The organism is Klebsiella sp. HN106 (assembly GCF_051209435.1).
Classification (GTDB): domain Bacteria; phylum Pseudomonadota; class Gammaproteobacteria; order Enterobacterales; family Enterobacteriaceae; genus Klebsiella; species Klebsiella oxytoca.
This window is the reverse complement of the sequence record NZ_JBLURD010000011.1, coordinates 1-57,671: the sequence shown is the minus strand read 5'-3', so window position 1 is coordinate 57,671 and position 57,671 is coordinate 1. Positions and strand designations below refer to the sequence as shown.

51 protein-coding genes and 1 riboswitch (1 of these 52 running past the window's edge) are annotated in these 57,671 nt (G+C 55.9%); of the genes, 30 read left to right on the top strand and 21 right to left on the bottom strand.

Annotated elements, in window-relative coordinates:
• The 4 genes from arnA to ACSIPU_RS21620 all read right to left on the bottom strand — a co-directional run.
• Positions 1-1,369, bottom strand: partial view of a bifunctional UDP-4-amino-4-deoxy-L-arabinose formyltransferase/UDP-glucuronic acid oxidase ArnA gene (gene arnA, locus ACSIPU_RS21635; RefSeq protein WP_004106604.1) — the 5' portion only. The gene continues 617 nt to the left of window position 1, outside the view; only the first 1,369 of its 1,986 coding nucleotides appear in the window; its start codon is at positions 1,367-1,369; its stop codon lies off the left edge, out of view.
• The gene (gene arnC, locus ACSIPU_RS21630; protein WP_004106606.1) at positions 1,366-2,349 is read right to left on the bottom strand and encodes an undecaprenyl-phosphate 4-deoxy-4-formamido-L-arabinose transferase; all 984 of its coding nucleotides are present in this window, start codon (positions 2,347-2,349) and stop codon (positions 1,366-1,368) included. The genes arnA and arnC overlap by 4 nt, the downstream gene beginning before the upstream one ends.
• A gap of 1 nt (position 2,350) precedes the next feature.
• Positions 2,351-3,490 (bottom strand): UDP-4-amino-4-deoxy-L-arabinose aminotransferase, encoded by a 1,140-nt coding sequence (gene arnB, locus ACSIPU_RS21625; RefSeq protein ID WP_163525844.1) that lies wholly within the window; start codon positions 3,488-3,490, stop codon positions 2,351-2,353.
• 399 nt (positions 3,491-3,889) lie between these two features.
• Positions 3,890-4,396 carry a phenolic acid decarboxylase gene (locus ACSIPU_RS21620; RefSeq protein ID WP_024274787.1) on the bottom strand — a complete coding sequence of 169 codons (507 nt, stop codon included), beginning with the start codon at positions 4,394-4,396 and terminating at the stop codon, positions 3,890-3,892.
• 97 nt (positions 4,397-4,493) lie between these two features.
• Here ACSIPU_RS21620 and ACSIPU_RS21615 point away from each other — a divergent pair, with 97 nt between their 5' ends.
• The 8 genes from ACSIPU_RS21615 (at position 4,494) to ACSIPU_RS21580 (ending at position 12,444) form a co-directional block, all read left to right on the top strand.
• Positions 4,494-5,354 carry a LysR family transcriptional regulator gene (locus ACSIPU_RS21615; protein WP_004116128.1) on the top strand — a complete coding sequence of 287 codons (861 nt, stop codon included), beginning with the start codon at positions 4,494-4,496 and terminating at the stop codon, positions 5,352-5,354.
• 375 nt (positions 5,355-5,729) lie between these two features.
• The gene (gene nikA, locus ACSIPU_RS21610; RefSeq protein WP_017145289.1) at positions 5,730-7,298 is read left to right on the top strand and encodes a nickel ABC transporter substrate-binding protein; all 1,569 of its coding nucleotides are present in this window, start codon (positions 5,730-5,732) and stop codon (positions 7,296-7,298) included.
• Complete coding sequence (gene nikB, locus ACSIPU_RS21605; protein WP_196089693.1) at positions 7,298-8,242, top strand: nickel ABC transporter permease subunit NikB; 945 nt, start codon at positions 7,298-7,300, stop codon at positions 8,240-8,242. The genes nikA and nikB overlap by 1 nt, the downstream gene beginning before the upstream one ends.
• Positions 8,239-9,072: a nickel ABC transporter permease subunit NikC gene (nikC, locus tag ACSIPU_RS21600; RefSeq protein ID WP_004106621.1), complete on the top strand. Its 834-nt coding sequence runs from the start codon at positions 8,239-8,241 to the stop codon at positions 9,070-9,072. Before nikB ends, nikC begins: the two co-directional genes overlap by 4 nt.
• Entirely contained in the window at positions 9,072-9,833 is a 762-nt protein-coding gene (nikD, locus tag ACSIPU_RS21595; RefSeq protein WP_004106623.1) for a nickel import ATP-binding protein NikD, read from the top strand. Before nikC ends, nikD begins: the two co-directional genes overlap by 1 nt.
• The gene (nikE, locus tag ACSIPU_RS21590) at positions 9,833-10,603 is read left to right on the top strand and encodes a nickel import ATP-binding protein NikE (protein WP_004116149.1); all 771 of its coding nucleotides are present in this window, start codon (positions 9,833-9,835) and stop codon (positions 10,601-10,603) included. Before nikD ends, nikE begins: the two co-directional genes overlap by 1 nt.
• Before the next feature lie 5 nt (positions 10,604-10,608).
• Positions 10,609-11,025: a nickel-responsive transcriptional regulator NikR gene (gene nikR / locus ACSIPU_RS21585; protein ID WP_004106628.1), complete on the top strand. Its 417-nt coding sequence runs from the start codon at positions 10,609-10,611 to the stop codon at positions 11,023-11,025.
• Positions 11,026-11,190: 165 nt separating this feature from the next.
• Positions 11,191-11,374, top strand: a riboswitch (M-box (ykoK) riboswitch).
• Between the two features lie 56 nt (positions 11,375-11,430).
• Positions 11,431-12,444, top strand: coding sequence for a magnesium transporter (locus ACSIPU_RS21580; RefSeq protein WP_023321732.1), 1,014 nt, complete (start codon positions 11,431-11,433; stop codon positions 12,442-12,444).
• Here the strand turns inward: ACSIPU_RS21580 and ACSIPU_RS21575 are convergent.
• A complete protein-coding gene (locus ACSIPU_RS21575; RefSeq protein WP_071786756.1) occupies positions 12,410-12,742 on the bottom strand; it encodes a LysR family transcriptional regulator in 333 nt (110 codons plus the stop codon). The two genes, ACSIPU_RS21580 and ACSIPU_RS21575, sit on opposite strands and share 35 nt — an antisense overlap.
• Positions 12,743-13,075: 333 nt before the next feature.
• On the opposite strand from ACSIPU_RS21575, the gene ACSIPU_RS21570 reads away from it, so the two are divergent.
• From ACSIPU_RS21570 to ACSIPU_RS21550, 5 genes are all read left to right on the top strand, one after another.
• The gene (locus ACSIPU_RS21570; RefSeq protein WP_196557654.1) at positions 13,076-14,029 is read left to right on the top strand and encodes a hydroxyacid dehydrogenase; all 954 of its coding nucleotides are present in this window, start codon (positions 13,076-13,078) and stop codon (positions 14,027-14,029) included.
• A 10-nt stretch (positions 14,030-14,039) separates the two neighbouring features.
• On the top strand, positions 14,040-14,738 hold the full coding sequence (locus ACSIPU_RS21565; protein WP_004106638.1) for an RraA family protein: 699 nt from the start codon (positions 14,040-14,042) through the stop codon (positions 14,736-14,738).
• Between the two features lie 66 nt (positions 14,739-14,804).
• Positions 14,805-16,199, top strand: a complete 1,395-nt coding sequence (locus ACSIPU_RS21560; RefSeq protein ID WP_004106639.1) for a DASS family sodium-coupled anion symporter — start codon at positions 14,805-14,807, stop codon at positions 16,197-16,199.
• Positions 16,200-16,211: 12 nt separating this feature from the next.
• Positions 16,212-17,375 carry a metallo-dependent hydrolase gene (locus tag ACSIPU_RS21555; RefSeq protein WP_004116160.1) on the top strand — a complete coding sequence of 388 codons (1,164 nt, stop codon included), beginning with the start codon at positions 16,212-16,214 and terminating at the stop codon, positions 17,373-17,375.
• 140 nt (positions 17,376-17,515) lie between these two features.
• The gene (locus ACSIPU_RS21550; protein WP_123830036.1) at positions 17,516-19,399 is read left to right on the top strand and encodes a sigma 54-interacting transcriptional regulator; all 1,884 of its coding nucleotides are present in this window, start codon (positions 17,516-17,518) and stop codon (positions 19,397-19,399) included.
• A 34-nt stretch (positions 19,400-19,433) separates the two neighbouring features.
• Here ACSIPU_RS21550 and ACSIPU_RS21545 read toward each other — a convergent pair whose 3' ends face one another.
• Entirely contained in the window at positions 19,434-20,630 is a 1,197-nt protein-coding gene (locus tag ACSIPU_RS21545; RefSeq protein WP_023321735.1) for an NAD(P)/FAD-dependent oxidoreductase, read from the bottom strand.
• Between the two features lie 229 nt (positions 20,631-20,859).
• On the opposite strand from ACSIPU_RS21545, the gene pitA reads away from it, so the two are divergent.
• Positions 20,860-22,356, top strand: coding sequence for an inorganic phosphate transporter PitA (pitA, locus tag ACSIPU_RS21540; protein ID WP_004106648.1), 1,497 nt, complete (start codon positions 20,860-20,862; stop codon positions 22,354-22,356).
• Positions 22,357-22,423: 67 nt separating this feature from the next.
• Here pitA and uspB read toward each other — a convergent pair whose 3' ends face one another.
• Complete coding sequence (gene uspB / locus ACSIPU_RS21535) at positions 22,424-22,759, bottom strand: universal stress protein UspB (protein ID WP_004106649.1); 336 nt, start codon at positions 22,757-22,759, stop codon at positions 22,424-22,426.
• 380 nt (positions 22,760-23,139) lie between these two features.
• On the opposite strand from uspB, the gene uspA reads away from it, so the two are divergent.
• Together uspA and dtpB are read left to right on the top strand one after the other, a co-directional pair.
• Positions 23,140-23,577 (top strand): universal stress protein UspA, encoded by a 438-nt coding sequence (gene uspA, locus ACSIPU_RS21530; RefSeq protein ID WP_004106650.1) that lies wholly within the window; start codon positions 23,140-23,142, stop codon positions 23,575-23,577.
• A gap of 261 nt (positions 23,578-23,838) precedes the next feature.
• Positions 23,839-25,305: a dipeptide/tripeptide permease DtpB gene (gene dtpB / locus ACSIPU_RS21525; protein WP_023321736.1), complete on the top strand. Its 1,467-nt coding sequence runs from the start codon at positions 23,839-23,841 to the stop codon at positions 25,303-25,305.
• Between the two features lie 138 nt (positions 25,306-25,443).
• Here dtpB and rsmJ read toward each other — a convergent pair whose 3' ends face one another.
• From rsmJ to gntX, 5 genes are all read right to left on the bottom strand, one after another.
• Positions 25,444-26,208 (bottom strand): 16S rRNA (guanine(1516)-N(2))-methyltransferase RsmJ, encoded by a 765-nt coding sequence (gene rsmJ / locus ACSIPU_RS21520; RefSeq protein ID WP_004106654.1) that lies wholly within the window; start codon positions 26,206-26,208, stop codon positions 25,444-25,446.
• A gap of 7 nt (positions 26,209-26,215) precedes the next feature.
• The gene (prlC, locus tag ACSIPU_RS21515; RefSeq protein WP_004106656.1) at positions 26,216-28,258 is read right to left on the bottom strand and encodes an oligopeptidase A; all 2,043 of its coding nucleotides are present in this window, start codon (positions 28,256-28,258) and stop codon (positions 26,216-26,218) included.
• A gap of 209 nt (positions 28,259-28,467) precedes the next feature.
• Positions 28,468-29,784 carry a gluconate transporter gene (gene gntT / locus ACSIPU_RS21510; protein WP_004106658.1) on the bottom strand — a complete coding sequence of 439 codons (1,317 nt, stop codon included), beginning with the start codon at positions 29,782-29,784 and terminating at the stop codon, positions 28,468-28,470.
• Between the two features lie 330 nt (positions 29,785-30,114).
• Positions 30,115-30,690: a Fe-S biogenesis protein NfuA gene (gene nfuA, locus ACSIPU_RS21505; RefSeq protein WP_004106660.1), complete on the bottom strand. Its 576-nt coding sequence runs from the start codon at positions 30,688-30,690 to the stop codon at positions 30,115-30,117.
• 58 nt (positions 30,691-30,748) lie between these two features.
• Positions 30,749-31,423: a DNA utilization protein GntX gene (gene gntX, locus ACSIPU_RS21500; RefSeq protein ID WP_196557653.1), complete on the bottom strand. Its 675-nt coding sequence runs from the start codon at positions 31,421-31,423 to the stop codon at positions 30,749-30,751.
• 37 nt (positions 31,424-31,460) lie between these two features.
• Between gntX and bioH the strand changes: the two genes are divergently transcribed.
• Positions 31,461-32,243, top strand: a complete 783-nt coding sequence (gene bioH / locus ACSIPU_RS21495; protein WP_049129057.1) for a pimeloyl-ACP methyl ester esterase BioH — start codon at positions 31,461-31,463, stop codon at positions 32,241-32,243.
• 110 nt (positions 32,244-32,353) lie between these two features.
• The gene (locus tag ACSIPU_RS21490) at positions 32,354-32,623 is read left to right on the top strand and encodes a YdgH/BhsA/McbA-like domain containing protein (RefSeq protein WP_004106665.1); all 270 of its coding nucleotides are present in this window, start codon (positions 32,354-32,356) and stop codon (positions 32,621-32,623) included.
• A 161-nt stretch (positions 32,624-32,784) separates the two neighbouring features.
• On the opposite strand, the gene feoC is transcribed toward ACSIPU_RS21490, so the two are convergent.
• The 5 genes from feoC to greB all read right to left on the bottom strand — a co-directional run bounded on the left by feoC (position 32,785) and on the right by greB (position 38,925).
• Positions 32,785-33,021, bottom strand: coding sequence for a [Fe-S]-dependent transcriptional repressor FeoC (feoC, locus tag ACSIPU_RS21485; RefSeq protein WP_004106668.1), 237 nt, complete (start codon positions 33,019-33,021; stop codon positions 32,785-32,787).
• A 9-nt stretch (positions 33,022-33,030) separates the two neighbouring features.
• Positions 33,031-35,349, bottom strand: a complete 2,319-nt coding sequence (feoB, locus tag ACSIPU_RS21480) for a Fe(2+) transporter permease subunit FeoB (protein ID WP_196557652.1) — start codon at positions 35,347-35,349, stop codon at positions 33,031-33,033.
• 27 nt (positions 35,350-35,376) lie between these two features.
• Positions 35,377-35,604 carry a ferrous iron transporter A gene (gene feoA, locus ACSIPU_RS21475; protein ID WP_004106673.1) on the bottom strand — a complete coding sequence of 76 codons (228 nt, stop codon included), beginning with the start codon at positions 35,602-35,604 and terminating at the stop codon, positions 35,377-35,379.
• Positions 35,605-36,013: 409 nt separating this feature from the next.
• Positions 36,014-38,344, bottom strand: a complete 2,331-nt coding sequence (locus tag ACSIPU_RS21470) for a Tex family protein (protein WP_049591483.1) — start codon at positions 38,342-38,344, stop codon at positions 36,014-36,016.
• Positions 38,345-38,445: 101 nt separating this feature from the next.
• Positions 38,446-38,925 carry a transcription elongation factor GreB gene (gene greB, locus ACSIPU_RS21465; protein ID WP_004106676.1) on the bottom strand — a complete coding sequence of 160 codons (480 nt, stop codon included), beginning with the start codon at positions 38,923-38,925 and terminating at the stop codon, positions 38,446-38,448.
• Between the two features lie 237 nt (positions 38,926-39,162).
• Between greB and ompR the strand changes: the two genes are divergently transcribed.
• The 4 genes from ompR (at position 39,163) to gorA (ending at position 43,693) form a co-directional block, all read left to right on the top strand.
• Complete coding sequence (gene ompR / locus ACSIPU_RS21460; protein ID WP_001157751.1) at positions 39,163-39,882, top strand: osmolarity response regulator transcription factor OmpR; 720 nt, start codon at positions 39,163-39,165, stop codon at positions 39,880-39,882.
• The gene (envZ, locus tag ACSIPU_RS21455) at positions 39,879-41,240 is read left to right on the top strand and encodes a two-component system sensor histidine kinase EnvZ (protein WP_004106678.1); all 1,362 of its coding nucleotides are present in this window, start codon (positions 39,879-39,881) and stop codon (positions 41,238-41,240) included. The genes ompR and envZ overlap by 4 nt, the downstream gene beginning before the upstream one ends.
• 183 nt (positions 41,241-41,423) lie before the next feature.
• A complete protein-coding gene (locus ACSIPU_RS21450; protein WP_017145277.1) occupies positions 41,424-42,266 on the top strand; it encodes a 23S rRNA (adenine(2030)-N(6))-methyltransferase RlmJ in 843 nt (280 codons plus the stop codon).
• A gap of 74 nt (positions 42,267-42,340) precedes the next feature.
• The gene (gene gorA, locus ACSIPU_RS21445) at positions 42,341-43,693 is read left to right on the top strand and encodes a glutathione-disulfide reductase (RefSeq protein ID WP_047720536.1); all 1,353 of its coding nucleotides are present in this window, start codon (positions 42,341-42,343) and stop codon (positions 43,691-43,693) included.
• A gap of 51 nt (positions 43,694-43,744) precedes the next feature.
• On the opposite strand, the gene ACSIPU_RS21440 is transcribed toward gorA, so the two are convergent.
• Positions 43,745-44,368, bottom strand: a complete 624-nt coding sequence (locus ACSIPU_RS21440) for a glutathione S-transferase family protein (protein WP_004106681.1) — start codon at positions 44,366-44,368, stop codon at positions 43,745-43,747.
• A gap of 121 nt (positions 44,369-44,489) precedes the next feature.
• On the opposite strand from ACSIPU_RS21440, the gene ACSIPU_RS21435 reads away from it, so the two are divergent.
• From ACSIPU_RS21435 to ACSIPU_RS21420, 4 genes are all read left to right on the top strand, one after another.
• Positions 44,490-45,638, top strand: coding sequence for an iron-containing alcohol dehydrogenase (locus ACSIPU_RS21435; protein ID WP_047720535.1), 1,149 nt, complete (start codon positions 44,490-44,492; stop codon positions 45,636-45,638).
• Between the two features lie 266 nt (positions 45,639-45,904).
• Positions 45,905-47,557: an alpha,alpha-trehalase gene (locus tag ACSIPU_RS21430; RefSeq protein WP_004106683.1), complete on the top strand. Its 1,653-nt coding sequence runs from the start codon at positions 45,905-45,907 to the stop codon at positions 47,555-47,557.
• 67 nt (positions 47,558-47,624) lie between these two features.
• Complete coding sequence (locus ACSIPU_RS21425; RefSeq protein ID WP_004106684.1) at positions 47,625-48,173, top strand: GNAT family N-acetyltransferase; 549 nt, start codon at positions 47,625-47,627, stop codon at positions 48,171-48,173.
• 52 nt (positions 48,174-48,225) lie between these two features.
• Positions 48,226-48,654, top strand: coding sequence for a lysozyme (locus ACSIPU_RS21420; RefSeq protein WP_004106685.1), 429 nt, complete (start codon positions 48,226-48,228; stop codon positions 48,652-48,654).
• On the opposite strand, the gene ACSIPU_RS21415 is transcribed toward ACSIPU_RS21420, so the two are convergent.
• Positions 48,651-49,259 (bottom strand): response regulator transcription factor, encoded by a 609-nt coding sequence (locus tag ACSIPU_RS21415; protein ID WP_004106686.1) that lies wholly within the window; start codon positions 49,257-49,259, stop codon positions 48,651-48,653. The genes ACSIPU_RS21420 and ACSIPU_RS21415 overlap by 4 nt on opposite strands.
• A gap of 359 nt (positions 49,260-49,618) precedes the next feature.
• Positions 49,619-50,377 (bottom strand): SDR family NAD(P)-dependent oxidoreductase, encoded by a 759-nt coding sequence (locus tag ACSIPU_RS21410; RefSeq protein WP_004106687.1) that lies wholly within the window; start codon positions 50,375-50,377, stop codon positions 49,619-49,621.
• A gap of 119 nt (positions 50,378-50,496) precedes the next feature.
• Here ACSIPU_RS21410 and ACSIPU_RS21405 point away from each other — a divergent pair, with 119 nt between their 5' ends.
• The 3 genes from ACSIPU_RS21405 (at position 50,497) to ACSIPU_RS21395 (ending at position 54,290) form a co-directional block, all read left to right on the top strand.
• Entirely contained in the window at positions 50,497-51,405 is a 909-nt protein-coding gene (locus ACSIPU_RS21405) for a LysR family transcriptional regulator (protein WP_004106688.1), read from the top strand.
• A 260-nt stretch (positions 51,406-51,665) separates the two neighbouring features.
• Positions 51,666-52,697: an inner membrane protein YhjD gene (gene yhjD / locus ACSIPU_RS21400; protein ID WP_004106689.1), complete on the top strand. Its 1,032-nt coding sequence runs from the start codon at positions 51,666-51,668 to the stop codon at positions 52,695-52,697.
• Positions 52,698-52,967: 270 nt separating this feature from the next.
• On the top strand, positions 52,968-54,290 hold the full coding sequence (locus ACSIPU_RS21395) for an MFS transporter (RefSeq protein ID WP_004106691.1): 1,323 nt from the start codon (positions 52,968-52,970) through the stop codon (positions 54,288-54,290).
• Between the two features lie 49 nt (positions 54,291-54,339).
• Here the strand turns inward: ACSIPU_RS21395 and ACSIPU_RS21390 are convergent, their stop codons facing one another.
• Positions 54,340-56,391 carry an AsmA family protein gene (locus ACSIPU_RS21390; protein WP_004106693.1) on the bottom strand — a complete coding sequence of 684 codons (2,052 nt, stop codon included), beginning with the start codon at positions 56,389-56,391 and terminating at the stop codon, positions 54,340-54,342.
• A gap of 195 nt (positions 56,392-56,586) precedes the next feature.
• On the opposite strand from ACSIPU_RS21390, the gene ACSIPU_RS21385 reads away from it, so the two are divergent.
• Positions 56,587-57,516: a sugar kinase gene (locus ACSIPU_RS21385; protein WP_004106695.1), complete on the top strand. Its 930-nt coding sequence runs from the start codon at positions 56,587-56,589 to the stop codon at positions 57,514-57,516.
• Positions 57,517-57,671: the final 155 nt, after the last annotated feature.

The following is a 57,671-nucleotide window of genomic DNA, read 5'->3' as shown; positions in this document are numbered from 1 at the left end:
TAATTGGCCCGACGACCAGATTAGAGGCATCTTCATCGAAATTGTTGTCGGTGCACATGCCGTACACTTCCGAGGTCGACGGGAAAATGATGCGCTTATCGTACTTCACGCAGTCGCGGATAATCTTCAGGTTCTCTTCGAAATCCAGCTCAAACACGCGCAGCGGGTTACGGGTATATTCGATTGGCGTGGCAATCGCCACCAGCGGCAGGACCACATCGCACTTCTTGATGTGATACTCGATCCACTCGGAGTGGATGCTGATATCGCCCTCAACGAAGTGGAAACGCGGGTTGTCGAGGAAGCGGCTGATGGCGTCTGAGCCAATGTCCAGTCCGTAAATCTCGTAGTTGTCGTCCTGCAGCAGACGCTCGGTCAGGTGGTTGCCGATAAAACCGTTCACCCCGAGGATCAGCACGCGGGTACGCCGCTTAATCGCCACGACCGGTTTGCTGCTCAGCACCGCTCCGGCTACCAGCCCCAGCGCCTGCGCCAGCTGCGTACCCTGCATATAAACGCCGCGCTCGGTCTGCCCGGTGACGATTTCTAATGCCCCTTCCTGACAGGCGACGACCAGCGGCGTGACGGAAAGCACGGTCCCCGCTTTGGCGGCGGGTAGATCGTCACGTACGCGGGACTTCCAGACGATAAACTTGTTCGCGCCGGCATAGCCGAACGCGCCCGGCCATGGATCGGAAACCGCGCGCACAAGATTATGCAGGCTCCGGGCGGAGTGCTCCCAGTCGAGGCGACCGTCTTCCGGCGTGCGGCGACCGACCCAGGTCGCCTGGCTTTCATCCTGCGCGCGCTCTTCGATTTTGCCATCGCGGATCGCGGGCAGCGCCTGAGCCAGCAGGTCCGACGCCGCAGCGCAGAGTTTACGATGCAGGGCCAGCGCCGCCTCATCCTCGCCGATAGCTACGCTTTTCTGCGCTACGATATTCCCGGCATCGGCGCGGCTCACCATGCGGTGCAGCGTCACGCCAGTTTCGCTTTCGCCGTTGACCAGCACCCAGTTCAGCGGCGCGCGGCCGCGGTATTTCGGCAGCAGGGAACCATGCAGGTTAAAAGCCCCCTGCGGCGCGATATTCAGAATGTCCTCGCACAGCAGATTGCGGTAATAGAACGAGAACAGCACGTCCGGTTTTATCTCACGGAGACGTTCGATCCACAGCGGATGATTCACATCTTCCGGCGCCCATACCGGAATACCTTGTTCCGCGGCAATGCGCGCCACAGAGCCAAAGAAATGGTTTTCGCCAGGGTTATCCGGATGGGTAAAAATGGCGGCGATGTCATAACCGGCATCCAGCAGAGACTGAATACCTGCACAACCCATATCGTGATAAGCGAAGACTACGGCTTTCATGAACGATCTTCCTCTTGAGATGCCGTTTCCGGCTGGCGAACAACACGTTGAATAAAGTAGCGGGGACGGGCGCGAACGTCGTTATAGATACGGCCGATATACTCCCCGAGCAGACCCATACCGACGAACTGGGCGCCGATAAACATAAACAGCACCGCGAACAGCATGAACACCCCTTCCGCCGCCCACTGCGGGCCAAATACCAGGCGCAGCACCACCAGCAGCAGACCGAAGGCGAAGCCCAGCAGAGCGATGGCGCTGCCGAACAGGCTCAGCAGGCGCAGCGGCGTGGTAGTCAGGCAGGTCACCAGGTCATACATCAGGTTAATCAGACGCATAAAACTGTATTTGGAATCACCGAACTCGCGCTCGGCGTGCATCACCGGGATCTCCACCGCGCGACGGGCAAAAGTATTCGCCAGAATCGGGATAAAGGTACTGCGCTCATGGCAGTTAAGCATCGCGTCGATAATATGGCGGCGATAGGCGCGCAGCATGCAGCCGTAATCGCCCATCGCTTTACCGGTGGTGCGCTGAATCAGACGATTGATCATCCTGGAGGCGCTTTTACGGAACCAGGTATCCTGGCGATTCTGACGCACGGTACCGACAACGTCGTAGCCTTCGTCGGCCTTCTCCACCAGGCGCGGGATCTCTTCCGGCGGGTTTTGCAGGTCAGCATCAAGGGTGATGATCAGGTCGCCGGTGACGTGGCTAAAACCCGCCATAATTGCCGAGTGCTGGCCGTAGTTGCGGTTCAACAGTACCGCCACTACATGGCTGCCTTCGGCTTCAGCGGCTTCGGTCAGCATTCGCGCCGAGTCATCGCTGCTGCCATCGTCGACCAGCAGAATTTCATACTGCCGACCGAGCGTCGCGCAGGCGGTATCGGTACGGCGGATAAGCTCCGGCAGGCTCTCCTGCTCGTTATAGACAGGAATAACGACCGAGACCTTTTTCACGGGAGGATAGCTAAACATATCAACGTCCTGACAGCTGGTGCAGTGCGGAAATGACCCGAGTGACATCGTCGTCGGTCATATCCGGGAACAATGGGATGGAACAAATGCGCGCGCTGTTCCATTCCGTATGCGGTAATGAAACGTCGGGGAAACGCTCGCGGTAATACTTTTGCGTATGCGCGGCGCGGAAGTGCAGACCGGTGCCAATGCCCATGGCCTTCAGTTTTTCCATCAGGGCATCGCGGCTGATACCGCAGGCGGCTTCATCAACGCGGATAATAAACAGGTGCCAGGCGTGCTGATGCTCCCATGACGGCACCGCCAGCGGCCTGAAAGGCGTATCCGCCAGCTCGCGGAGATAGCGTTGCGCAATGGCGGCACGGCGCTGATTGGCGGCGGCAAGCTTGTCCAGCTGCACCAGCGCCAGCGCGGCGTTGATATCCGCCAGATTGTATTTAAAGCCCGGCGAAATCACCTCCGCCTGCGGGGCGCGGCCCAGGGTCTGCCGATCGTAAGCATCTACGCCGAGGCCGTGGAACTTCAGGCTGCGAATACGTGCGGCCAGTTCATCATCGTCGGTTACAACCAGCCCGCCTTCGGCGCAGGTCATATTTTTGATCGCATGGAATGAGAAAATGGCGGTGCCGCGCCAGCCGACGTGACGGCCTTTGTAGTACGTCCCTGCCGCGTGGGCGGCATCTTCAATCACCGGAATAGCGTGACGCTCGGCAATCGCGCGGATGGCGTCGATATCCACCGGCGCGCCCGCATAGTGCACCGGGACGATCGCCTTGGTCCGTGGAGTGATCGCCGCTTCAACCGCTTCGGGAGTAATCATCAGGTTATCGGGATCGACATCGATCATCACCGGCGTCGCGCCGAGCAGGCAGATCATGTTCAGCGTGGAGACCCAGGTCTGCGAAGGGGTGATCACTTCATCGCCGGCGCTGATACCCAGCGCCATCAGCGTAACGTGCATGCCGCCGGTCGCCGAACTGACGGCGATGGCGTGGCGGTTGCCGGTTAATGCGCAAAACGTTTCTTCCAGCGCCTGATTTTTCGGTCCGGTGGTGATCCAGCCGGATTGCAAAACTTCACGCAGCGCAGCCAGCTCTGCGTCGCCCATCGACGGGCGCGAAAACGGCAAAAAATCGCTCATCATTTTCCTGTTCTATAAATGACCCGACTAAACACGGGGTCGATAAGAAATATCCTGCACCTGCTGACTTAAACAAAATGAAAATGAAAGCAAATCAGCCCGATGCCGCGTTTCATTACTTTGTATTCAGATGTTATTAAATCTAGACAGGTTTGCTTAGGATAATATTAAGAAATTAATATTAATTAATTTATAATGATAATTATGTTTAAATTCAATCAGGTAGGAAAAAATTCAGCGTAAGAAAGGGATGTGTAGCGTTCCCGCCATATAGCGAAATAGCGGGAACGCAGTGGGGAAAAGTAAACGGAAGTTAAACCAGCTTTCAATTAGCCATTTTTAAACATGGATGACCAAATATAAAAAATCCAGTCGAATCACTAAACTATTTCAAAATTATTACAGATTGCCAGGAAAATTTTCAGGCAATTCATTAGCCGGGCAATTAATCACTTCGTCATTATCCGCGCCGCAATCGCGCACAAAAGTGATAGTGGCAAACTCATCAATCACCTCCGTCGGATACGCCGGGCCGGCTTCACGGTAGGAAACCATCAGCGGGATATGATCGTTCTGGAAGCAGACGGTTTTTTCCGGATTATTCATCACCCAGCGTGGGAAAAAGATAGTGCCGTGGAACAGTTTGTCGCCGAGGTTTACGATCAGGCTGACGTCGGTACCGGTCGGTTCGGTCCAGGAAATTTTGTAGATGCTTTCACCAACGCGAACGATGTAAGCCTGCTGATCTTTCACCCAACGATTCGCGACGATGCCGCTGTGAATGCGGTAATCCAGAGTGGTGGCGTTTTTCACGTAAATTTCGTAGTTCCAGCCATTATCATAGGTATAAACCAGATGTTTACCGATAAAACCGCTCAGGTCATGTTTGTCGAATGTGCTCATAATTTGTTCTCCTCTATTTGTTGAGAACAAGCATACTGCTTTAAAAAATGGATGAATAACGCTATGTTTGGATTAAACTCATTCACTTTTTAGATGAATCATGCACAAGACTACGCTGGAACAATGGGCGCTGCTGGAAAAGGTGGTCGAACTGGGTAGCTTCGCGAAGGCGGCGGAAGAGACCCACCGCAGTCAGTCGTCGGTGAGCTATAATCTCGCGCTGCTGCAGGAGCGCCTCGGCGTCACGCTACTCACGCCATCGGGCCGTCGCGCGGTGCTGACCCCGGCGGGTGAGCTGCTGCTTGGCCAGGTTAAACCGCTGCTGCAGGCCTTCGCTTACGTCGAAACCCATGCCGCCACCCTGCGCGACGGCACGCGGACCCGACTGGACCTGGTGGTCGACAGCATTTTTCCGCGCGAGCGGCTGTTCGCCATTCTGCGCCAGTTTCAACAGCGCTATCCGCAGACCCAGGTCAGGCTGACCGAAGTGCTGGAAAACGTTGAAGAGGAACATCCGGCCCGCAGCGAGGCGGACGTGATGGTGCTGACCCGCCGCCAGGATATTACCGGCCGCGGCGAATGGCTGATGAATATTGATTTTGTCGCCGTCGCCCATCGCGAGCATCCGCTCTCCGCGCTTCAGGGACCGCTGGATGATAACGCGCTGGCCCCCTGGCCGCTGGTGCGCATCGCCGATCGCAGCAACGATCCGCAATCCTCCCGCGATGCATGGACCTTTTCCACCATTGATGCCGCCATTGATGCGGTGCTGTACCAGGTCGGTTTCGGCTGGCTGCCGGAGGAGCGTATTCGCCCTCAGCTACAGCAAGGAGTGCTGAAGATGCTGCCGCTGGGACACGGCGCGCGGCGCGCCACGCCGCTGCATTTGATCGTTAAGCGTGATTTAACGCCCATTGATGAGCAGGTCGCCACGCTGCTGGATCTGTTCAGAACCCCCTGAGGGTCTGATAGCCCGGACAGATGCGCAGCATCGCCTCCGGGAAACTCTGCTGAACTGTGCGCTCTGCTCCCCGGGGGCGGCGCTTAACGCGCCTTGCCCGGGCTACAGGTTCATCATCGTTTGCGGGCCGGTAGCCCGGACAGATGCGCAGCATCGCCTCTACGAAACTCTGCTGCACTGTGCGCTCTGCTCCCGAAGCTGATGCTTCCCGGCTTGCGCTACGCTTAGCCAGGCTGCAGGCGGGTTCACAATCGCATACAGCCGAAAGAGACATACCATTTTCTTATACTTTCAGCCCCTATATTGATCCAGCTTACGTCGAAAGTATGATGAATTATTAAAATCGTCATACTTTCCTGTCGCTGAGAAAATGCTTTGTCTATCATCCGCACCACCCTGCTGGCGCTATTCGCCTGCGCTCCGTTGCTGGCCTGCGCCGCGCCCAATGAACTCACCACCGCATGGCCGGTCAACGTGGGGCCGCTTAATCCTCACCTCTACACGCCCAACCAGATGTTCGCCCAGAGCATGGTCTATGAACCGCTGGTAAAGTATCAGGCGGATGGCTCAGTAAAACCCTGGCTGGCCAAAAGCTGGACCCACTCGGCGGACGGCAAAGTCTGGACCTTCACCCTGCGCGATGATGTGACATTTTCCAACGGCGAAGCGTTTGACGCCCATGCCGCCGCGGAGAACTTCCGCGTGGTGCTCGATAACCGCCAGCGCCACGCCTGGCTGGAGCTGGTCAATCAGATTGTCGATGTCAAAGCGCTCAGCCAAAACCAACTGCAAATCACCCTGAAAAGCGCGTATTACCCGTTCCTGCAAGAGCTGGCCCTGCCGCGCCCTTTCCGCTTTATCGCCCCGTCGCAGTTTAAAGACAATGAGACCCTGCACGGCATTAAAGCGCCGATTGGCACCGGCCCTTGGGTACTGAAGGCATCAAAACTCAATCAGTACGACGTGCTGGTGCGTAACGATCGCTACTGGGGCGAAAAGCCGCAGATTGAAAAGATTACCGTCAAGGTGATCCCGGACCCGACGACCCGCGCTGTAGCTTTTGAAACCGGAGATATCGACCTGCTCTACGGCAACGAAGGGCTGCTGCCGCTCGACACCTTCGCGCGCTTTAGCCAGAACCCGGCATACCATACCCGGCTTTCCCGGCCAATAGAGACGGTGATGCTGGCGCTAAATTCCGCCAAAGCGCCCACCAGTGAGCTGTTGGTGCGTGAAGCGCTGAACTACGCGGTGAATAAAAAATCGCTGATTGATAACGCTCTGTACGGCACGCAGCAGGTTGCGGATACGCTGTTTGCCCCCACCGTGCCTTATGCCGACATTGGCCTGACGCCGCGCCGGTACGATCCGCAGCAGGCGAAAGCGTTGCTGGAAAAAGCGGGCTGGCTACTGCCTGCGGGAAAAGAGATTCGCGAGAAAAACGGCCAGCCGCTGCGCGTTGAACTGTCGTTCATTGGCACTGACGCCCTGAGCAAGTCGATGGCGGAAATCATTCAGGCCGATATGCGGCAGATTGGCGTGGACGTGGCGCTGGTCGGCGAGGAAGAGAGCAGTATTTATGCCCGCCAGCGCGATGGTCGCTTCGGCATGATTTTCAACCGCACCTGGGGGGCGCCGTACGATCCGCACGCCTTTATGAGTTCGATGCGCGTGCCGTCGCACGCCGATTTTCAGGCGCAGCAGGGTTTAGCCGACAAACCGGTTATTGATAAAGAGATTGGCGAGGTGCTGGAAACCACCGACGAACCCCACCGTCAGGTGTTGTACCGCGACATTCTGACCCGTCTGCACAATGACGCGGTGTATCTGCCCATCAGCTATGTCTCGACGATGGTGGTCGCCAGACCGGAGCTGGGTGCTATTCCTTACGCGCCGATTGCGTCTGAAATTCCGTTTGAACAAATTAAACCGGTGAAACCCTGATGCTACGTTACGCGCTACGGCGGATCTCGCTGCTGATCCCGATGATCTTCGCCGCCTCGGTGATTATCTTCCTCATGCTGCGCCTGGGCACCGGCGACCCGGCGCTCGACTATTTGCGTCTGTCGAACCTGCCGCCAACGCCAGAGATGGTCGCCTCGACCCGCGTGATGCTGGGACTGGATCAGCCGCTTATCGTCCAGTACGGCAGCTGGCTGTGGCAGGCGCTGCATCTGGATTTCGGCATCTCGTTCGCCACTCAGCGTCCGGTGCTGGATGACATGCTGAACTTCCTGCCCGCCACGCTACAGCTGGCGGGGGCTGCGCTGGTGTTGATTCTCCTCACCTCCGTACCGCTCGGTATTTGGGCGGCGCGGCATCGTGACCGCCTGCCGGATTTTATTGTGCGGGTTATCGCCTTTCTTGGCGTGTCGATGCCCAACTTCTGGCTTGCCTTTCTGCTGGTGATGTTCTTTTCGGTTTACCTGCAATGGTTGCCTGCGATGGGCTATGGCGGCTGGCAGCACATCATTCTACCGGCGGTGTCGATTGCCTTTATGTCGCTGGCGATCAACGCTCGTCTGCTGCGCGCCAGTATGCTGGAGGTCGCCGGGCAGCGCCATGTGACCTGGGCCAGACTGCGCGGTCTGAACGAGAAACAAACCGAACGTCGTCATATTTTGCGTAACGCTTCGCTGCCGATGATCACCGCCGTAGGAATGCATATCGGCGAGCTGATTGGCGGCACGATGATTATCGAGAATATCTTTGCCTGGCCCGGCGTGGGGCGCTACGCCGTCTCGGCGATATTTAACCGCGACTATCCGGTCATTCAGTGCTTTACGCTGATGATGGTGATTGTTTTTGTGGTCTGTAACCTGATGGTTGACCTGTTGAATGCCGCGCTGGATCCGCGCATTCGTCGCCATGAAGGAGCGTGTTCGTGAACTTTTTCCTCTCTTCGCGCGGGTCTGTTCGCCTCTCTTTACTCATCATCGCCCTGCTGGCGGTCGTTGCGCTCACCAGCCAGTGGTGGCTGCCTTACGATCCGCAGGCGATCGATCTGCCTTCGCGCCTGCTGGCACCTGATAGCCAGCACTGGCTGGGCACCGATCATCTGGGCCGCGATATCTTCTCGCGATTGCTGGCGGCAACCCGCATATCGCTTGGCTCGGTGATGGCCTGCCTGCTGCTGGTGCTGGCGCTGGGATTGATCGTCGGCGGCAGCGCGGGGCTTATCGGCGGTCGCGTCGATCAGGTCACCATGCGCATCGCGGATATGTTTATGACTTTCCCGACCTCGATCCTCTCTTTCTTTATGGTCGGCGTGCTGGGAACCGGGCTGACCAATGTGATTATCGCCATCGCCCTGTCGCACTGGGCGTGGTACGCACGGATGGTGCGCAGCCTGACCCTCTCCCTGCGCCAGCGCGAATTTGTGCTCGCTTCCCGGCTTTCCGGCGCGGGCCATGTCCGGGTGTTTATCGACCATCTGGCCGGTGCCGTGATCCCGTCGCTGTTGGTACTGGCGACGCTGGATATTGGTCACATGATGCTGCACGTCGCCGGGATGTCGTTCCTTGGCCTCGGCGTCACCGCGCCCACCGCCGAATGGGGGGTAATGATTAACGACGCGCGCCAATATATCTGGACCCAGCCGCTGCAAATGTTCTGGCCGGGGCTGGCGCTGTTTATCACCGTAATGGCCTTCAACATGGTGGGTGACGCGCTGCGCGATCGTCTGGACCCTCATCTGGTTACGGAGCATACCCACTGATGCCGCAACAAATTGAACTGCAAAACATCGCCTTACGGGCCGAGCGTCCGCTGGTGCACGGCGTTTCTTTGACGATCAAACGCGGGCGCGTGCTGGCGCTGGTTGGCGGCAGCGGCAGCGGCAAATCCCTGACCTGCGCCGCGGCGCTGGGCATTTTGCCTCCCGGCGTACGCCAGACGGCGGGGATAATCCTTGCCGACGGCCAGCCGGTTTCTCCCTGTGCGCTACGCGGCAGCAAAATCGCCACCATTATGCAGAATCCGCGCAGCGCTTTTAATCCGCTGCGAACAATGGCCGATCACGCCCGGGAAACCTGCCGGGCCCTGGATAAAGCCTCAGACGACGCCACGCTTATTGCGGCGCTGGAAGCCGTCGGGCTGGAGAACGCGCCGCGCGTGCTCAAGCTATACCCGTTTGAGATGAGCGGCGGCATGCTGCAGCGAATGATGATTGCTATGGCGTTGCTGTGCGATGCGCCCTTTATCGTTGCCGACGAACCCACCACCGATCTGGACGCGGTGGTCCAGGCACGCATTCTCGATCTGCTGGTAAGTATTATGCAAAACCGCGGCCCCGGCATGCTGCTGGTGACGCATGATATGGGGGTGGTGGCCAGGCTGGCGGACGATGTCGCGGTAATGGATAGCGGCAGCATTGTGGAACAGGGCGATGTGGAATCTCTGTTTCGCGCCCCGCGACACGACATCACCCGCGGGCTGGTGGCGGCGCATCTCGCCCTTTATGGTCTGGAGCTAAGCTGATGACATTACTGACCGCCTCGACAATTACCCATCACTACCCGGACTTAAAGGTGCTAACAGAGGTCTCTTTAGCGCTGAAAAGCGGTGAAACCGTGGCCCTGCTGGGGCGTAGCGGCTGCGGCAAAAGCACGCTGGCGCGCCTGCTCGTCGGCCTGGAATCCCCAACGCAGGGTCGCATCTGCTGGCGGGGAGAGCCGCTCTCCCGGCTCAATCGCGCTAAACAAAAGGCGTTCCGTCGGGATATTCAGATGGTGTTTCAGGACGCCATCAGCGCGGTCAATCCGCGTAAAACCGTACGCGAGATTCTGCGCGAGCCTATGCGTCACCTGCTATCGTTGACGAAAGCGGAGCAGCTGGCCCGGGCCAGCGAAATGCTCAGGGCGGTGGATCTCGACGATAGCGTGCTGAATAAGCGCCCCCCGCAGCTGAGCGGCGGGCAGCTACAGCGCATCTGCCTGGCGCGGGCGCTGACGGTAGAACCAAAGCTGCTGATCCTGGATGAGGCGGTTTCTAACCTCGACCTCGTGATCCAGGCGAGCGTTATTCGTCTGCTCAAAAAGCTCCAGCAGCAGTTCGGCACCGCCTGTCTTTTTATCACCCACGATTTACGCCTGGTTGAGCGCTTTTGCCAGCGGGTGATGGTGATGGATGAGGGGAAAATCGTGGAGATACAAACCGTGGGCGAGGCATTAACTTTTTCCTCTGACGCCGGTCGCGTGTTACAAAATGCGGTACTTCCCGCCTTTCCCGTGCGCCGAAATAAGGTTTAAGCCAGATGCAACGAATTACCATTACTCTCGATGACGATTTACTCGATACGCTGGATAGCCTGAGCCAGCGCCGTGGCTACAACAACCGTTCCGAAGCGATCCGCGATATTCTGCGCGGCGCGCTGGCCCAGGAGGCCGCTCAGGAGCACGGTACCCAGGGCTTCGCGGTGCTCTCTTACGTCTATGAACATGAGAAACGCGATCTCGCCAGCCGTTTAGTCTCCACCCAACATCACCACCACGATCTCTCCGTCGCCACTCTGCATGTGCATATTAATCACGACGATTGTCTGGAAATTGCCGTGCTGAAGGGGGATATGGGCGACGTTCAGCATTTTGCCGATGACGTTATCGCCCAGCGCGGCGTGCGCCACGGCCATTTGCAGTGCCTGCCGACGGAGAAGGAATCCCCCCACTCATAAACTGTGCGCGGCGATAAACGGCTTTTTAACTCGCGAGTGGGGCTAACGCTATCATGCTGGCTCGTTAGCCCATGCGCCTCGCAGCGGTTTTTCTCAACCATTAATAAACGACATGAATTATACGTTTGGTTAATTATTTCACTTCGCTAATAATCACGTCTCATTTAACGATCTCGTTATGGCGAGGCTCCTGCATAAACATAAGTTACCGCCCTGTTGGTATCGAGAGAGACCACTCAGGGAAATACAGGCTTCCATCGAATCAAGGTGTTGCCAAGGTAACTTCTGACGGCGTTCATGTCGGACAGATACGTTGTGCAGTGCTAAAACCAGGACGTAGGGATCTGCCTGTGCTCATCCTGTCTTGTTCGCCCCTATGAGTGATTTTTTATAGGGAATTACACCATGTCTTCCATTCAACTGTGCGCCGCACACCAGGCGAATTCGACTTTCGACGGCGACGCAATTGCCCAGTACATGCGTACCGATTTCATTACCCTGCCGGAGCATCTCAGCGTTCATGAGGCGCGAGAACTGTTCGTTTCTCAGCTGGCCAGCGATGAGATCCCCGGCCAGGTTTTTGTCGTCGCGGGAAAAAAACTGCGCGGCAGTTTATCGATTAAAAAGCTGCTGCAGGAGAGCGATACTGCGCAATCCATCCGTTATTTAATGGATAGCTGTCTGTTTCGCGTCAGGCCCGACGACCCGCGCCCGCAGGTGGTCGCCGAACTCGGCGAGCGCGGGCTCGATCTGGTGCCGGTGGTCGAAAAGGGTGAGCTGGTCGGCTGCCTGATGGAAAAAGAGATCGCTCATCTGCTGGAAGATGACGTAACCGAGGATGCTCAGCGCCAGGGGGCGACGCTGCCGCTGGAAAAGCCCTATCTGGAAACCAGCCCGTGGGCGCTGTGGAAAAAACGTTCGGTGTGGCTGCTGCTGCTCTTTGTCGCCGAAGCCTACACCAGCAGCGTGTTACAGCATTTTGAAGAGGCGCTGGAATCGGCTATCGCGCTGGCCTTTTTCATACCACTGCTGATTGGTACCGGCGGAAACAGCGGAACGCAGATAACCTCTACGCTAGTACGTTCGATGGCGCTGGGGGAAGTGCGACTGCGCGATATGGGACGCGTGATCCGCAAAGAGGTCTCAACCTCGCTGCTGATCGCCATCACGCTCGGCCTGGCGGGCTGCCTGCGCGCCTGGATGATGGGCATCGGCATGGAGATCACCCTGATTGTCAGTCTGACGCTGGTATGCATCACCCTGTGGAGCGCGGTGGTGTCGTCGGTGATCCCCCTGACGCTTAAGCGCGTCGGCATCGACCCGGCGGTGGTGTCAGCGCCGTTTATCGCCACCCTCATCGACGGTACCGGATTAATTATCTATTTTAAAATCGCCCAGTATTTTCTTGGCCTGAATTGATTATTGCACCCGGCGGGCACGTCTTGCCGGGCTGTTTTATTCCCCCACGAATATCAGCAATCGCATTAAGCAATCTCAGTAAATCTGGTGCAAGTCGATAAAAAGCGTGCCCTTTCTCCGTTAAAATAACTTTTCTGATATTCCTGCCACGCGTAATCAGGTTAAAACCCAGTTCATTTTCAAGCGCACATATGCTGGTTGTTATTAGCGAAGGGGCAATACTCAGCCGCTGCGATGCAAAGTGAATACTCCCCTCCCGAACCATAAGCATGAATATCTCCACCTGTGATTTATTCATTGCCGAAATTTCTCCTGATTAAACCTTTGGCTTACGTTTTAAGTTGTCCAGTACGCAATGTCAATCGGTACAAACGGCCCCTCCGCCCCTACAAATAAAATAAAGTGTGAAGCTGACCGCTAGCGCATTTAATTATGCATTTCAGCCATTTCATTATTAAATATCCAGTCTCGCGGCGGCGTCTGCGGATGTGAACGACATCACTATAAGTCAGCCAACCAAAAAACAAAATACTCATACTTATCAACAAATTAAAGAAAACGCGCTTGCTGAATTAATTTATGGCACACGCCATGCAATTACCTCCACGTAATCAACACTGGAGATAGTTAAATGACGTACAAAATTTTACTCCCGCAGGAAATCATGGCTGAAGGGAGAGAATACCTGGAAAGTCGCGGTTATCAGCTGATTAACGGATCAGGGATGGAAGAAGAAGATATCATTCGCGACATCGGGGACTGCGACGGTATTATCGTACGCCTTTCAAAAATGTCCGATCGCGTATTTGAGGCGGCTAAAAAGCTGAAAGTCGTTGCACGACACGGTGCCGGTTACGATACGGTCGATCTGGAGTCAGCGAAACGTCACGGCGTAGTCGTATTAAATGCGCCAATTGCTAACAGCATGTCCGTTGCCGAACTGGCCATATTTTATATGCTGCACTGCTCGCGTAATTTCAAGCTGGTACAGGAAAAGATGCTTGAAGATTATTACTGGGCAAAACTGCGCACGCCAAAAGTGGAGCTGGATGGTAAAACGCTGGGCCTGATTGGCGTGGGAAATATCGGTTCACGCGTGGCAATCAAAGCGCTGCATGGCTTTAATATGAAAGTTATCGCCTACGATCCGTATAAAACCCAGCAGCAGATCCCCGAAGGCGTAGAGCTCACCGACGATTTTGACCGTATTTTCAAAGAGAGCGACTTCGTTTCTCTGCACTGCCCGACGACCGCGGAAACCACCGATTTTGTCGGTGAGAAACAGTTTTCCATGATGAAGCCCACCGCCTACTTCATTAATACCGCACGCGGAAAGCTGGTTGATGAAAAGGCGCTGTATCACGCCTTGAGCACCCACGCTATCGCCGGAGCGGGCGTGGACGTCTTAAAGAAAGAGCCGTTTGATGCCAACGATCCGATTTTCTCGCTAAGCAATATCGTGATTGCCCCGCACATTGGCGCCGCCACTATCGAAGCGACCGACAGAGCCTCGCTCCATTCCGCGATTGGCATTGATGAAGTCTTAACCGGTAAGAAACCATCCTGGCCGGTGCCGGGTTTTTAAGGAGAAAAACATGACTATTGGTAACCGTATTTTTTTAAAACGTCCGGCCTGCAGCGTCGATCTTCTGAAAGAATTTGAACAGCTCCCGGCGGCGAATATTGCTGACACCATGAATCGTATTGCCGTACTGGGTAACGGGATTAAACGGATTTCTTCGCCGAAAAAACCGATTATGGCGGGCTTCGCCATCACCGTAAAAGTTCGTGCGGGCGATAACCTGATGCTGCACGCCGCGCTGGATATGGCGGGTGAGAACGATGTGATTGTGGTCTCCAACGAAGGCGACCGTTCGCGAGCGCTGATGGGCGAGATCATGGTGGCCTACGCCCACTGCATGAAGAAAGTCGCCGGTATCGTGCTGGACGGGCCAATCCGTGACATCGATGCGCTGTCGGTTCTCGATTTTCCACTGTTCGCCACCGGCTCCAACCCCGCAGGCCCGTTTAAACAAGGTCCTGGCGAGGTGAACACGCCGATCGCCGTTGGCGGCGTCGCGGTTTGTCCGGGCGACCTGATCGTCGGCGATGCGGATGGCGTCATTGTTATCCCCCTCGGCGACGCAGAAGCCGTACTGAATAAAGCCAAAGATTATGCAAAATTCGATGCAAGCAAAGTAGAGGCCGCGAAAAACGGCACCGCGAATCGCCTTTGGGTCAAAAAATCACTGGATGAGACAGGCGTTGAGTTTATCGACGACATGTATCGTTAATTTGATTAAATAATATCAGGCCGCGGTGCCCTGACGGGCCGTGGCTTTAAAGCAAAGGTAATAAAAATGCTTTATTTAAAACTCTTGCCCATTATCTTTTTTCCCGTTTTATTTTGGATAATACCGCACCCGGAAGGCGTCGCCGCGCCGACCTGGCATATGGTTGGCATCTATCTGGCGATGCTGTGCGGACTGGTTTTACGTCCGTTTACCGATGCGGTCATTATGCTGATTATTCTCGGGTTTGCCTCTCTGGTTCTCGACCCTGCTCCTCTGTTTGCGGGTTTTGGTAGCCCGATGGTCTGGTTTATCATCAGCGCCTTTATTATTTGCAAAGCGTTTGTCATTACCGGTCTGGGTAAACGTATCGCCTATCTGCTGCTAAAACGCTACGGTAAAAATACCCTCACCCTGGGCTATCTGATGATGGTGACGGATACCGTACTGGCCCCGGCAACAGGTTCAAATATGTCCCGTTCCGGAGGCATCACCTATCCCATCTTCAGGAACATCGCCGAAGCGCTGGGCTCGAAGCCCGACGACGGTAGCCGGAAAATCGGCGCCTATCTGACCATCCTGATGTACGTCGTCTCAATGGGAACCTCCAGCCTGTTTCTGACGGGGATGGCGACCAACTCAATTACCGTCTCGCTGGCTAACGAGATCATGAAAGTGAATCTCGAATGGATGACCTGGTTTAAAGCCGCCATTGTGCCCGCCGGACTGGTGCTGCTGCTCGCGCCATGGATACTGTATAAAATCTACGCCCCGGAACTCAAAGTTATTGATAACGTCAACGAAATTGCTGAAAAAGGCCTGCGTGAACTGGGTCCGGTAAAGCGCGAAGAGAAGCTGTTGATCGTATTCTTTATTCTGGGCGTACTCGGCTGGATGACGGGCTCCATTACCGGCATCGCCTTTATTCCCGTCGGCCTGGCTTTCCTCGCCTGCCTGCTGCTTTTCGGCGTCCTGAGCTGGAACGACGTGGTGAGCGAAAAATCGGCCTGGCAGACCTTCGTCTGGTACGGCGCGTTTTATGGATGCGCGGTTGCGCTATCAAAAGGCGGGTTCTATGTCTTCCTGGTCGACGTTATCAAAAACTATCTTGACCTGTCGCACCTGAATGAAATCAGCGCAATTGCCGTCCTGGTCTTTATCAGCCTTGCTGTCCGCTATTTCTTTGTCTCTAATAGCGCGTTCGTGGTCTCATTCTACCCGGTACTTTTTACCCTGGGAATGACGACTCAGGCGCATCCTATGTACGTGGCGCTTTCTCTGGCCTTCTCCGCAGGCTATGGCGCATTGCTGACGCACTACGGCAACGGCGCTGGCGTATTTACGTTCTCCAGCGGCTACGTGCCGCAAAAAACATTCTGGATGCTGGGCACCATCATGGTGGTGGTCAACGTATTAATCTTCTTCCTGATCGGTATTCCCTACTGGAAGTTTATCGGCATTTAACAGGAGCATAAAATGAAACTGGATATTCTGATTAAAAACGGTCTGGTCGCCGATCTTGATAGCCGCGATTATATTAATCGCAATATTGGCATCATCGGCGATCGTATCGTTGACTTAAATGCCGTTGATGATTTGCAGGCCGAAACGGTTATTGATGCCGCAGGTTGTATCGTACTGCCTGGCTTAATCGACTTCCATGGCCATGTTTTTCATGGCGGGACCGCCATCAGTGTTAACCCTGATATCGTATGCTTGCCTAATGGGGTCACCAGTATGGTCGATGCCGGCAGCAGCGGCTGGGTAAATTATCAGCTTTTTCGCAATAGCGTGATTCATCCTGCCATGGTGAAAATCAAAAGCTATCTGAACGTGGTCAACGTCGGACTTTCTACCCTCGGAGGCGGGCCGACCGGTTATCTGGAAAATACCAATCCGGCAAATTACAACGAGGAGAAGATAGCGCAAACGCTGAATGGCAACAGAGACAATATTCTCGGCCTGAAACTACGCTACAGCCAGGATATCGCTAAAGGGAAACAGTACGCCAGCGACCCTCTTCTCTCTACCGTCTCCCTGGCGCGTAAACTGGATACCACGATTTGCGTTCACGTCACGGACTCTCTTCTCTGCGCCGATGAACTGATCCGCTATTTTAATGCCGATGATATTTACGCGCACTGTTTCCACGGCACCGGCCACTCGATTCTCAATGAACAGGACGAGGTCTATGCGGCGATAAAAGAGGCCCAGTCCCGGGGCGTTATCTTCGACTGTTCAAACGGCGTGGCCCACTTTGATTTTCACGTTGCCAGAACCGCCATGGCGCAGGGATTCTATCCTGATATCATTAGTACCGATCTCACTTTAAGAAATAGCTTACGGACGGATAAGGTCTACAGTCTGCTCCACGTCATGTCGAAATATCTCAACATGGGAATGTCCTTCTTCGATATTGTTCGCGCGGTAACCGCTACGCCGGCCCGCCTGATGAAGATGCAGGGACAAATTGGTACCCTGGCGCCCGGCGCGTTTGCTGATATTTCGATTGTTAAACTGCAAAAAGAGAAGATTGTTTTTGAAGATACTCAGGGCGTTAAAATTGAAGGCGACCGTTACATTGATAACTGCGCTACCCTGTGTAATGGTCAAATTGTCTACCGCCGCCTGCGCTTCTAATCGCTAATTATTAAGCCTTACGTCTACCTCGGCGTAAGGCTTTTATTCTGAATCGCGTATAATATGACTTCACTCATTGATTCTCCTCGCGCTCATCATATACTAAGGCTTGCCTACCCTGCTGTCTGCGAGAATAATGCATGAATAATAATGAAATTGTTATCTTTTCAGTTTCCAGGACAATAACCCAACGAATCATGAATGTCCTTATTGAAAGGAAACTCGACATCCCCGTGTATGAATTTCGTTATTCAGAAGTTCTCGACAAAGCCCATGAGATGATTCAATCCGGCACTAAGATAATTATTAGCCGAGGCGGTACCGCCGCACTCCTGCGTAGCAATATTACTATCCCCGTCATTGAAATAGCCCATGATTTTCATGGCGTTTATCGCATCTTACAAGAAGCGAATAGTAAGTCGCAAAAAATCGCCGCCGTTGGTTTCCCGCAGTTTTGCAGCGCCTTACGCCATTACCAGAACATGACCAATGAAGATTTTAAAATTTGTCAGGTTTATAATCATCACGATATTGAAAATGTTATAAAAAATCTTTCGGAGAATAATTACCATACCGTAATCGGCGGACTGACCGTTGCTGAAATGGCTCAAAAATATCACCTCAATGCTATTATGGGGGATACTGATAACATTTCCATTGAGCAGGCCATCAATGAAGCTCACAGTTTATTGAAATACATTAATCGTGAAAACAGCAAACTGATCATGAGCCACTCAGCATTGAATCAGGCGCGTGAAGGTATTATGTGCATCGATCAGCTTGGTGAAATTATCAATATCAACGCTACCGGCGTGGCATTATTCCAATGTCAAGCCGGAGATAAAATATTCAAAAAAGAAGCGTTTAAAGAGATCTACGCCAGTATTATTAATGAATTAGACATCAAAGAGCAGGCTATAGACATCAACGGCGTAACGATTCATATTTCCGTGCGCCACTTTTCTAACCGAAAAATATCTTATGCCGTTATTACGGGGCTAAGCCAGGAGAGCACGCTTTGGCAAAACAGCGTCAACAAAAAAAGTAAGCTGCGCGGTTTTTCCACAACCTGGTCTTTCGACGATATTATTGGCCAGTCGCCGGCCATCCTCGATGTTATAAAAAAAGCCAAACTTTGCGCCCGCCACGAACTGCCGATTCATATTTTAGGTGATACCGGCACGGGCAAAGAACTTTTCGCCCAAAGTATTCACCACTATAGCGCCAGAGGCCATAGTCCTTTTATCGCGATTAACTGCGCGGCCATCCCCGAGAGCATTCTGGAAAGTGAACTCTTTGGCTATGCCGACGGCGCGTTTACCAGCGCGCGGAAGGGCGGCAAACCTGGGGTGTTTGAAATGGCGATGAACGGTACGGTGTTTATCGATGAAATCAGCGAAGCGCCGCTATCGGTACAGGTTAAGCTGCTGCGCGTATTGCAGGAAAAGCAGTTTTCTCGTCTCGGCGGCGATACGCTTATTACCGCCGATTTTCGCCTGATCACCGCCAGCAATAAGGATCTGCGCCAGCTCGTCGCCAACGGTGAATTCCGGCAGGATCTGTACTACAGAATCAATATCCTTGAGTTGACGCTACCGGCCTTACGCCAACGACCGGGCGATATTATGCTGTTAATTCAGCACTTGCTTCATCAGCAGGGTAAGCAAATTACCTTTACCCCCGACGCGGTGGATTTTTTACATAGCTATCTCTGGCCCGGCAATATTCGCGAACTCCAGGCGGTGATCTACCGACTCATTGTGCTGCTCGATATAGACAGGGTGAACAAGGAGATTTTACTCCAGGTTAGTCAAATTACACCCGATGACCATCAGCAACTCGCTCACTCCCCAGCTGTGAGCGTCTCATCCGATGAAACCGATCTATTAAAGAAACAAGAGAAACAACTGATTACCAGCGTAATAGAAAAAACCGACGGAGACAGAACCAGAGCATCGGTCATGCTGGGTATTAGCCCCACCACCCTGTGGCGCAAATTAAAGCAGCATAATATCAGCGGATAAGTCGAAGCCTGCTCCGCTGATACAGAGCAGGCGGTTATTTCTGTTCCGCTAAAGCCTGCGCGCATGCCCAGGCTGACGCCCATGCCCACTGGAAGTTATAACCTCCCAGCCAGCCGGTAACGTCCATCACTTCGCCGATAAAGTAGAGCCCGGGCACCTTACGGGCCTCCATGGTGCGCGAAGAGAGTTCGTTAGTATCTACGCCGCCGAGGGTCACTTCCGCCGTACGATAGCCTTCAGTGCCATTCGGCTGGACGCGCCATGCGGTCAGCGTCTCAACCAGCGCCTGCTGCTCGCGGACGTTAAGCTGTTTCAGGGTGACATCCGGGAGTTGGCCCAGCTGCTGCAGGCACTCAACCAACCGTTTCGGCAGCTGCATCGCAAGCGTGTTTTTCAGGCTCTGATTAGGATGCGCCGCGCGCTGTTCGTTGAGGAAGTCATCAAGATGGCAATCCGGCAGCAGATTGATGCTGACGAATTCTCCCGGCTGCCAGTAGCTGGAAATTTGCAGTACCGCCGGCCCGGACAGCCCGCGGTGGGTAAAGAGCAGATTTTCCCGGAAGACGGTCCCGTTTTCCGCCGTGATGGTTGACGGCACCGAGACGCCGGAAAGCACCTGCAGCTGCTCAAGCAGCGGCTTATGCAAGGTAAACGGCACCAGGCCCGCGCGGGTCGGCAATACCTTCAGGCCAAACTGCTCGGCAAGCTTATAGCCGAACGGCGAAGCGCCCAGACCGGGCATGGATAACCCGCCGGAGGCCACCACCAGCCTGTTCGCCGCCACCGTCTCGCCGTTAAGCTGCAGCATGTAGCCCTCATCATCCCGCTCAACGCTGATAATTTCGCTACGCAGGCGAATTTGTACGCCGCCCTTTTCACACTCCGCCAGCAGCATGTTGACGATTTGCTCGGCGGAATCATCGCAGAAAAGCTGGCCCAGGGTTTTCTCATGCCAGGCAATACCGTGTTTGCTAACCAGATCGATAAAGTCCCACTGGGTGTAGCGCGCCAGCGCGGATTTGCAAAAATGCGGGTTTTGGCTGAGATATGCCGCGGGTTCGATATACATGTTAGTAAAGTTGCAGCGTCCGCCGCCTGACATCAGGATCTTGCGCCCGGGCTTTTTGCCATTATCGAGCAGCAGCACCCGGCAGCCTGCCTGCCCTGCCTGCGCCGCACAAAACATTCCCGCCGCTCCGGCGCCGATTACGATGGCATCAAACCTTTCCACACAACATTCCTCATATCCCGATTGTCGGGAATTGTAAATTTTTCACTCTGGTCGCACCAGCATGAAAAAAACAGATTTACGTACCTCATTGAAAGATATAGGAATACTCCCAACAAGGTAAAACTTAAACAGGAAGAAAATCAAAAAAAGTCTATATTTCACTTTGCCCGCGCCGCTAAAGTCACTGATAATGCGCCGCGTTCATGTCCTCAAAATGGCGTAACGTCCTATGCTACATTTATTTGCCGGTCTGGATTTACATACCGGGCTACTGTTATTGCTTGCTCTGGCTTTCGTGCTTTTTTACGAAGCGATCAATGGTTTTCATGATACCGCAAACGCTGTTGCAACTGTGATCTACACACGCGCAATGCGGTCGCAGCTTGCTGTGGCGATGGCGGCTCTTTTTAACTTCTTCGGCGTTCTGTTGGGCGGTCTCAGCGTAGCCTATGCCATCGTGCATATGTTGCCGACCGACCTGTTGCTTAACATGGGTTCAGCACATGGCCTCGCCATGGTCTTTTCCATGCTGCTGGCGGCAATTATCTGGAACCTCGGCACCTGGTACTTCGGCCTTCCGGCCTCCAGCTCGCACACCCTGATCGGCGCGATTATCGGTATTGGTTTAACCAATGCGCTGATGACCGGTACGTCGGTGGTGGACGCGCTGAACATCCCGAAAGTCATGGGTATTTTTGGCTCGCTTATCATCTCGCCAATCGTTGGCCTGGTCGTGGCGGGCGGCCTGATTTTCATCCTGCGTCGTTACTGGAGCGGAACCAAAAAACGCGCCCGTATCCACCTGACCCCAGCCGAGCGTGAAAAGAAAGACGGCAAGAAAAAGCCGCCGTTCTGGACGCGTATTGCGCTGATTCTCTCCGCCATTGGCGTTGCGTTCTCCCACGGCGCGAACGATGGTCAGAAAGGCATTGGCCTGGTCATGCTGGTTCTGATCGGCGTAGCTCCGGCTGGCTTCGTGGTCAATATGAACGCTTCCGGCTACGAAATCACCCGTACCCGCGATGCGGTCAACAACGTGGAAACCTTCTTCCAGCAGCGTCCTGAGCTGTTGAAGAAAGCGACCGGCGCTGAGCAGCTCATCCCGTCTCCGGACGCGGGGGCAGCCGCAAATGGCGAATTCCACTGCCACCCGGCAAACACCATCAACGCGCTTGACCGCGTGAAGACGATGCTGACCGGAACCGAAAGCTACGACACGCTCTCCGTTGAGCAACGCAGCCATCTGCGCCGCATTATGCTCTGCATCTCCGATACCACCGATAAAGTGGCGAAGCTGCCGGAAGTCAGTGCCGACGATAAGCGTCTGCTTAAAAAGCTGAAAACCGATATGCTGAGCACCATCGAATACGCGCCCATCTGGATTATTATGGCGGTTGCGCTGGCGCTGGGTATCGGCACCATGATCGGCTGGCGTCGCGTGGCGACCACCATCGGCGAGAAAATCGGTAAGAAAGGGATGACCTACGCACAGGGTATGTCAGCTCAGATGACCGCAGCCGTATCGATTGGTCTGGCGAGCTATACCGGTATGCCGGTTTCCACCACCCACGTGCTCTCCTCCTCGGTTGCGGGGACAATGCTCGTCGATGGCGGAGGTCTACAGAAGAAGACCGTCACCAGTATTCTGATGGCATGGGTACTCACCCTGCCCGCGGCGATTCTGCTCTCCGGCGCGCTGTACTGGCTCTCGCTGCAGATTATCTAAGCCGTCTCGGTAATAAGACAGATAAACGGGTCAGGAAACTGGCCCGTTTTTTTTACCCGCAGTGTCACTAGTGCCAGATAGCCAGGGCAATCATGCTCACCATCACCAGGCCGCAGAGGGCGCTGGTAAGGATAAACTGCCGACGAACCCGCTCGCAGCGGCGGATGAACTCATCGTCGTGATGATCGCGGTAGCGCTGAGCGTAGATATACCACACCAGGCGCATCTGTTTGCTGGGCTGTCCATGCGACGTAAAAAAACCGCCGCCGTCGACATATTGATAGAGCAAAGGGTCACAACCACGTAGCACAACAAGCAATGCACGCAGCGACGAGAAGTAGCGTGCCATATTCACTACACATACGATACACAGGGCCCAAAACAGCGCAACAGTGCTGATCATACCTCCTCCCCGGCGACCCGTCCTCGGAGGCTCCCTCCGGGACTACCGCTCCCCAATATCAAACCGACTGTACTGTGAAAGAGTGCGATTCCGATCACGTTTATTTATCCGACCGGCTCATTAAATAGTGTAGGAGATCAGTTAATTTTTTTACCACAACGTTAATCATTATCAATGCATAAGTCGGATATATTTGTTTAACTATTTGCTGAACAAGGTAGATTGACGGATCGCGAGGGGCGCTATAAGGTAGAAATATCTTCTACAATTAGGTCCTTAAGGACTACCCCCCGCGAATGTGGCACGCAGGACGCGGGCGAAGCGGCAGCGCTGGCTGTCAGGTCCAACGGTCATCGACAACTTATGGAAGGAGTAACACTATGGCTTACAAACATATTCTTATTGCAGTAGACCTGTCCCCGGAAAGCAAAGTACTGGTAGAAAAAGCCGTTTCTATGGCCCGTCCCTACAATGCAAAAGTTTCCCTGATCCACGTAGATGTGAATTACTCCGATCTCTACACCGGCCTTATTGATGTTAACCTGGGCGATATGCAGAAACGCATCTCCGAAGAGACTCACCACGCGTTAAGCGAACTCTCTACGAATGCGGGCTATCCGATCACTGAGACCCTGAGCGGTAGCGGCGATCTCGGCCAGGTGCTGGTCGATGCGATTAAAAAATATGATATGGACCTCGTGGTTTGCGGTCACCATCAGGACTTCTGGAGCAAGCTGATGTCCTCCGCGCGTCAACTCATCAACACCGTTCACGTCGATATGCTGATTGTCCCGCTGCGCGACGAAGAAGAGGAATAACAGGACGTTATTTCATTTCGCTGATGACCAACGCCCGCCCATGCGGGCGTTTTTATTTCTCACTCCCCGCCGAAAAGAAAGAATATAAATCCATAAAATCCGCAAATTGCCAGATTGATCAACCAACAAAATCGCCATTTATCCATATAATCATTCGCCAAAGCGTATAAACATCATATCATTGCGCAAAATTAAGGTTTTTAAGCGCGTTTTGGCATACGCGTGCATACTTTTTCGGACAGGACTAAAAGGCGAAGCAATATGAACTCCACCGCACCCACAGGCTTGCTGCAGCAACCTCGCCCATTCTTCATGATCTTCTTTGTGGAACTATGGGAACGATTTGGCTATTACGGCGTTCAGGGCATTCTGGCCGTTTTCTTTGTTAAACAGCTCGGCTTCTCGCAGGAACAGGCGTTTATAACCTTTGGCGCGTTTGCGGCGCTGGTATATGGCCTGATCTCCATCGGCGGCTATGTCGGCGATCATCTGCTCGGCACCAAACGTACGCTGGTGCTGGGCGCGATTGTCCTCGCCGCGGGCTACTTTATGACCGGCCTGTCGCTGCTCAAACCCAATCTCATTTTTATCGCGCTGGGAACCATTGCGGTGGGAAACGGACTATTTAAAGCCAACCCGGCGAGCCTGCTCTCCAAGTGCTATCCGCCAAAAGATGCCCGCCTCGACGGCGCCTTCACGCTGTTCTATATGTCGATTAACATCGGTTCGCTGCTGTCGCTGTCGCTGGCGCCGGTGATTGCCGATAAATTCGGCTACGCGGTGACCTACAACCTGTGCGGCGCCGGCCTGATTGTCGCCCTGCTGGTTTACTTCGCCTGTCGGGGTATGGTGAAAGATATCGGCTCTGAGCCGGACTACAAGCCGTTGAGTCTGCGCAATTTACTGTACGTGCTGGCAGGAACGGTGGTGATGATTTTTGTCTGCGCCTGGCTGATGCATAATGTAAAAATCGCCAATCTGGTGCTAATTATCCTCTCAGTGGTGGTGACGATTTTCTTCTTCCGCGAAGCCTTCAGGCTGGATAAAACCGGGCGCAATAAAATGTTCGTCGCCTTTATCCTGATGCTGGAAGCGGTGCTGTTTTATATTCTGTACGCGCAGATGCCGACCTCACTCAACTTCTTTGCCATCAACAACGTCCACCATGAAATACTCGGTTTCGCGATTAACCCAGTGAGCTTTCAGGCGCTAAATCCGTTCTGGGTGGTGGTGGCCAGCCCGATCCTCGCCGCGATCTACACACGTTTGGGCAATAAAGGCAAAGACCTGAGCATGCCGATGAAGTTCACCCTCGGCATGTTCCTGTGCGCGCTGGGCTTTTTAACTGCCGCAGCGGCGGGAATGTGGTTTGCCGATGCCCAGGGATTGACCTCGCCGTGGTTTATCGTGCTGGTCTATCTGTTTCAGAGTCTGGGAGAACTGCTGATTAGCGCCCTGGGGCTGGCGATGGTTGCCGCACTGGTACCGCAGCATCTGATGGGCTTTATTCTGGGGATGTGGTTCCTGACGCAGGCCGCCGCGTTTCTGCTGGGCGGCTACGTCGCAACCTTCACCGCCGTACCGGACAACATTACCGACCCGCTACAAACGCTGCCGATATACACCAACGTATTCAGTAAAATTGGCCTGGTGACCCTGGGCGTCACGGTGGTCATGGCGATCATGGTGCCGTGGTTGAACAGGATGATTAACACAAAGAGCGCGTAAAAACGGTGCGGTCGACGAGGTTTCCCGGATTGCGGCTAACGCCTTATCCGGGCTACAGAACCCCCAGATCGCAAGAACCTGTAGCCCGGGCAAGGCGCATCGCGCCGCCCCCGGGGAAATAGCCCTGATGCAGCTTGTTTACCCCTGCGGCTCAACCGCCGTTCCGGCATAGATATCAAAGCGATGGCCTTTGGTCACCACCGCGTTAGGGGTCGCAACATTCGCCAGCGGCGGCGCGTAGTCCGGGCGCTTAACCACCACCCGCCTGGTCGCCAGCTGACGCGCCGGCGCCAGCAGACCGTCGGCGTCTAAATCCGGCCCCACCAGCGACTGAAATACCCGCATCTCTTTCTTCACCAGCGCGCTTTTTTGCTTATGCGGAAACATCGGGTCGAGATAGACCACCTGCGGACGCGGGGTAATATCGGTCAGCGCCGTCAGGCTGGAGGCGTGAATCAGCAGCAGGCGCTCCTGCAACCACGAGCCGATTTCAGCGTCGGCGTAGCCACGCGCCAGGCCATCGTCGAGCAGCGCGGCAACCACCGGATTACGCTCCAGCATCCGTACACGACAGCCGACTGACGCCAGCACAAAGGCATCCCGCCCCAGACCGGCGGTCGCATCGACGACATCCGGCAGATAGTCGCCTTTGATTCCCACCGCTTTCGCCACCGCCTCGCCGCGGCCGCCGCCGAACCTGCGCCGGTGAGCCATCGCCCCGCCGACAAAATCCACGAAAATGCCGCCGAGCTTCGGTTCATCGCGCTTACGCAGCTCAAGATGCTCCGGCGTCATCACCAGCGCCATCGGGTTATCATCGTCCTGCTCCAGCCCCCAGCGGTCGACAAGAACAGATAAGGCGCCGTCTCCGGCGCCCGTTTCATCAATTAAACAAATTTTCACAACAGCATTAACTCTTAATACCGTAATGCTCAAGCATCGCGTCCAGCTGCGGCTCGCGACCGCGGAAGCGTTTGAACAGGACCATTGGCTCTTCCGAACCGCCGCGGCTAAGAATGTTGTCGAGGAACGACTGGCCGGTTTCGCGATTGAAGATCCCCTCCTCTTCGAAGCGCGAGAAAGCATCCGCCGCCAGCACATCGGCCCACAGGTAGCTGTAGTAGCCCGCCGCGTATCCACCGGCAAAAATGTGGCTAAAGGCATGCGGGAAGCGGCCCCAGGACGGCCCGGGAATCAACGCGACCTGCTGCTTGATTTCCGCCAGCGTTTCGAGGATTTTCGCCCCCTGCTGCGGGCTAAATTCCGCATGCAGGCGGAAGTCGAACAGGCCGAACTCCAGCTGGCGCAGAATAAACATCGCCGCCTGATAGTTCTTCGCGGCCAGCATTTTCTCCAGCAGCTCCTGCGGCAGCGGCTCGCCGGTTTCGTAGTGGCCGGAGATAAACGCCAGCGCTTCCGGCTCCCAGCACCAGTTTTCCATAAACTGGCTCGGCAGTTCGACTGCATCCCACGGTACCCCGCTGATACCGGAAACGCCGGCGGTATCGATGCGGGTCAGCATATGGTGCAGACCGTGGCCAAACTCGTGGAACAGCGTGATCACTTCATCGTGGGTAAACAGCGCCGGTTTGCCGCTGACGGGACGGTTAAAGTTACAGGTCAGATAGGCAACCGGCTTTTGTAGCGTGCCGTCAAGCTTGCGCATCTGGCCAACGCAATCATCCATCCACGCCCCGCCGCGTTTATGTTCGCGAGCGTAAAGGTCGAGGTAGAAGCTGCCGCGCAGCTCGTTATTTTCGTCGTACAGTTCAAAGAAGCGCACTTCCGGATGCCAGACGTCGACGTCAGTACGCTCTTTCGCAGTAATGCCGTAAATACGCTTAACGACTTCAAACAGGCCGTTAACCGCTTTGTTTTCCGGAAAGTACGGGCGCAGCTGTTCATCGCTGATGCTGTAAAGATGTTGCTTCTGTTTTTCGCTGTAGTAAGCGATATCCCACGGCTGCAGTTCATCCACGCCGAATTCGGCTTTGGCGAAGGCGCGCAGCTGAGCCAGTTCTTTCTCACCCTGCGGACGGGCGCGTTTAGCCAGGTCGCTCAGAAAGTCGAGCACCTGCTGCGGATTCTCCGCCATTTTGGTCGCCAGCGACTTATCGGCATAGCTGTCGAAGCCCAACAGCTGAGCCAGCTCGTGGCGCAGGGCGAGGATTTCCGCCATTACCGGGCTGTTATCCCACTTACCGGCATTCGGCCCCTGGTCAGAAGCGCGGGTGGAATAGGCGCGATACAGCTCTTCACGCAGCGCCTGGTTATCGCAGTAGGTCATTACCGGCAGATAGCTCGGGATATCCAGGGTCAACAGATACCCTTCCTGCTCTTTGGCTTCAGCCTGAGCTTTCGCCGCAGCAAGCGCGCTTTCCGGCATCCCGGAGAGCTCGGATTCATCGGCGATCAGCTTCGTCCAGCCCATGGTGGCATCGAGGACGTTGTTACTGTACTGATTGCCCAGTTCAGACAGGCGTGCGGCGATTTCGCCGTAGCGTTTCTGCTGCTCTTTGGCCAGGCCAATACCGGAGAGTTCAAAATCACGTAGCGCGTTATCCACCGCTTTTTTCTGCGCGGTATTCAGGGTGGCGTAATGGTCGCCGTCGCGCAGGTCGCGGTACGCTTTGTACAGACCTTCATGTTGCCCAACCCAGGTGCTGTATTCGGAGAGCAGCGGCAGAGTTTGTTCGTAGGCTTCACGCAGCTCAGGGCTGTTTTTAACCGAGTTCAGGTGGCTGACCGGGGAAAAAATACGCCCCAGTACGTCGTCCACTTCCGCCAGCGGCTGGCAAAGGTTTTCCCAGGTATACGGCGCCCCTTGCGCCACCGCGCGTTCGACCGCCGCCCGGCAATCATCCAGCGCTTTGGTGACCGCGGGGACCACGTGCTCGGGTTTGATTGCAGAAAAGGGCGGGAGCGAAAAAGGCGTCAGTAATGGATTGGTCATATGCGCAGTCCTGTTGAATTGGGTGAATGAAGCGCGCGTCCGGCGCTATAGCATGAGATCTAGAATGGGGGATAGTTTGCTGAATTTCAATGTCAGGCGCCGCGCGCAGGCGGGTATTACTGCGATAAATCTGGCCGTGGTAGCCATTGCGCATAAAAAAGCCGGGTTCGCATCGCGGCGACCCGGCTCGTTTCAGACTGACGACCAGCTTATACCACCATCCCCAACAGCAGGCAGCCAATCAAACCACACACTGAGATGATGGTTTCCAGCATCGACCATGACTTGATAGTCTCGCCAATAGTCAGGTTGAAATATTCCTTAAACAGCCAGAATCCCGGATCGTTAACGTGAGAGAAGATAACGCTACCGGAGCCAACGGCGATAACCATCAGTTCCGGGCTCACGCCGGTGGTGGCGATCAGCGGCGCGGCGATACCGCCCGCGGTAATGGCCGCAACGGTGGCGGAACCCAGCGCGATACGCAGTACCGCAGCAATAGACCAGGCCATAAACAGCGGAGACATATTGGATTCGTGCATGATAGACGCAATGTACTTATCCATGCCGCTATCGACCAGCACCTGCTTGAAGGCGCCGCCGCCGCCGATGATCAGCAGCATCATGGCGATAATTTTGATCGAGGAGGTCAGCGTATCGTTAATCTGCTCCATGGAACGACCGCGGTTGAGGCCGAAAGTGAACATGGCGATCAGCACTGCGATCAGCGTTGCCATCACCGGGTCGCCAAAGAATTCCGCAATCGGCAGGAAAGCGTGGCCTTTCGGCAGCACCATTTCGGCGACGGCGCGCATGGCCATCAGAATCACCGGCACCAGAGAAGTCCAGACGCTGACGCCAAAACCCGGCATCTCTTCTTCAGTGAACGTCTTCGGGTTGTGCAGGCCTTCCGGAATCGGCTTATCGATGCCTTTCAGGAAACGCGCGTAAACCGGCCCCGCAAGAATAACCGTCGGAATCGCCAGAATCGTACCGAACAGCAGGGTCTTACCCATGTCGGCATGGAAAATAGTAGCAATCGCGGTCGGGCCCGGATGCGGAGGCAGGAATCCGTGCGTGACCGAGAGCGCAGCCGCCATCGGTACGCCGATATAGAGCAGCGGAATACCGGCGGAAGCTGCGATGGTAAAGACCAGCGGCAGCATCAGTACAAAGCCGACTTCATAGAACAGCGCAAAGCCGACGGTAAAGCCGGTCAGCACGACCGCCCATTGAATATGTTTTTTACCAAATTTGGCAATCAGCGTGGTGGCGATACGCTGCGCACCGCCGCAGTCCGCCAGCATTTTTCCGAGCATCGCGCCGAAGCCCATGATCAGCGCGAGGCTGCCGAGGGTTCCCCCAACGCCATTTTTGATGGATACGATAACTTTATCCAGCGGCATACCCTGCATGAGCCCGACGGCAAGCGCCACCAGAACCAGAGCGATAAACCCGTTAAGCTTGAAACGGATCATCAGCAACAATAACAGGGCAACCCCGATAGCAACGATGACTAATGGCATGATTTACCTGGCCTTAATTTGTTATGGGTAACGTCATAGTTTCAACATTGACTTCATCCGTCCCGACCGGAACAAAAAATGTCTGACGCCGTAGAAGCTGGCTTTATCCTTACCCAGAGAAAGGATAGCTGGCTATTTTTTTATCTGTGGCGCCTGATGCGAATGATACGGGTAACATGACGAGTTTGAGAATCACCTGGGCGGTGAAAATTTCAAATATGAGACTTAAGTCATACTCTTTCCCGGGTTTCTGGCGGGTCGCTTAGCGGGGAATGTTGCGCGGTAACATGAAGAGAGTTGCCCGGCAGCGGAAAGCTGCCGGGCGGGGAATCAGTAGTAAGAGTGCTCGCCGCGCTGATGCTCGGTGAGATCGCGTACGCCTTTCAGTTCCGGGAACTCGTTCAACATCTGTTTCTCGATCCCTTCTTTCAGCGTTACGTCGACCATCGAACAGCCGTTACAGCCGCCGCCAAACTGCAGAATCGCCAGGCCATCATCGGTGATTTCCATCAGCGTGACGCGCCCGCCGTGGCCGGCCAGCTGCGGGTTAATCTGCGACTGCAGCAGATACTCGACGCGCTCCATCAGCGGGGCATCGTCAGAAACTTTGCGCATTTTGGCGTTGGGCGCTTTCAGCGTCAGCTGGGAGCCCAGCTGGTCAGTAACAAAATCGATTTCAGCGTCTTCCAGGTACGGCGCGCTAAGCTCATCGACGTAGGCGGTGAGCTGCTCAAATTTCAGCGCAGTATCGGAATCTTCCACCGCATCCGGTGGGCAGTAGGACACGCCGCACTCGGCGTTAGGGGTGCCGGGATTGATCACAAATACGCGAATTTGTGTCCCTTCTTCCTGATTTGCCAGCAGTTTGGCAAAGTGCGCTTGTGCAGCATCGGAAATACGGATCATAGCGTTGGCCTAATAGTTGACTATTTTACTGGGTTATTATACGCCCATCAGCAGGGGTCTACAAGGTACGGCATATACACCATACCTGAACCGTCGCGGCGCCGTTTCGCAAAAGCAGGCGGGATATCTCAGCGACGGTGCTTCCGGTTGTGACGACATCATCCACAATGGCGATATGGTGCCCCTGTAGCGACAATTCAAGCTGGAAGGCGTTTTTCAGGTTCTGTTTGCGCAATCTGGCGCTGAGCTGATGCTGAGTGGCGGTGCGGCGTCTGCGGGTCAGCGCATCGCTACGCCAGGCGCAGCCCAGCCAGCGGGATAGCGGTCGGCACAGCAGGTCGCTCTGATTAAACCCTCTCCTCCACTGGCGGCGCTGCCAGAGCGGCACGCTAATTATCCGGTCCGGATGAGGAAGATCCGGGCTGTGACGTATGCGCAGCAGCAGCAGACGCGCCAGAGCGGGCGCCAGCTCGGGCCGCTTATTGAATTTCAGCTGGTGAATCAGGCCGCTCAGCGGCGGTCGATAGTCATTAACCGTTACCAGCCGCTGCCACGGCGGCGGTTTTTGCAAGCAGCATCCGCAGGGCAGCGTGTTTGACTGGGCCGGCAGTCCGCACTGAGGGCATAGCGGTTCGCAGGCCAGCAGCGCCGACGCGCATCGCGAACAGATCCCCCAGCGGGCGATGGCCAGCGGCATTTGGCATAGCCAGCATAAGCTGTGTGCTGTTAGCATATTTCCCCTCATATTGGTGGAAAGAGAACAGTAACTGATGAACGCGATCGAGTGGCAGACCATGGGCGAAGGAAATTGTCATCTTGTGCTGCTGCACGGATGGGGGCTGAATGCCCAGGTGTGGGATTGCATCACGCCGCAGCTGCGCTCGCATTTTACGCTGCACCTCGTCGATCTTCCTGGCTACGGCCGCAGCGGCGGCTTTGGCGCTCTGTCGCTGGAAGAGATGGCGCAGCGGGTGCTGGAGAAAGCGCCGGAGCGCGCTATCTGGCTAGGCTGGAGCCTCGGCGGGCTGGTAGCAAGTCAGGTAGCATTATCCCATCCCGATCGCGTGCAGGCGCTGGTTACCGTGGCTTCTTCCCCCTGTTTTAGCGCTCACGACAGCTGGCCTGGCATCAAGCCCGAAGTGCTGAGCGGATTCCAGCAGCAGCTGAGCGAAGATTTTCAACGCACCGTCGAACGCTTTCTGGCGCTGCAAACCATGGGTACCGAGAGCGCACGCCAGGATGCGAGAATGCTGAAAAGCGCGGTGCTGTCGCTACCGATGCCATCATCGGAAGTCTTAAACGGCGGGCTGGAGATCCTCAAAACCGCCGACTTACGCCAGCCGTTATCTACCCTCACTATGCCGTTTTTGCGCCTGTACGGTCGGCTGGATGGCCTGGTGCCGCGTAAAATCGTCCCGATTCTCGACGCCATGTGGCCCGGCAGCACGTCGTTCGTCTTTGATAAAGCCGCCCATGCGCCGTTCATTTCGCATCCGCAGGCGTTTTGCGCTCAACTGGTCGAACTGAAGCGTGAGGTCAGTAAATATTTTTAGCGGGACGTGGTAAAAACGCAGGGTGCAGCAATACTTAGGTTGTTGCGGAGGTTGACTATTTCACGCCGGACCCGCGACCTAAAAAAACAACCTAATGGAGAGTAGAGGCTATGAAACTTGTTACAGGAATTGTTGCATCTCTGGTGATTGGCTCCCTGTCCTTTGGCGCGTTCGCCGCCAAGGAGATCCAAAAAGACGAAGTGGCTAAGATGAACCTGACTAAAATCGGTTCCATTACGACCTCAAGAACAACCTCTCCGATGGATGCAAAGCGCGATCTGTCGAAAAAAGCGGATGAGCTGGGCGGCACTTATTTCGTGGTAATTGCCGGCGAGAAGAACGAAAAAACGGTTCACGCTAACGCGGACGTCTACAAGTAAGCCAGAAAGCGGGTCTCACGACCCGCTTGCACCCGAGGGCGCAGAGGCTTCCCCGGAGGCGGCGCGTTGCGCCTGTCCAGGCTACCAAACCCAAAACCGCACAAACTCGTAGCCCGGACAGATGCGCAGCATCGCCTCCGGAAAAAACACCGGAAAACATCTCAGCGCAGCGACCACCACTCCCGCAGGCAGGCCTTGCCTTCCGGGCAGCTTTTACAGCTTCCGGAGAGGCAGCCATCGGCATCTTCGGTGGTTTTCACCGCTTTACCCATTGCTTCCAGGCGGCCCAGCATGGCGTCGATTAACGGCTGCGGCGCACGCAGGCGGGCGCTGATCTGCTTTGCTTCCATCCTTCCCTGCAGGGCGAGCATATCGCGAACTTCAATTAACGACGCCATCATCGCTCCTTAGTGGCAATCGCCAGCAGGACTCTGGCAGCAGGAAGACGGCGTTTTGCGCGTCGCCAGCAGCGAAACGTCCACCCGGCTACGCGCTCTGCGCAGCAGGCCAAAGACCACGATATTGAACAGCACCACCGCCAGAATGCATACCAGGCTGTAGCGCGGATGCTGGCTAAAGCTGACGGTCTGGTAGTACAGCGTAGAGAGCGAATAAGCGATATTCAGCCCCCACAGGACGGAGAACATCATCCAGCCGCGGCTCGACTCGCGGGCAATCGCCCCCATAACCGAGATGCAGGGAATATAGAGCAGGACGAAAATCAGGTAGCTATACGCCGCCGCAGCGCTGCCGAATTTGCTTCCCATCACGCCCATCGCACCGGTTTCCATTTCGCCGTCGCCTTTACTGGCTTCGATGGGGTTGGCCAGCACGCTCAGGCTGAACGTATCTTTCAGGCTCTGCCAGGTCTCGTCCACTGCAGCCAGCAGCTCATCGCCGAGGCTAAACGTCTGCGGATTGAACTCTTCGTTCTGGATATCTTCGGCGGTGTAGAGGGTGTTCAGCGTCCCTACCACGACTTCCTTGGCCATCGCGCCGGTGAACAGTCCGACGGTCGCCTGCCAGTTATCCTCATGTACGCCAATCGGTCTAAACACCGGGGTAATCACCCGGCTGACCGACGCCAGCGCCGAGTCGTTGATGTTATCGACGATCTTACCGCTCAGCGAGAAGCTGTTCAGCGCGCTGAGGAAGATACTGACGATAACGATCACTTTACCCGCGCGCAGCACGAAGCCTTTCAGGCGCTGCCAGGTCTGAATAATCAGGCTCTTCACGTGCGGAACGTGGTACACCGGCAGCTCCATGACGAACGGCGAAGCTTCGCCGCGCATAATGGTATGCTTCAGCATAAGACCGGTGGCAATCGCCATCACGATACCCAGCACGTACAGCGAGAAGACCGCCAGCGCGCCATTCTGGCCGAAAAAGGCGGCGGCAAAGACGGCAAAAATCGCCAGCCGCGCGCCGCAGGACATAAACGGCGCCATCATAATGGTCATCAGACGCTCGCGCGGCGCATCAAGCGTACGCGCGCCCATCACCGAAGGGACGTTACAGCCAAAACCCACGATTAACGGCACGAAGGATTTCCCCGGCAACCCCAGCGCCTGCATCAGGCGGTCCATCACAAACGCCGCCCGCGCCATATAGCCGGAATCTTCAAGGAAGGAGAGGAACAGATACATCATGCCGATTTGCGGCACCAGCGGCAGCACGGTATTGATCCCCCCGCCAATCCCCTGGGCGAGGAAAACGGTCAGCCAGTCCGGGAAATGCAGGGTATAGCCAATCCACTGAATGCCGTGGATAAAGATCGCCACGGAACCGGCGTCGAAAATGGGCTGCAACGCGCCGCCGATATTGATCGCCAGTAAGAACATCAGATACATAACGAACAGGAAGACCGGCAGTCCGAGAAAACGGTTGAGGATGACTTTATCCATCGCTGCGGTAAAGCGGCTGGGCTCGGCGGTAAGCGTGTTACTGACCGCATCGCAAATAGCAGCAATGCTTTGGTAACGGGCATCGGCGATATGCAGCGCGGGGTCATCCAGCTCTTCGCTCAGGTGCGCCAGGGCCACGTCCAGCTTATGGGCGGCATCACCGGCGTAGGCGCGGCTGTAAATATCGCCTTCAAGCATCTGTAAGCCCAGCCACCGACGCTGGCGCTGCGGGATCTCCCCGGACATGACCTGCGCCAGCTTGTCCGCTTCGCGCAGCAGCGGCTGCGGATAGTGCACCAGTTCTACAGGCTGATTTTGCTGATGGCGATCGATCGCCATTTTCAGGGCTTCAATACCGCGTCCACGGGTGGAAACCAGCGGAATAACCGGGCACCCGAGGCGGGCGGCCAGCGCGTCGACATCGATACGGATGTTCTGTTTTTCCGCGATATCGAGCATGTTCAGCGCGACGACGCAGGGGATGCCCAGCTCCAGCAGCTGCAGCGTCAGATAGAGGTTACGTTCCAGATTGGACGCATCGACCACGTTAATCAGCATGTCGGCGTCGCCGCTGAGAATATAGTGGCAGGCAATCTGCTCATCCAGCGAGGTTTGCGAGGAGATAGTGGTTAGCGAATAGGTGCCCGGAAGATCCACCAGCGTGACCTGATGATCGGTGGTGTTGAAGCCCCCCTCTTTACGCTCAACGGTCACCCCCGCCCAGTTACCAACGCGCTGACGCGCACCGGTGAGCTGGTTAAACAGGGTAGTCTTACCGGAATTAGGATTACCAATTAAACCAAGGGTTAATTTTTTCATATTCATGCTCTTAGTGCCGGTCAGGCATTATTGTGCAACCGCTTCCAGCTCAATTAACGCAAGATCCTTTTTACGTAATACCAGGCTCACGCGTCGGGTTTCAATATGGATAGGGTCGCCGAGCGGCGCCACGCGAACCACATTAAAAGATGAACCCGGCAGCATTCCGAGGGACAGCAGTTTCTGCCGATACGCCGGACTAATATCGCGGGAGAAACCAATGATTTTCCACGCACTATCAGGTGTGAATTGCATAGGACCTACTTGTGTATCGCCAACTGAAAAAGAGTTTTCCGTACGCGCCGAAGATGCGGCGCAAGGGACCGTAGCCAACGAAGAATAAAAAATATTCAATGCAAATAATGATAATGAGAATAGTTTTTATCATCAATACATATAATGCGGTCGATTGTTTTTTTAAACAGGAGATTGAGCTTTTGTTGATATTGAGCAAACTCTATTTTGTAACAGGCGTCGAAATAATAATAATTCTTAATGACCAAATGTTTAATTAAGGTTTCGATAGTTAACGAAATGAAAATAATAATCTCACCGTCCGCATTTCGCGCTTATTACGACGTTATAAGAAAATACTGATGCTTGTTTGCACAATATGGCGAATGCCGGAAGAAATGCGGCCCCTCGACAAAAGGGGCCGGAGAGTTTAGCGTTTTTTACCCATCGCCGCCGCCAGCGCGTCCATCATCGCGCTGTTGCCCGCAGGCTGCGTCTCACGACCGCGAGGTTTAGCAGCCTTCGCCGCCGGGCGGTTGCCATGAGGGCGATCGTTCCCACCGCCGCGGCGCGCGTTGCTGTCGCCGGGCTGTTCATCCAGACGCATCGTCAGCGCGATACGCTTGCGCGGCAGATCAACTTCCATCACTTTGACCTTCACGATATCCCCCGCTTTCACCACCGTATGCGGGTCTTCAACGAACTTGTTCGAAAGGGAAGAGATATGCACCAGGCCGTCCTGGTGAACGCCGATATCAACAAACGCGCCGAAGTTGGTGACGTTGGTCACCGCGCCTTCGAGGATCATCCCCGGCAGCAGGTCGTTCATCGTTTCTACGCCATCGGCAAACTGGGCGGTTTTAAACTCCGGGCGCGGGTCGCGGCCCGGTTTTTCCAGCTCTTTGATGATGTCGGTGACCGTCGGCACGCCGAATTTCTCATCAGTAAAATCAACGGCTTTCAGATGACGTAGCTCGCTGCTGTTGCCCATCAAATCTTTCAGCGCCTGCTGAGTCGCCGCCAGAATGCGCTCCACCACCGGGTACGCTTCCGGGTGCACGGTTGAGGCATCCAGCGGGTTATCGCCATGGTTGATACGCAGGAAGCCCGCGCACTGTTCAAAGGCCTTCGGCCCCAGACGGCTAACCTTCAGAAGCTGCTGGCGGTTCTGGAACTGACCGTTCTCATCGCGCCAGGAGACGATATTCTGCGCCATCATGCGGGTCAGGCCGGCAACGCGGGTGAGCAGCGGAACGGATGCGGTATTCAGATCGACGCCAACGGCGTTCACGCAGTCTTCCACCACCGCGTCCAGCTTACGCGCCAGTTGGGTCTGGCTGACGTCATGCTGATACTGGCCGACGCCGATGGATTTCGGGTCGATCTTCACCAGTTCGGCCAACGGGTCCTGGAGCCGGCGGGCGATAGAGACCGCGCCGCGCAGGGAAACGTCGAGGTCCGGGAACTCCTGCGCCGCCAGCTCGGAGGCGGAATACACGGATGCGCCCGCTTCGCTGACGATGACCTTCTGCGCGGTCACTTTCGGGAACTGCTTCTGGACGTCGAGGAAGAAGCGCTCGGTTTCACGCGAAGCGGTACCGTTGCCTATCGCTACCAGCTCAACGTTGTACTTTTCGCACAGTGCGGCAACCGCTACCGCCGCTTTGGCGGCCTGTCCGGTATGCGGGTAGATGGTATCGGTAGCCACCAGTTTGCCGGTGCCGTCAACGACGGCGACTTTTACGCCGGTGCGCAGGCCAGGATCGAGCCCCATGGTGGCGCGTAGTCCGGCCGGCGCGGCCATCAGCAGGTCGTGCAGGTTGCGGGCAAAGACGTTAATGGCTTCGTCTTCCGCGCGTTCGCGCACGGTGCCCATCAGCTCGGTTTCCAGGTGCATCAGCACCTTGATACGCCACGTCCAGCTCACCACGCCCTTACGCCAGCCGTCTGCCGGAGCGTTATTCAAGCGCAGGCCGAGATGGTCGATAATAATCTGCTCGCCGTGGCTCTCTTTTGGCGGCTCATCGAACTGCGGGTCAGCGTTCAAAGAGAGCTGCAGCACGCCTTCGTTACGGCCGCGGAACATCGCCAGCGCGCGGTGCGACGGCACGCTGGAGATCGGTTCATGGTGATCGAAGTAGTCGCGGAATTTCGCACCTTCCTCTTCTTTGCCGCTAACGACGGTGGCCACCAGATGGGCGTTTTTCCACAGATAGTCGCGCACTTTCGCCAGCAGGCCCGCATCTTCAGCAAAGCGCTCCATCAGAATATAGCGCGCGCCATCGAGGGCAGCTTTGCTGTCCGCGATGCCTTTATCAGCGTCGATATATTTGGCAGCTTCGGTTTCCGGGTCATGAGAGGGCTCGTTCCACAGCAGCTCGGCCAGCGGCTCCAGCCCGGCCTCAATGGCGATCTGCCCGCGAGTGCGGCGCTTCGGCTTGTACGGCAGATAGAGGTCTTCGAGCTCGGTCTTACTCAGCGTCCCGTTGATGGCTTTTTCCAGCGCCTCGGTCAGCTTGCCCTGCTCGCCGATGGACTTCAGGATCGCCTGACGACGGTCTTCGAGTTCTCGCAGGTAACCCAGGCGGGTTTCCAGATTACGCAGCTGCGTGTCATCCAGACCGCCGGTGACTTCTTTACGATAGCGTGCGATAAACGGCACGGTATTCCCTTCATCAAGCAGGCGAACGGCAGCTTCTACCTGTTCAGCCCTGGCCTGAAGTTCACCCGCAATAATGCGGCAGAGCGAATCATTCATCATCGGTTTAATTCATCTTTAGGATCAAAAATCAGGGGGATAGTTATACGGACTGGCACGCTAAAATGCCAGCCGCGACCCAAGCCTCTCGGAATGTTCCGCACCTATTTAGCTTTGACGTATTCAATTTCGTTCACGTACCAGGCAGCCTCGCCCGCGGGCGTGTTAACGATAGCTAAATCGCCGACCTCTTTTTTCAGCAGCGCGCGCGCCATTGGCGAATCAATGGAGATGTAGTCATTGCGGCCAAAGATTTCATCGTAGCCGACAATCCGAAAGCGCTTCGTCTCACCCGCATCGTTTTCAATCTCTACCCAGGCGCCGAAAAAGACCTTTCCTTCCTGCTGCGGCGAATAATCGACGATTTTCAGCTGTTCGAGGCATTTGGTCAGATAGCGCACCCGGCGGTCGATTTCACGCAGGCGCTTTTTATTGTACTGATAGTCGGCGTTTTCGCTGCGGTCGCCAAGGCTCGCCGCCCAGGTCACTTTTTTAGTGACTTCCGGACGTTCTTCGCGCCACAGGGTATCCATCTCTTTCTTCAGTTTTTCATACCCTTCACGGGTGATCAGCGGCGTTTTCATCGAAGGTTACGGCTCCTGATTACAAATCTTTGTGCAATGCTGCGCACAATTCGTCGCGCGTCATAATAGCAACAGGATAAATAATGCGTCTTATGCTTAAATGTATACTTAAGCTGCTGTTAAATATGCTTTGTAACAATTTAGCCTGGAATATATACCAGATTTCGCTGGTGGGCGACCCGGGCTTTTTTGAGAATACGTACTGACAATTGCAGTGAACCTTTGGGAGTATAAACAATGCAAGAGAATTATAAGATTCTGGTTGTCGATGACGACATGCGCCTGCGTGCGCTACTCGAACGTTATCTGACCGAGCAGGGCTTCCAGGTTCGTAGCGTGGCGAACGCTGAACAGATGGATCGCCTGCTGACCCGCGAATCCTTCCACCTGATGGTGCTGGATCTTATGCTGCCGGGCGAAGATGGCTTGTCCATTTGCCGCCGCCTGCGCAGTCAGAGCAACCCGATGCCGATCATCATGGTCACGGCGAAAGGGGAAGAAGTTGACCGAATCGTGGGCCTGGAAATCGGCGCCGACGACTATATCCCAAAACCGTTCAACCCGCGCGAGCTGCTGGCCCGTATCCGCGCCGTGCTGCGCCGTCAGGCCAACGAACTGCCGGGCGCGCCCTCGCAGGAAGAGGCGGTTATCGCCTTTGGTAAATTCAAGCTGAACCTCGGCACCCGCGAAATGTTCCGTGAAGATGAACCCATGCCGCTGACCAGCGGTGAATTCGCGGTGCTAAAAGCGCTGGTGAGCCATCCGCGCGAACCGCTGTCCCGCGATAAGCTGATGAACCTCGCCCGCGGCCGTGAGTATTCAGCCATGGAGCGTTCCATCGACGTACAAATCTCACGCCTGCGCCGCATGGTGGAAGAAGATCCTGCGCATCCTCGCTATATCCAGACCGTATGGGGCCTGGGCTACGTTTTCGTCCCGGACGGCTCTAAGGCATGAAACGCGTGCGCTTTTCGCCGCGAAGCTCGTTTGCCCGTACCCTGCTACTGATCGTCACCCTGCTGTTCGCCAGCCTGGTGACGACCTATTTAGTGGTGCTGAATTTCGCGATCCTGCCCAGTCTCCAGCAGTTTAATAAGGTTCTGGCCTACGAAGTGCGTATGCTGATGACCGATAAACTGCAGCTGGAAGACGGCACCCAGCTGGTGGTTCCGCCGGCGTTTCGCCGCGAAATTTACCGCGAGCTGGGCATTTCGCTCTATTCCAACGAAGCGGCGGAAGACGCAGGCCTGCGCTGGGCGCAGCATTATGAATTCTTAAGCCAGCAGATGGCGCACCAGCTCGGCGGGCCGACCGAAGTGCGGGTTGAGGTCAACAAAAGCTCCCCCGTGGTGTGGCTGAAAACCTGGCTTTCCCCCAATATCTGGGTGCGCGTACCGCTGACCGAAATCCACCAGGGCGACTTCTCGCCGCTGTTCCGCTACACCCTGGCGATCATGCTGCTGGCGATTGGCGGCGCCTGGCTCTTTATTCGTATACAGAATCGACCGCTGGTCGATCTGGAGCACGCCGCGCTGCAGGTCGGGCGAGGGATTATCCCTCCACCGCTGCGCGAATACGGCGCATCAGAGGTGCGTTCGGTGACACGTGCCTTTAACCATATGGCCGCAGGCGTTAAGCAACTGGCGGACGACCGTACGCTGCTGATGGCCGGGGTGAGCCACGATTTACGGACTCCGCTCACGCGTATCCGTCTGGCGACGGAAATGATGGGCGAAGAGGACGGCTACCTCGCCGAGTCGATTAATAAAGATATCGAAGAGTGCAACGCCATTATCGAGCAGTTTATCGACTATCTGCGCACCGGTCAGGAGATGCCGGTGGAGCTGGTGGACCTGAATGCGGTGCTGGGCGAAGTGATTGCGGCGGAGAGCGGCTATGAGCGGGAAATCGCTACCGATCTGCAGCCGGGAGAGATCCCGCTGCGCGTGCATCCGCTCTCCATCAAGCGCGCGCTGGCGAATATGGTGGTCAACGCCGCCCGCTACGGCAACGGCTGGATCAAGGTCAGCAGCGGCAGCGAAGGTAACCGGGCCTGGTTCCAGGTCGAAGACGATGGACCGGGAATCAAGCCGGAGCAGCGCGAACATCTGTTCCAGCCTTTCGTTCGCGGTGACAGCGCCCGAACGATTAGCGGAACCGGCCTTGGGCTGGCTATCGTTCAGCGCATCATCGATAACCATAACGGCAAGCTGGAACTTGGCTCCAGCGAACGCGGCGGATTATTAATTCGCGCCTGGCTGCCGGTGCCGATGCATCGCGCCCTGCCGGCGGTAAAACCCACAAAAGAGAGCTAATTCCGCAATCATCAGCTGGCTGCGGGCCGGTAGCCCGGACAGGTGCGCCAGCACCGCCTCCGGGGAGTCGCTTCTCACACAACACCAGCAGGAATTAAAACAGCACGGTACCGCAGCGGTAATCCAGGCGGATCTGCGGTAAACTATCGGTTATCTTGTTTAATTCCCGGAATCACCGCATCCATGCTCAGTTATCGCCACAGCTTTCACGCAGGCAACCACGCCGACGTTCTAAAACACACCGTTCAGAGCCTGATCATTGAATCGCTCAAAGAGAAAGAAAAACCGTTTCTCTATCTGGACACCCACGCCGGCGCTGGCCGCTATCAGCTGAGCAGCGAACATGCCGAGCGCACCGGTGAGTATCTCGAAGGTATCGCCCGCATCTGGCAGCAGGATGACCTGCCCGCCGAGCTGGAGCCGTATATCTCCGTGGTCCAGCACTTCAACCGTAGCGGCCAGCTGCGCTACTACCCCGGCTCTCCGCTGATTGCCCGCCAGCTGCTGCGCGAGCAGGATAGCCTGCAAATGACAGAACTGCATCCCAGCGATTTTCCGCTGCTGCGCGCGGAGTTTCAGAAAGACGACCGCGCCCGGGTTGAAAAAACCGATGGCTATCAGCAGCTGAAATCTAAGCTGCCGCCGGTATCTCGTCGTGGCCTGGTGCTAATCGACCCGCCTTATGAAATCAAAAGTGACTACCAGGCGGTGGTCACCGGAATTCATGAAGGCTACAAACGCTTTGCTACCGGCACCTACGCGCTGTGGTATCCGGTCGTACTGCGTGCGCAGATTAAGCGCATGATCAAAGAGTTAGAGGCCACCGGCATTCGCAAAATTCTGCAAATCGAGCTGGCGGTGCGTCCGGATAGCGACCAGCGCGGGATGACCGCCTCCGGGATGATCGTCATCAACCCGCCGTGGAAGCTGGAGCAGCAGATGAACAACGTTCTGCCCTGGCTACATAAAAAGCTGGTGCCGACCGGTATCGGCCATGCCACCGTCAGCTGGATCGTGCCTGAGTAACAATCACAGCAATCGGTGGAACCTGGTGATTTCAGGTATACAATCGCGCCAATCAGACATTAAGGATAAGACTCATGAGCAAGCATTATGACTATATCGCCATTGGCGGCGGCAGCGGCGGTATCGCCTCCATTAACCGTGCCGCTATGTACGGCCAAAAGTGTGCGCTGATTGAAGCCAAAGACCTGGGCGGCACCTGCGTGAACGTCGGCTGCGTACCGAAGAAAGTGATGTGGCATGCGGCGCAGATCCGTGAAGCCATCCATCTGTATGGCCCGGATTACGGTTTTGATACCACAATTAATCACTTCGACTGGGATAAGCTGGTCGCCAGCCGTAGCGCCTATATCGATCGTATCCACACCTCTTACGATAACGTGCTGGGCAAAAACAAGGTCGATGTCATTAAAGGCTTCGCCCGTTTTGTCGATGCGAAAACCGTCGAAGTTAACGGCGAGACGATAACCGCCGACCATATTCTGATCGCCACCGGCGGCCGTCCGAGCCATCCGAGCATTCCCGGCGTCGAGTACGGTATTGATTCCGATGGTTTCTTCGAACTGCCGGCGCTGCCGAAGCGCGTTGCGGTAGTCGGCGCGGGCTATATCGCCGTTGAGCTGGCGGGCGTGATTAACGGACTGGGCGCGGAGACCCATCTGTTCGTGCGTAAACACGCGCCGCTGCGTAGCTTCGATCCGCTGATCGTTGAAACGCTGGTTGAGGTGATGAACGCCGAAGGCCCACAGCTGCATACCCATGCCATTCCGAAAGCGGTAGTGAAGAACGCCGACGGCAGCCTGACCCTGGAGCTGGAAGATGGCCGCAGCCAGACCGTGGACTGCCTGATTTGGGCGATCGGTCGCGAACCGGCAACCGATAACTTCAATCTTGCTGCTACCGGAGTGGAAACCACCGATAAAGGCTATATCGTCGTCGATAAATTCCAGAATACCAACGTTCCGGGTATTTACGCCGTCGGCGATAATACCGGTGCCGTCGAGCTGACTCCGGTCGCCGTTGCCGCCGGCCGCCGTCTCTCCGAGCGTCTGTTTAACAACAAGCCGGACGAACATCTGGACTACAGCAACATCCCGACCGTGGTATTCAGCCATCCGCCAATCGGTACCGTCGGTTTAACCGAGCCGCAGGCGCGCGAGCAGTACGGCGATGAGGCGGTAAAAGTGTATAAATCCTCTTTCACCGCCATGTATACCGCCGTCACTTCACACCGCCAGCCGTGCCGCATGAAGCTGGTCTGCTTCGGCCCGGAAGAGAAAATTGTCGGCATTCACGGTATCGGCTTCGGTATGGATGAAATGCTGCAGGGCTTCGCGGTGGCGCTGAAGATGGGCGCAACCAAGAAAGACTTCGACAATACCGTGGCGATCCACCCAACCGCAGCGGAAGAGTTTGTGACGATGCGGTAACACGCGCACCGTACATGAAAAAGAAGCTCTCCGGAGCTTCTTTTTTTATCTTTACGCCACGCCGTTATTGCCGTGGCGCTTAAACGCCGGGCGCTGATTCAGCGCCATATACCAGCGCTCCACTTCGGCCATTTCCGGATGCGCGAACGGCGTCATTTTCCAGCGATGCACCGACAGTCCCAGGACGATATCCGCGAGCGTAAACTGGCTGCCGGCAACCCATGCCCCGGTTTGCTGAAGCTGCGCATTGAGGATCTGCACGCAGCGGGTCCAGGCGACAATGCTCTCTTTGATAGCCGTCGGTTCCTGAAAACGCGGGTCCTTGCGCACCAGTCCCATAAAGGCGTAGCGCCAGGCAGTATTGAATTCCGTTGCCTGCCAGTCCATCCAGCGCTCAACCTCGGCGGCAGCCTGCGGCGCCGTGGGGAGCAGGTCTTCCCGCCCGGCTTTGCGCGCCAGATAGCGGCAGATGCTGTTTGACTCCCACAGCACAAAATCGCCATCCAGCAGCACCGGGACCAGGCTATTCGGATTAAGGGCGCGAAACGCCGGAGTCTCGATGGACTGGAACCCGCTACCGTAATCCTCCTGCTGATATGCTATTCCCGCTTCTTCACAGGTCCACAGTACCTTACGCACGTTAATTGATGAGCGTTTGCCCAGTATTTTTATCATTGTCAGCAATTCCTCAATCAAAAGAGATGGTTGTTTCACAATACTGCATCGGCGGCTCATGTACAGCCGGATAATGTGTATAGTGGATTGCACGATTTTTCTCCAGGACAGGTTACCCGACATGTTGACCTCTTTTAACGTTTTAACACCGGGCAATATCCGCTTTGGGCGCGGCCTTGCTCTAAGCGCGGCCCCCTGGCTCGCCGGGCGCTCGACAAAGATTCTGCTGATTCACGGCGCCACCCCGCAGCGCGCGGAATGCTTGCTAAGCGAACTCCACGCGCTTCGGCTGCACGTCACCACACTCTCTATCGCCCATGAACCCTGCCTGCAGGATATTGAACGGGGCGTGAGTCTGGCACGGGAAAAAGGCGTCGGCGCCATCGTCAGCCTCGGCGGCGGCGCGGTCATTGATGCGGGCAAAGCCATTGCGGCGCTGGTTCCCGCGCAGGGGCCCGCGATCGAATACCTGGAAGTGGTGGGTAGCGGCCGCATATTAGAGGCCAATCCGCTGCCGTTCGTCGCCATTCCCACGACGGCCGGTACCGGCGCGGAAGTCACAAAGAACGCGGTGATTAACGTCCCCGAGCAGCAGCGCAAGGTCAGCCTGCGTGACGACCGCATGCTGCCGGACCTGGCGATTATCGACCCGTCCCTCACCGACAGCGCGCCGCGCGCGGTGACCTTAGCCTCCGGTCTCGACGCTATCACCCAGGTGATTGAGCCCTGGCTATGCACCCGCGCGAATCCTTTTACCGACGCACTCTGTCGGGAGGCGATCCCGCGCGGCATGAAAGCGCTCAGAACGCTGATGGAACAGGAGTGTCCGGATAGCCGCGATGAGATGGCGTGGGTCAGCCTGTGCGGCGGACTGGCGTTAGCCAATGCCGGACTCGGCGTGGTTCACGGCCTGGCAGGCCCGCTGGGAGGCCTGAGCAACGCTGCCCACGGCGCACTTTGCGGTAGTCTGCTCCCCTTCGGCCTGGCGCTCAACGAAGCACAAATTAGCGACGAATGCCTCCGCCAGCGTTTTGCGGATGTACGCCAGTGGCTGGCCGCTGGACTGGATTCCGATCCTGACAGCGCATGGGAGAGCCTGCGCGAGTGGAGCCAGCGCGCCGGTCTGGGTAATCTGCGCGATCTCGGCGTCCCCCGCGAAGCGCTGGAGCCTGCGGCCCTCGCCGCCAGCAGCTCCTCATCCATGAAGGCTAACCCGGTCACGTTGACCAGCGAGCAGCTGCTGGAGCTGCTGGAAGCCGCGTGGGAGTAATGGCTGAATAGCGGCAGCGCCCGGGAATTTAGATTTTGTTGCAAAACGAAATCTCCGAATTTTTCGACGCAATACGCAGCGGTTAAAACGGTTTTAATCCGGTAGATCAAAAAGTTAAAGCAAAAACTCCGAACCGATTGTTCAGAGGAAAGCGTGATCTACCGCACACTTCTCTTTTCGTTTCCCGCTGCGAATGTCTAAGCTTATTAGACAGGTCGGGCGTGCCCGGCATCCTCTACTGACGCAATCCGGAGGTCCGTACCCCTATGTTCAGCCAGAAATTACGCAACGTTGATGACGATGAGCTCAGGATCGACACCGATCCGTGCTACGAAGCCGATCCGTATGAGTTAAAGCTGGATGAAATGTTCGACGCCGAACCTGAACCGGAGATCATTGAAGGGCTGCCCGCCTCGGATGCCCTCACCCCTGCCGATCGTTATCTGGAGCTGTTCGCCCACGTCCAGAAATCGCGAATTTTCGCCGATAGTAAAACCTTCCCGGACTGCGCGCCGAAGCAGGATCCGCTGGATATCTTGATTCACTATCGTCGCATCAGGCGCACCCCCGGATTCGATTTACGCCAGTTTGTGGAAGATCATTTCTGGCTGCCGGAAAGCCGCGCCGAGGACTACGTCTCCGATCCCACGCGATCCCTCAAGGAGCATATTGATAATCTGTGGCCAATCCTCACCCGCGAGCCGCAGGATCATATTCCGTGGTCGTCGCTGCTGGCGCTGCCGCAGTCATATATTGTTCCCGGCGGACGCTTTAGCGAAACCTACTACTGGGATTCCTACTTCACTATGCTGGGGCTGGCGGAAAGCGGCCGCGAAGACCTGCTGAAATGCATGGCTGATAATTTCGCGTGGATGATCGAAATCTACGGCCATATTCCTAACGGCAACCGCACCTACTATCTCAGCCGCTCGCAGCCGCCGGTCTTTGCCCTGATGGTCGAACTGTTTGAAGAAGATGGCGTCCGCGGCGCTAAACGGTACCTTGACCACCTGCAAATGGAGTACAGCTTCTGGATGGACGGCGCGGAATCGCTGATCCCCAATCAGGCGTATCGTCACGTGGTGCGTATGCCGGACGGCTCTTTGCTGAACCGCTACTGGGACGATCGCGACACGCCGCGCGATGAGTCGTGGCGGGAAGATGTTGAAACGGCGAAGCGCTCCGGGCGCCCGCCGAATGAAGTTTATCGCGACCTGCGCGCGGGGGCGGAGTCCGGCTGGGATTACTCCAGCCGCTGGCTGCGCGATATCACCCGACTGGCAAGCATCCGCACTACCCAGTTTATCCCCATTGATCTGAACGCCTTGCTGTTCAAGCTGGAGAATACCATCGCCAACCTCTCCGGCCTGAAGGGCGACCGGGAAACCGAGGCCGCTTTCCGCCAGAAGGCCAGCGACCGTCGGGCGGCGGTGACCCGCTATCTGTGGGATGACGAAAGCGGTTGTTTCCGCGATTATGACTGGCGCCGCGAGCAGCTGGCGCTGTTTTCCGCCGCCAGCATCGTCGCGCTCTATGTCGGTATGGCGACCCACGATCAGGCCGACAGGCTTGCCGATGCGGTACGCGCCCGCCTGCTTACCCCCGGCGGTATTATGGCGACCGAATATCAAAGCGGTGAACAGTGGGATAAGCCCAACGGCTGGGCGCCGCTGCAGTGGATGGCGGTACAGGGTTTTAAAATGTACGGTCAGGATCCGCTCGGCGATGAGATAGCCCACAGCTGGCTGCAAACGGTGAATCATTTCTATAAACAGCACTTTAAGCTGATTGAAAAGTACCACATCGCCAGCGCCACTCCCCACGAAGGCGGAGGGGGTGAGTACCCGCTTCAGGACGGCTTCGGCTGGACCAATGGCGTGGTGCGCCGGCTTATTGGTCTGTACGGCGAACCGTTGTAACGGCAGACTGTTCCGGCAGTCGATGTCCTGCTATGTTCATGGCATCGACTTTTGCCGGAACCCTGCTATGCCAGAATTGATGACCCCACGTCTGCGCTGTTCCCCGCTGCAGCTTGACGACTGGCCTTTTTTCCTCGCCCTCCAGCAGGATCCCCAGGTGATGCTTTACGTCGCGGATCCTCGCCCGGTCGCCGACATTCGTGAGGCTTTTGATTCGCGGCTCCCCTTATGGTCCCCGGGCGCGGCCCACTGGCTGTGTCTGGTCGTGCGCGATCGCTTCACCCATGCTCCCCTTGGCCTCACCGGCTACCAGCATCACGCTGGCGATAGCGCTGAAGTGGGTTTTCTGTTCGCTCCCCACGCGCAGGGGAAGGGGTACGGCAGTGAATCGCTGCGCGCGCTGTGCGAGTACGCTTTGACTACGGGCGGTATCCGGCGGCTGACGGCGACCGTCACCGCGGGTAATCTTGCGTCAAAAAATCTGCTGCTAAAGGTTGGTTTTCATCAGGAAGGCGAGCTGCGTGAATGCTACTGGCTCAACGGTCGCTGGCACAACGATTGGCTTTTCGGCCTGCTGCGCCGCGAGCATAACCAGCCTGGGCCATCTGGCGAATAGGGCGCGGTTAACTTTTCCTCTACACTGCGGGCCAGCCAAAGAGGAAGAGAACATGTCCCCCATAACACCGTCGCTAAGCCCGCAGGGCCTGGACTTTATTAAACGAACTCAGGGATTAGCACTCGCCCCCTATCGGGACGAGAGCGGCCTGCGCGTGATTGGCTATGGCCACGTTCTCAACGATTATGAAACGTTCAACCACTTCACGCGCGAGATCGCGGAGACCTTGCTTACCGTCGACCTGGTGCAATGCCAGCGCCAGCTTAAGCGCAACCTGCGGGTGAGGCTTAACCCATCGCAGTATGATGCGCTGGTCTCTTTAGCCTTTAGCTGCGGCCCGGCGTCTCCGGAGCTTGATATTGTTTTAACTCACCTTAACCATCAGCGGTTTGCTGAGGCGCTGACCGCCTGGGAAAATATTCGCAGCGGCCACGAACAGCGGCGTGAAGAGTGCGCAAGATTCAAGGCGACAACCGATTAAGTTTCGCTGACGCCATTAAACACCATCGCCGCCTGGGTACGATTCTTCACATCCAGTCGGCGATACAGCGACTCCAGATGCGCCTTGACCGTGCCCGCGCTAATATTTAAGGCGCGGCTAATCTCTTTATTGGAATCTCCCGCCGCCAGCAGCTGTAAAATCTCGCGCTGACGCTGGCTTAAATGAACCAATTTATTATCCCGCGCTTCCGCCGTCATTAGCCAATCGCCCGGCAAACAGAGCAGGCCATGCATGATGCTGTTGATCGCCTGGGCGAATGTTTGCAGGCTTTCCCTGCGTTGAATGATCCCGCGCACATTCCAGGAAAGCGCGCGCTGTAGCCAGCTTTTATTATCGTCGGACACGATCAGCAGCACCTGAGTCGCCGGGAAGCGGAGCTGCTTTTCCTGCAGTAGCCAGCAGCAAAACTCGCTGTGCATATCGCCATCCAGAATGAGCAGTGCTTCAGGATTCGCCGTTAGCTTCTGCCAGAGCTGATCCGCCTGACAGGTGCCAAAAATATCAAGTTCAGGAATGTGTTGCTGGAGGCCAATTTTCATTCCGTGAATAAATATCGACTGCCTGTCAAACATGATTACCTGCATGGATTTATCTCCAACAAAGAAATGCCCGATTAAAAGAGGGGGAAGGGTAATATCAGCAAGATAAAATAAGAACTCGCTGTTTGGCCTGGGGCATTTTACCGATAGGGAGGATTATCTAAACATCATAACAATGAATAGTTACAGGCCTTATTCACGCCATTACTTATTCACAATATTTATTACATTTAAATTAAGGAAATCCTTAATGAACCAGGCAGGTAAAAATAAATATAATATTATTTTTCTATTTTAAACGAACCCGCAAACGCAGGCGATGGCAAAGCGGGGAAAGTGTGTTACGGAGTAAGAAAGCGCATGAAATGCGTATACCCCTTCATGATCCATGAAGGGGCTGGGGATTACAAAAACATTCCGCCAGAGACCTCAACGCGCTGGGCGTTCATCCAGCGCAGATCGTCGCTGAGTAGCGCGGCGATAGCATCACCAATATCATCCGGCTGCCCCACTCTTCCCAGCGCCGTTTGCCCGGCGATATGCTGATTCACCTGCGGGTTATCGCGTACCACGCCGCCGCCAAAATCGGTTTCAATGGCGCCAGGAGCAATGATATTGACCGAAATTCCGCGTTCCCCAAGCTCCTTCGCCTGATAGCGCGTCAGTACCTCCATCGCGCCTTTCATCGCGGCATAGGCCGCATAACCCGGCAGAGCAAAACGCGCCAGTCCGCTGGAAACGTTGAGGATGCGTCCCCCATCCTGCAATAGCGGTAACAGACGCTGGGTAAGGAAGAACGGTCCCTTAAACTGGATGTTCATTAATTCATCAAACTGCGCTTCGCTGGTTTCGGCAAAAGCGACGTTCAGGCCAATACCGGCATTGTTTAATAAATAGTCGAATGTCTCCCGCTGCCAGCGTTGTTGAAGCACTTCCCCCACCTTGTGTGCAAAACCATCAAAACTGGTGATATCGCCGACATTTAACGGTAATGCTGCGGCTTTTACGCCTTTTTTCTCAATTTCAGCTACCACGTCAAGCGCCGCCTGCGGGTTGCTATGCCAGGTCAGAATAATATCGGTTCCCTTCTCCGCCAGCTTCAGGGCGGCGTTTTTCCCCAGCCCGCGGCTGCCGCCGGTCACCAAAGCGATACGTTGTGTCATCAGAAAACCCCTTTTCGGTTGCGTTTGCCTCGTTAAAGAGCTTATTAGCTGCTATAAAAACAATAAATACTGAAAATTACGCTTTACTGTTTCATTAAGAGCAACAAAAGGTCTGCGGAATGGATAAAATTCACGCAATGCAGCTGTTCATCAGAGTAGCGGAGCTGGAGAGTTTTTCCCGCGCTGCGGATACGCTTGGCCTGCCTAAAGGGAGCGTTTCGCGCCAGATTCAGGCACTGGAAAACCATCTTGGCGTTCGTCTGCTGCATCGCACCACCCGCCGGGTGCAGCTGACTCAGGATGGTATGGTCTACTACGAACGCGCCAGAGACCTGCTCAGCAATCTCGATGAGCTGGACGGGATGTTTCAGCTCGATCCCTCCAGCATTAGCGGACGCCTGCGGGTCGATATGCCGGTCGCCGTGGCGAAAAAACTGGTTATTCCGCAACTGCCGGCATTTCTGCAGCAGTATCCCGGCATCGAACTGGAGCTCAGCAGCAGCGACAGGTTGGTTGACGTAATCCGCGAGGGTTTTGATTGTGTGATACGCGTCGGTACGCTGAAAGATTCCGGGCTGATTGCGCGACCGCTGGGCAAGCTCACGCAAATCAACTGCGCCAGTCCTCAATATCTCACCCGCTTTGGCTACCCGCAGTCGCTGGACGATCTCGCCGATCATGCGCTGATCCACTACGCCAGCAATCTGGGCGTGCGCCCGCTGGGATTCGAAGTGGTTAGCGATGGCGCCGTCCGCTGGGTCAAAACCGGTGGCGTTCTGACGGTTAACAGCACCGAAACTTATCAAGCCTCGTGCCTGGCGGGGCTGGGGATTATTCAGGTACCCCGGGTGGGCGTTCGTGAAATGCTGCGCACCGGGGAGCTGATAGAAATTCTGCCCCACTACCGCGCCGAGCCGCTGCCGGTTTCGCTCATTTATCCGCACCGGCGCAACCTTTCACGTCGGGTACATCTGTTTATGGAGTGGCTGGGCGGGCTCATGAAAAACTATGTTGATGAGTCCGCATGATGAAAAATCCGTATTTGTGGGAGTAGCGGTATTTTATGTCGGGTAGCAGCTAACGCCTTATCCAGGATAAATATAGATAACTATCAGTGAATTATGAATTTTCCGCGGCCCTGCGCAAACAAAATGCCGGCGAGCGATTAGCGCAGAACAGGCGGCAAACAGGAACGTATTCATGCCTCCGATGACCCCGGCACGCCTTATCCGTGATTTTACGTATATAATTTTGATGAATATCGCTGTAAAAAAGGAAGAAATAATTTATGACGCCGGAAAACGACGCCCAACGACCAGCCCAGGATCCGGGCCAGCAGCCGGATGAAAATAAAAGCGCCCTGGCTGCGATAAATGACTCCACCGTGGCGAAAAAAGCCAACCAGGCGCTAAAAAGCGTCACCGGAACGGCGGAAAAAGTCCAGCGTAACCCCATTATTGCGCACCTCATCCGCGCCGCAGAGCGTTTCAACGACAGGCTGGGCAATCAGTTTGGTGCGGCGATCACCTACTTCTCATTTTTATCGATGATCCCGATTCTAATGGTCTCTTTTGCAGCAGCCGGTTTTGTTCTGGCCTCGCATCCTACGCTGCTACAGGACATCTTCGATAAAATCCTGCTTAACGTCAGCGACCCGACGCTCGCGGCAACGCTGAAAAATACCATCAATACCGCCGTACAGCAGCGCACCACCGTCGGCATCGTCGGTCTGCTGGTGGCGCTCTATTCCGGCATTAACTGGATGGGCAACCTGCGTGAGGCAATTCGCGCCCAGTCCCGCGACGTCTGGGAGCGTACGCCGCAGGATCAGGAAAAAATTTGGGTGAAGTACTTTCGCGACTTTATCTCGCTAATCGGCCTGCTGGTGGCGCTGGTGATCACCTTGTCAATCACCTCCATCGCCGGGTCGGCTCAGCAGATGATTATCTCGGCGCTCTATCTGGACTACATCGAGTGGCTGAAACCGGCGTGGCGGCTTATTGGCCTGGCCATTTCCATCTTCGCCAACTATCTGCTCTTTTTCTGGATTTTCTGGCGACTCCCGCGCCACCGCCCGCGCCGTAGGGCGCTGATTCGCGGCACCCTGATTGCGGCGGTCGGCTTTGAGATAATCAAGATCGTCATGACCTGGACGCTACCGTCGCTGGTCAAGTCGCCGTCCGGGGCGGCATTCGGCTCGGTGCTGGGAATCATGGCCTTCTTCTATTTCTTCGCCCGCCTGACGCTTTTCTGCGCCGCGTGGATTGCGACCGCCGAGTATAAAGACGACCGCCGGATGCCGGGCAAAGCCCACGACTAAACCATCACTGGGCTGAATAAAAGACGCAAAATTCAGCCCAACCTGGCATTTCAGCAGATAAATCCAATATGTAACTTTTATTTAACCTAAACCTGGTTTTATCAACCATTATTTGAATTGTGTGAAGCATTTCATAGAACTTATTTTTCTGGCACAGAAATTATTCACTTTTTGCCTGTTTTTTAGCCTCCCCGTCCCCTTGTTACAGATTGAAATGTCCCCAAGGCTGTGGCTATATGGCCTTTCGTTCGCAAAAAATAAGAAAGATCTATGCAAGCCACAGCCACAACACTCGACAATGCTCAGGAAACCGTTCCGGTTAACTCACGCAACAAGGTCGTCGTCGCTTCGCTCATTGGCACCGCCATCGAGTTCTTCGACTTCTATATCTATGCCACCGCGGCGGTCATTGTATTTCCGCATATTTTCTTCCCGCAGGGCGATCCCGCCGCCGCGACGCTACAATCGCTGGCGACCTTCGCCATCGCGTTTATTGCCCGCCCTATCGGTTCTGCGGTATTCGGCCATTTCGGCGACCGCGTAGGCCGTAAAGCGACCCTCGTGGCCTCGCTGCTGACGATGGGGATCTCAACCGTAGTTATCGGCCTGCTGCCCGGCTATGAAACCATTGGCATTATGGCGCCGGTGCTGCTGGCGCTGGCCCGCTTTGGCCAGGGGCTGGGCCTTGGCGGCGAATGGGGCGGCGCGGCGCTGCTGGCGACGGAAAACGCCCCGCCGCGCAAGCGCGCGCTGTATGGCTCATTCCCACAGCTGGGCGCGCCTATCGGCTTCTTCTTCGCTAACGGCACCTTCCTGCTGCTCTCCTGGCTGCTGACCGACCAGCAGTTTATGGAATGGGGCTGGCGTATGCCGTTTATCTTCTCCGCCGTGCTGGTCATTATCGGCCTGTACGTCCGCGTTTCGCTGCACGAGTCGCCGGTGTTCGCAAAGGTAGCCGCCGCGAAGAAACAGGTCAAAATCCCGCTGGGCACCCTGCTGACAAAACACGTACGCGTCACCGTTCTCGGCACCTTTATCATGCTGGCGACCTACACGCTGTTTTACATCATGACCGTCTACTCCATGACCTTCAGTACCGCCGCCGCGCCGATTGGTCTCGGCTTGCCGCGCAACGAAGTGCTGTGGATGCTGATGATGGCGGTCATTGGTTTTGGCGTGATGGTGCCGGTGGCGGGCCTGCTGGCGGATGCCTTTGGCCGTCGTAAGAGCATGGTCGTGATCACGACTCTCATCATCCTCTTCGCGCTGTTTGCCTTTAAACCGCTGCTCGGCTCCGGCAATCCGCTGCTGGTCTTTGCCTTCCTGCTGATTGGCCTGAGCCTGATGGGGCTGACCTTTGGCCCTATGGGCGCGCTGCTGCCGGAGCTATTCCCGACCGAAGTTCGCTACACCGGCGCCTCGTTCTCCTACAACGTCTCGTCGATCCTCGGGGCGTCCGTAGCGCCGTATATCGCCGCATGGCTGCAGGGCAACTACGGTCTGCCCGCGGTTGGGCTCTACCTCGCCGCCATGGCGGCGCTGACGATGATCGCGCTGCTGCTGACTCACGAAACGCGTCATCAATCGCTGTAACTCTCCGTCCACTCCCCCGGCCATCCGGCCAGGGGAGTCTTCTTCCCGACTATTTTTTCATCTGCGACAAGATTGCCCGACACTGGTTCGCCTCGCCTTCGGCAGGTGATATCAGCGCCAGCAGCGCTGCTGCCGGCGTCACCAGCGTCGCCAGCGCTGCCGCTACCGCGCCGCGGGCAATCAGCGGCCCCGCCTTCACGCCCGCATTCGGCGACTTAAAGCTGCCGCGAACGTACAGCGGGGAGCGCAGGGTGATAATACGAAAGCCCTTACTCTCCGGATCGATAGTGAGGTCCAGCTGCTCCGACGCAAAGCTGGCGGTCCCGGTCACGTTGATCAGCGCGTTTTCGGTATCAAACGCGAACACCTGCGGCCGGGCGACGCCGTTGACCACGTCGATATTCGCCGCCGCGCAGTTCACCCGCACCTCATCATCGCCAAAGATCTGGCCGATAATAAAGTTACCGACGTTCAGGCCGAGGATCTCCATCAGGTTACGGCTAATCAGCCCGTCGTTCATCAGCAGCTTCAGGTTACCGTTACTGTTGCCCAGCAGCGCGGCGACGGAGTTACCGGTGCCGCGAAGCTCAACATCGCCGTTCATTTCGCCGAGCGTTTTCTGCATCATCTCCACGTTTGGCATCAGCGCTTTGAGCTTCAGGCGGCGCGCCTGCAGGTTGGCCGTCCCCTGCAGCGGTTTTTTATCCCCTTCAAGATGAATGCTGCCGGCGAGGGTACCGTTAGCCAGCCCCAGACGCAGCGGCTGCAGGCGCAGGTCGCCTCGCTGCAGGATGATGTGCGTAGAAAGGTCGCTGATGGGTAGCGTGCTGCCGTGCTCAATCCGCCGTCCTTTGAAGCGCACATCGGCATCCATTACCTGCCACTTGTCGGTTTCAAAGCGGTCATACGGCAACACTTTTCCGGCTGGCTGCGGAGAAGCTTCACCTTTACGCCGTTCAGTCTGGCTGCCTTTGCCGCCGGAATCGACGCCAATCAGCGGCCCCAGATCCGCCAGCCGTAGCTGCCTGGACTCCAGATCGCCCTCCAGCTTAGGCCGGGGTTTACCGGTGGTGTAGATCAGCGACCCGTGGATATCGCTCTCGCCAATACGGCCATTGAAATCCTGATAGGCGAAGCGTGAACCGTTTTTCTCCTTAAAGGTGGCGCGCAGATGGCCGTCGGTAGAGAAAGTCGGCGTATCCGGCAGCAGTACGCCGGTCAGATCGTAGAGATCGCCCAGCGAATCACCGGAAAACTTGAGGCGCAGATCGACGCCGCCGAGATTGAGCGGATCGCTGACCGTGCCGGTAAAAGCGACCCGGGTATTGCCGGAACGAAAATCCCCCTGCAGCGGGAACGGCGTCCCTTCGCTGCGCAGCGCCAGCATGCCGCCGATTTTGCCGTTACCGGAGAGCGGCTGCCCGTTGTAGCTCCCTTTCGCCTGCAGGCCGAAGACGTAATCGCCCACTTTCTGCGACGCTCCTTTCCCTTTTTCGCCGGTCACTTCACTAAACGCCAGCGGTTTACCGAGCGGATCAACCACGATCGTCACATCGGCGCGCGATACCTTGTCATCGATAGCAATCTTGCCGCGATCGAAAAGAATATTGTCGAGTCGGAAAGACCAGCTGGAAGGCGCCGCATCTTTCTCAGACGCTCCCGCCGAAGCCAGGTCGAAAGTCCAGTTGTTGCTCTTCTCCGACAGTCGAATCAATCGCGCGTCCGGCTGTTCAAGCTTAATCCACGGTAGATAGACCGTTTTGCTGAGCAGCGCCAGCGGGGCGAGGGTCGCCTCAACGCGCGGCAGGTGAACCATGGTGACCTGCGGGATGTCAGGCGGGTTGCCGAGGATAATATCTTCGGCATGCACGTGCGGCCAGGGTATCCAGCTTCGCCAGCCTCTTTCGCCGGGCTGGCGCTCCCACACGACGCCCAGATCGCCGCGAATCGCAAACGGACGGTTCAGCTCGGCCGACACTTTCTGATTAATCGTCGGCTTCAGGCGATTCCAGTCAAAGGTCGCCACTACAATAAAAAACAGAACGATCAGTACGACTATCGTTCCGAGGATAATAGCCACGGTTTTACGGGTTCTGGTCATCCCTTCTGCACTCCTTTTGCGTCTCGTCAGTCATGAATATAGTTGAGAAACGTCAGGTGCTCTGCCAAATGCGCTTTTCGTCACATAATCCGCGTCAGGTCAAAAAAATAATGGAACGTTGTTTTAATATCATTGACCATAAAAGCGGCCCAGCGCACACTAGGGTTAATATTGATTTAATTTCAGGTCATCACTATGTCTAAGAAAATTGCCGTCATTGGCGAATGCATGATTGAGCTGTCAGAGAAAGGCGCGGCGGTAAATCGCGGCTTTGGCGGCGACACCTTAAACACTTCCGTCTACATTGCCCGCCAGACCGACGCCAGCGAGCTGGGCGTACACTATGTTACCGCCCTGGGCACGGACACCTTCAGCCAGCAGATGCTCGAATCCTGGCAGAGTGAGAATGTCCAGACGGACCTGATTCAGCGCATGGCCGACCGTTTACCGGGCCTCTACTACATCGAAACTGACGATACCGGCGAGCGTACGTTTTACTACTGGCGTAATGAAGCCGCAGCGAAGTTCTGGCTGGAGAGCGAGCAGTCTGCGGCCATCTGCGAAGAGCTGGCGACCTATGATTATCTTTACCTCAGCGGCATCAGCCTGGCGATCCTGAGCCCGACAAGCCGCGAGAAGCTGCTGACCCTGCTGCGGGAATGCCGGGCAAACGGCGGTAAAGTTATCTTTGATAACAACTATCGTCCGCGCCTGTGGAGCAGTAAAGAAGAGACGCAGCAGGTTTATCAGCAGATGCTGGCCTGCACCGACATTGCGTTCCTGACCCTTGATGACGAAGACGCGCTGTGGGGCGAGAAGCCAGTGGCAGAGGTGATTGCCCGCACTCACGCCGCTGGCGTTGAAGAAGTGGTGGTGAAGCGCGGCGCCGACTCCTGCCTGGTAGCGATTGCCGGACAGCCGCAGCTGGAAGTCCCGGCCGTTAAGCTGGCAAAAGAGAAAGTCGTTGATACCACGGCAGCGGGCGATTCATTCAGCGCCGGCTATCTGGCCGTGCGCCTGACCGGCGGCGATGCCGAATCGGCGGCAAAACGCGGCCACCTGACCGCCAGCACGGTGATTCAGTATCGCGGTGCGATTATCCCGCGCGAGGCGATGCCGCAGTAATTTCGATGGAGTTACGCCCGCCGGCGAGAATCCCGGCTTGCGCTGCGCTTAGCCGTATATGGACACCTCCCGTTATGCAAGCCATCTCTGCATTTTGTGTAACGGGGTAAGTTGCGTTCGTATATCCGGCCTCTCTTACGATACCGTCGTATCCG

Coding starts and splice junctions, on each gene's coding strand:
- arnC (WP_004106606.1), bottom strand. CDS start 2,349: ATGTTTAGCTATCCTCCCGTGAAAAAGGTCTCGGTCGTTATTCCTGTC.
- arnB (WP_163525844.1), bottom strand. CDS start 3,490: ATGAGCGATTTTTTGCCGTTTTCGCGCCCGTCGATGGGCGACGCAGAG.
- ACSIPU_RS21615 (WP_004116128.1), top strand. CDS start 4,494: ATGCACAAGACTACGCTGGAACAATGGGCGCTGCTGGAAAAGGTGGTC.
- nikB (WP_196089693.1), top strand. CDS start 7,298: ATGCTACGTTACGCGCTACGGCGGATCTCGCTGCTGATCCCGATGATC.
- nikD (WP_004106623.1), top strand. CDS start 9,072: ATGCCGCAACAAATTGAACTGCAAAACATCGCCTTACGGGCCGAGCGT.
- nikE (WP_004116149.1), top strand. CDS start 9,833: ATGACATTACTGACCGCCTCGACAATTACCCATCACTACCCGGACTTA.
- nikR (WP_004106628.1), top strand. CDS start 10,609: ATGCAACGAATTACCATTACTCTCGATGACGATTTACTCGATACGCTG.
- ACSIPU_RS21580 (WP_023321732.1), top strand. CDS start 11,431: ATGTCTTCCATTCAACTGTGCGCCGCACACCAGGCGAATTCGACTTTC.
- ACSIPU_RS21575 (WP_071786756.1), bottom strand. CDS start 12,742: ATGAATAAATCACAGGTGGAGATATTCATGCTTATGGTTCGGGAGGGG.
- ACSIPU_RS21570 (WP_196557654.1), top strand. CDS start 13,076: ATGACGTACAAAATTTTACTCCCGCAGGAAATCATGGCTGAAGGGAGA.
- ACSIPU_RS21565 (WP_004106638.1), top strand. CDS start 14,040: ATGACTATTGGTAACCGTATTTTTTTAAAACGTCCGGCCTGCAGCGTC.
- ACSIPU_RS21560 (WP_004106639.1), top strand. CDS start 14,805: ATGCTTTATTTAAAACTCTTGCCCATTATCTTTTTTCCCGTTTTATTT.
- ACSIPU_RS21555 (WP_004116160.1), top strand. CDS start 16,212: ATGAAACTGGATATTCTGATTAAAAACGGTCTGGTCGCCGATCTTGAT.
- ACSIPU_RS21550 (WP_123830036.1), top strand. CDS start 17,516: ATGAATAATAATGAAATTGTTATCTTTTCAGTTTCCAGGACAATAACC.
- pitA (WP_004106648.1), top strand. CDS start 20,860: ATGCTACATTTATTTGCCGGTCTGGATTTACATACCGGGCTACTGTTA.
- uspB (WP_004106649.1), bottom strand. CDS start 22,759: ATGATCAGCACTGTTGCGCTGTTTTGGGCCCTGTGTATCGTATGTGTA.
- uspA (WP_004106650.1), top strand. CDS start 23,140: ATGGCTTACAAACATATTCTTATTGCAGTAGACCTGTCCCCGGAAAGC.
- dtpB (WP_023321736.1), top strand. CDS start 23,839: ATGAACTCCACCGCACCCACAGGCTTGCTGCAGCAACCTCGCCCATTC.
- prlC (WP_004106656.1), bottom strand. CDS start 28,258: ATGACCAATCCATTACTGACGCCTTTTTCGCTCCCGCCCTTTTCTGCA.
- gntT (WP_004106658.1), bottom strand. CDS start 29,784: ATGCCATTAGTCATCGTTGCTATCGGGGTTGCCCTGTTATTGTTGCTG.
- nfuA (WP_004106660.1), bottom strand. CDS start 30,690: ATGATCCGTATTTCCGATGCTGCACAAGCGCACTTTGCCAAACTGCTG.
- gntX (WP_196557653.1), bottom strand. CDS start 31,423: ATGCTAACAGCACACAGCTTATGCTGGCTATGCCAAATGCCGCTGGCC.
- bioH (WP_049129057.1), top strand. CDS start 31,461: ATGAACGCGATCGAGTGGCAGACCATGGGCGAAGGAAATTGTCATCTT.
- ACSIPU_RS21490 (WP_004106665.1), top strand. CDS start 32,354: ATGAAACTTGTTACAGGAATTGTTGCATCTCTGGTGATTGGCTCCCTG.
- feoC (WP_004106668.1), bottom strand. CDS start 33,021: ATGGCGTCGTTAATTGAAGTTCGCGATATGCTCGCCCTGCAGGGAAGG.
- feoB (WP_196557652.1), bottom strand. CDS start 35,349: ATGAAAAAATTAACCCTTGGTTTAATTGGTAATCCTAATTCCGGTAAG.
- feoA (WP_004106673.1), bottom strand. CDS start 35,604: ATGCAATTCACACCTGATAGTGCGTGGAAAATCATTGGTTTCTCCCGC.
- ACSIPU_RS21470 (WP_049591483.1), bottom strand. CDS start 38,344: ATGATGAATGATTCGCTCTGCCGCATTATTGCGGGTGAACTTCAGGCC.
- greB (WP_004106676.1), bottom strand. CDS start 38,925: ATGAAAACGCCGCTGATCACCCGTGAAGGGTATGAAAAACTGAAGAAA.
- ompR (WP_001157751.1), top strand. CDS start 39,163: ATGCAAGAGAATTATAAGATTCTGGTTGTCGATGACGACATGCGCCTG.
- envZ (WP_004106678.1), top strand. CDS start 39,879: ATGAAACGCGTGCGCTTTTCGCCGCGAAGCTCGTTTGCCCGTACCCTG.
- ACSIPU_RS21450 (WP_017145277.1), top strand. CDS start 41,424: ATGCTCAGTTATCGCCACAGCTTTCACGCAGGCAACCACGCCGACGTT.
- gorA (WP_047720536.1), top strand. CDS start 42,341: ATGAGCAAGCATTATGACTATATCGCCATTGGCGGCGGCAGCGGCGGT.
- ACSIPU_RS21440 (WP_004106681.1), bottom strand. CDS start 44,368: ATGATAAAAATACTGGGCAAACGCTCATCAATTAACGTGCGTAAGGTA.
- ACSIPU_RS21435 (WP_047720535.1), top strand. CDS start 44,490: ATGTTGACCTCTTTTAACGTTTTAACACCGGGCAATATCCGCTTTGGG.
- ACSIPU_RS21430 (WP_004106683.1), top strand. CDS start 45,905: ATGTTCAGCCAGAAATTACGCAACGTTGATGACGATGAGCTCAGGATC.
- ACSIPU_RS21425 (WP_004106684.1), top strand. CDS start 47,625: ATGCCAGAATTGATGACCCCACGTCTGCGCTGTTCCCCGCTGCAGCTT.
- ACSIPU_RS21420 (WP_004106685.1), top strand. CDS start 48,226: ATGTCCCCCATAACACCGTCGCTAAGCCCGCAGGGCCTGGACTTTATT.
- ACSIPU_RS21415 (WP_004106686.1), bottom strand. CDS start 49,259: ATGCAGGTAATCATGTTTGACAGGCAGTCGATATTTATTCACGGAATG.
- ACSIPU_RS21410 (WP_004106687.1), bottom strand. CDS start 50,377: ATGACACAACGTATCGCTTTGGTGACCGGCGGCAGCCGCGGGCTGGGG.
- ACSIPU_RS21405 (WP_004106688.1), top strand. CDS start 50,497: ATGGATAAAATTCACGCAATGCAGCTGTTCATCAGAGTAGCGGAGCTG.
- yhjD (WP_004106689.1), top strand. CDS start 51,666: ATGACGCCGGAAAACGACGCCCAACGACCAGCCCAGGATCCGGGCCAG.
- ACSIPU_RS21395 (WP_004106691.1), top strand. CDS start 52,968: ATGCAAGCCACAGCCACAACACTCGACAATGCTCAGGAAACCGTTCCG.
- ACSIPU_RS21390 (WP_004106693.1), bottom strand. CDS start 56,391: ATGACCAGAACCCGTAAAACCGTGGCTATTATCCTCGGAACGATAGTC.
- ACSIPU_RS21385 (WP_004106695.1), top strand. CDS start 56,587: ATGTCTAAGAAAATTGCCGTCATTGGCGAATGCATGATTGAGCTGTCA.